The organism is Streptomyces sp. R11, assembly GCF_041051905.1.
In the GTDB taxonomy this organism is placed as follows: domain Bacteria; phylum Actinomycetota; class Actinomycetes; order Streptomycetales; family Streptomycetaceae; genus Streptomyces.
Window position 1 is genome coordinate 454,456 of record NZ_CP163432.1, and the last position, 57,671, is coordinate 512,126.

Annotated in this window: 42 protein-coding genes and 3 pseudogenes (2 of these 45 only partly in view); 22 read left to right on the forward strand and 23 right to left on the reverse strand. The window is 71.8% G+C overall.

Annotation, left to right across the window (positions count from 1 at the left end; all coding sequences use genetic code 11):
* Together AB5J55_RS02210 and AB5J55_RS02215 are read left to right on the forward strand one after the other, a co-directional pair.
* Positions 1 to 1,220, forward strand: the 3' portion of a protein-coding gene (locus AB5J55_RS02210) for a metallophosphoesterase (RefSeq protein ID WP_369268996.1). Its footprint begins 283 nt before the window's first position; the window shows 1,220 of its 1,503 coding nt (coding positions 284-1,503); its start codon lies beyond the left edge, outside the window; the stop codon is at positions 1,218 to 1,220.
* 160 nt (positions 1,221 to 1,380) lie between these two features.
* On the forward strand, positions 1,381 to 2,418 hold the full coding sequence (locus tag AB5J55_RS02215; RefSeq protein ID WP_369268997.1) for an LLM class flavin-dependent oxidoreductase: 1,038 nt from the start codon (positions 1,381 to 1,383) through the stop codon (positions 2,416 to 2,418).
* Here AB5J55_RS02215 and AB5J55_RS02220 read toward each other — a convergent pair.
* Both AB5J55_RS02220 and AB5J55_RS02225 read right to left on the reverse strand, forming a co-directional pair.
* Complete coding sequence (locus tag AB5J55_RS02220; RefSeq protein WP_369268998.1) at positions 2,363 to 14,503, reverse strand: amino acid adenylation domain-containing protein; 12,141 nt, start codon at positions 14,501 to 14,503, stop codon at positions 2,363 to 2,365. The two genes, AB5J55_RS02215 and AB5J55_RS02220, sit on opposite strands and share 56 nt — an antisense overlap.
* A 131-nt stretch (positions 14,504 to 14,634) precedes the next feature.
* Positions 14,635 to 16,617: a BTAD domain-containing putative transcriptional regulator gene (locus tag AB5J55_RS02225; protein ID WP_369276061.1), complete on the reverse strand. Its 1,983-nt coding sequence runs from the start codon at positions 16,615 to 16,617 to the stop codon at positions 14,635 to 14,637.
* A gap of 144 nt (positions 16,618 to 16,761) precedes the next feature.
* Here AB5J55_RS02225 and AB5J55_RS02230 point away from each other — a divergent pair, with 144 nt between their 5' ends.
* Positions 16,762 to 17,640: an alpha/beta fold hydrolase gene (locus tag AB5J55_RS02230; protein WP_369268999.1), complete on the forward strand. Its 879-nt coding sequence runs from the start codon at positions 16,762 to 16,764 to the stop codon at positions 17,638 to 17,640.
* Between the two features lie 38 nt (positions 17,641 to 17,678).
* Here AB5J55_RS02230 and AB5J55_RS02235 read toward each other — a convergent pair whose 3' ends face one another.
* Entirely contained in the window at positions 17,679 to 18,653 is a 975-nt protein-coding gene (locus AB5J55_RS02235) for a TauD/TfdA dioxygenase family protein (RefSeq protein WP_369269000.1), read from the reverse strand.
* Positions 18,654 to 18,756: 103 nt separating this feature from the next.
* Complete coding sequence (locus AB5J55_RS02240) at positions 18,757 to 20,307, reverse strand: glycoside hydrolase family 32 protein (protein WP_369276062.1); 1,551 nt, start codon at positions 20,305 to 20,307, stop codon at positions 18,757 to 18,759.
* Positions 20,308 to 20,475: 168 nt separating this feature from the next.
* Between AB5J55_RS02240 and AB5J55_RS02245 the strand changes: the two genes are divergently transcribed.
* The 4 genes from AB5J55_RS02245 to AB5J55_RS02260 are packed head-to-tail and all read left to right on the forward strand — an operon-like array spanning position 20,476 to position 25,103.
* Entirely contained in the window at positions 20,476 to 21,885 is a 1,410-nt protein-coding gene (locus tag AB5J55_RS02245) for an extracellular solute-binding protein (RefSeq protein WP_369269001.1), read from the forward strand.
* Positions 21,882 to 22,838: a carbohydrate ABC transporter permease gene (locus AB5J55_RS02250; protein ID WP_369269002.1), complete on the forward strand. Its 957-nt coding sequence runs from the start codon at positions 21,882 to 21,884 to the stop codon at positions 22,836 to 22,838. Before AB5J55_RS02245 ends, AB5J55_RS02250 begins: the two co-directional genes overlap by 4 nt.
* A 13-nt stretch (positions 22,839 to 22,851) precedes the next feature.
* Positions 22,852 to 23,706 carry a carbohydrate ABC transporter permease gene (locus AB5J55_RS02255; protein ID WP_369269003.1) on the forward strand — a complete coding sequence of 285 codons (855 nt, stop codon included), beginning with the start codon at positions 22,852 to 22,854 and terminating at the stop codon, positions 23,704 to 23,706.
* Complete coding sequence (locus tag AB5J55_RS02260) at positions 23,703 to 25,103, forward strand: glycoside hydrolase family 32 protein (protein WP_369269004.1); 1,401 nt, start codon at positions 23,703 to 23,705, stop codon at positions 25,101 to 25,103. The genes AB5J55_RS02255 and AB5J55_RS02260 overlap by 4 nt, the downstream gene beginning before the upstream one ends.
* Here the strand turns inward: AB5J55_RS02260 and AB5J55_RS02265 are convergent.
* Positions 25,066 to 26,130, reverse strand: coding sequence for a LacI family DNA-binding transcriptional regulator (locus AB5J55_RS02265; RefSeq protein ID WP_369269005.1), 1,065 nt, complete (start codon positions 26,128 to 26,130; stop codon positions 25,066 to 25,068). The two genes, AB5J55_RS02260 and AB5J55_RS02265, sit on opposite strands and share 38 nt — an antisense overlap.
* Before the next feature lie 96 nt (positions 26,131 to 26,226).
* Between AB5J55_RS02265 and AB5J55_RS02270 the strand changes: the two genes are divergently transcribed.
* Positions 26,227 to 27,057 carry an aldo/keto reductase gene (locus AB5J55_RS02270; RefSeq protein ID WP_369269006.1) on the forward strand — a complete coding sequence of 277 codons (831 nt, stop codon included), beginning with the start codon at positions 26,227 to 26,229 and terminating at the stop codon, positions 27,055 to 27,057.
* A gap of 82 nt (positions 27,058 to 27,139) precedes the next feature.
* Positions 27,140 to 27,751, forward strand: a complete 612-nt coding sequence (locus tag AB5J55_RS02275; protein WP_369269007.1) for a DNA polymerase ligase N-terminal domain-containing protein — start codon at positions 27,140 to 27,142, stop codon at positions 27,749 to 27,751.
* A gap of 23 nt (positions 27,752 to 27,774) precedes the next feature.
* Here the strand turns inward: AB5J55_RS02275 and AB5J55_RS02280 are convergent, their stop codons facing one another.
* From AB5J55_RS02280 to AB5J55_RS02295, 4 genes and pseudogenes are all read right to left on the reverse strand, one after another.
* Positions 27,775 to 30,111 (reverse strand): SpoIIE family protein phosphatase, encoded by a 2,337-nt coding sequence (locus AB5J55_RS02280; protein WP_369276063.1) that lies wholly within the window; start codon positions 30,109 to 30,111, stop codon positions 27,775 to 27,777.
* Positions 30,112 to 30,213: 102 nt separating this feature from the next.
* Positions 30,214 to 30,672: a peroxiredoxin gene (locus AB5J55_RS02285; RefSeq protein WP_369269008.1), complete on the reverse strand. Its 459-nt coding sequence runs from the start codon at positions 30,670 to 30,672 to the stop codon at positions 30,214 to 30,216.
* Complete coding sequence (locus AB5J55_RS02290) at positions 30,669 to 31,049, reverse strand: DoxX family protein (protein WP_369269009.1); 381 nt, start codon at positions 31,047 to 31,049, stop codon at positions 30,669 to 30,671. Before AB5J55_RS02290 ends, AB5J55_RS02285 begins: the two co-directional genes overlap by 4 nt.
* A gap of 77 nt (positions 31,050 to 31,126) precedes the next feature.
* Positions 31,127 to 31,423 (reverse strand): annotated as a pseudogene (locus AB5J55_RS02295) (helix-turn-helix transcriptional regulator); the annotation flags it as partial.
* Between AB5J55_RS02295 and AB5J55_RS02300 the strand changes: the two are divergent.
* Positions 31,419 to 32,078 (forward strand): annotated as a pseudogene (locus AB5J55_RS02300) (MFS transporter); the annotation flags it as partial. The pseudogenes AB5J55_RS02295 and AB5J55_RS02300 overlap by 5 nt on opposite strands.
* 19 nt (positions 32,079 to 32,097) lie before the next feature.
* On the opposite strand, the gene AB5J55_RS02305 reads toward AB5J55_RS02300, so the two are convergent.
* The 6 genes from AB5J55_RS02305 to AB5J55_RS02330 all read right to left on the reverse strand — a co-directional run bounded on the left by AB5J55_RS02305 (position 32,098) and on the right by AB5J55_RS02330 (position 37,472).
* Positions 32,098 to 32,619 (reverse strand): MarR family winged helix-turn-helix transcriptional regulator, encoded by a 522-nt coding sequence (locus AB5J55_RS02305; protein ID WP_369269010.1) that lies wholly within the window; start codon positions 32,617 to 32,619, stop codon positions 32,098 to 32,100.
* A gap of 33 nt (positions 32,620 to 32,652) precedes the next feature.
* Positions 32,653 to 33,831 (reverse strand): NAD(P)/FAD-dependent oxidoreductase, encoded by a 1,179-nt coding sequence (locus tag AB5J55_RS02310; RefSeq protein WP_369269011.1) that lies wholly within the window; start codon positions 33,829 to 33,831, stop codon positions 32,653 to 32,655.
* The gene (locus tag AB5J55_RS02315; RefSeq protein WP_369276064.1) at positions 33,828 to 34,022 is read right to left on the reverse strand and encodes a ferredoxin; all 195 of its coding nucleotides are present in this window, start codon (positions 34,020 to 34,022) and stop codon (positions 33,828 to 33,830) included. The genes AB5J55_RS02310 and AB5J55_RS02315 overlap by 4 nt, the downstream gene beginning before the upstream one ends.
* Before the next feature lie 74 nt (positions 34,023 to 34,096).
* Positions 34,097 to 35,269 (reverse strand): cytochrome P450, encoded by a 1,173-nt coding sequence (locus AB5J55_RS02320; RefSeq protein ID WP_369269012.1) that lies wholly within the window; start codon positions 35,267 to 35,269, stop codon positions 34,097 to 34,099.
* A gap of 212 nt (positions 35,270 to 35,481) precedes the next feature.
* Positions 35,482 to 36,573: a response regulator transcription factor gene (locus AB5J55_RS02325; RefSeq protein WP_369269013.1), complete on the reverse strand. Its 1,092-nt coding sequence runs from the start codon at positions 36,571 to 36,573 to the stop codon at positions 35,482 to 35,484.
* A gap of 248 nt (positions 36,574 to 36,821) precedes the next feature.
* Positions 36,822 to 37,472 (reverse strand): TetR/AcrR family transcriptional regulator, encoded by a 651-nt coding sequence (locus AB5J55_RS02330; RefSeq protein ID WP_369269014.1) that lies wholly within the window; start codon positions 37,470 to 37,472, stop codon positions 36,822 to 36,824.
* A 203-nt stretch (positions 37,473 to 37,675) separates the two neighbouring features.
* Here AB5J55_RS02330 and AB5J55_RS02335 point away from each other — a divergent pair.
* From AB5J55_RS02335 to AB5J55_RS02355, 5 genes and pseudogenes are all read left to right on the forward strand, one after another.
* A pseudogene (locus tag AB5J55_RS02335) lies at positions 37,676 to 38,493 on the forward strand (sensor domain-containing protein).
* 175 nt (positions 38,494 to 38,668) lie between these two features.
* Positions 38,669 to 39,355: a response regulator gene (locus tag AB5J55_RS02340; RefSeq protein WP_369269015.1), complete on the forward strand. Its 687-nt coding sequence runs from the start codon at positions 38,669 to 38,671 to the stop codon at positions 39,353 to 39,355.
* 91 nt (positions 39,356 to 39,446) lie between these two features.
* Positions 39,447 to 40,424, forward strand: a complete 978-nt coding sequence (ligD, locus tag AB5J55_RS02345) for a non-homologous end-joining DNA ligase (RefSeq protein WP_369269016.1) — start codon at positions 39,447 to 39,449, stop codon at positions 40,422 to 40,424.
* A 169-nt stretch (positions 40,425 to 40,593) separates the two neighbouring features.
* Positions 40,594 to 41,370: an NPP1 family protein gene (locus AB5J55_RS02350; RefSeq protein ID WP_369269017.1), complete on the forward strand. Its 777-nt coding sequence runs from the start codon at positions 40,594 to 40,596 to the stop codon at positions 41,368 to 41,370.
* 121 nt (positions 41,371 to 41,491) lie between these two features.
* Positions 41,492 to 42,508, forward strand: a complete 1,017-nt coding sequence (locus AB5J55_RS02355; protein WP_369269018.1) for a questin oxidase family protein — start codon at positions 41,492 to 41,494, stop codon at positions 42,506 to 42,508.
* Here AB5J55_RS02355 and AB5J55_RS02360 read toward each other — a convergent pair.
* Positions 42,489 to 43,496: a DUF5937 family protein gene (locus AB5J55_RS02360; RefSeq protein ID WP_369269019.1), complete on the reverse strand. Its 1,008-nt coding sequence runs from the start codon at positions 43,494 to 43,496 to the stop codon at positions 42,489 to 42,491. The genes AB5J55_RS02355 and AB5J55_RS02360 overlap by 20 nt on opposite strands.
* A gap of 109 nt (positions 43,497 to 43,605) precedes the next feature.
* Between AB5J55_RS02360 and AB5J55_RS02365 the strand changes: the two genes are divergently transcribed.
* Together AB5J55_RS02365 and hemC are read left to right on the forward strand one after the other, a co-directional pair.
* A complete protein-coding gene (locus AB5J55_RS02365; protein ID WP_369269020.1) occupies positions 43,606 to 44,853 on the forward strand; it encodes an MFS transporter in 1,248 nt (415 codons plus the stop codon).
* A gap of 17 nt (positions 44,854 to 44,870) precedes the next feature.
* Complete coding sequence (gene hemC, locus AB5J55_RS02370) at positions 44,871 to 45,806, forward strand: hydroxymethylbilane synthase (RefSeq protein ID WP_369269021.1); 936 nt, start codon at positions 44,871 to 44,873, stop codon at positions 45,804 to 45,806.
* A 56-nt stretch (positions 45,807 to 45,862) separates the two neighbouring features.
* Here the strand turns inward: hemC and AB5J55_RS02375 are convergent, their stop codons facing one another.
* From AB5J55_RS02375 to AB5J55_RS02390, 4 genes are all read right to left on the reverse strand, one after another.
* Positions 45,863 to 46,384: a hypothetical protein gene (locus AB5J55_RS02375; RefSeq protein ID WP_369269022.1), complete on the reverse strand. Its 522-nt coding sequence runs from the start codon at positions 46,382 to 46,384 to the stop codon at positions 45,863 to 45,865.
* Positions 46,385 to 46,572: 188 nt separating this feature from the next.
* Entirely contained in the window at positions 46,573 to 47,433 is an 861-nt protein-coding gene (locus tag AB5J55_RS02380) for an ABC transporter permease (protein WP_369269023.1), read from the reverse strand.
* Positions 47,393 to 48,244: an ABC transporter ATP-binding protein gene (locus AB5J55_RS02385; protein WP_369269024.1), complete on the reverse strand. Its 852-nt coding sequence runs from the start codon at positions 48,242 to 48,244 to the stop codon at positions 47,393 to 47,395. Before AB5J55_RS02385 ends, AB5J55_RS02380 begins: the two co-directional genes overlap by 41 nt.
* Positions 48,241 to 48,696 carry a MarR family winged helix-turn-helix transcriptional regulator gene (locus tag AB5J55_RS02390; protein WP_369276065.1) on the reverse strand — a complete coding sequence of 152 codons (456 nt, stop codon included), beginning with the start codon at positions 48,694 to 48,696 and terminating at the stop codon, positions 48,241 to 48,243. Before AB5J55_RS02390 ends, AB5J55_RS02385 begins: the two co-directional genes overlap by 4 nt.
* 297 nt (positions 48,697 to 48,993) lie before the next feature.
* On the opposite strand from AB5J55_RS02390, the gene AB5J55_RS02395 reads away from it, so the two are divergent.
* On the forward strand, positions 48,994 to 49,785 hold the full coding sequence (locus tag AB5J55_RS02395; RefSeq protein WP_369269025.1) for a SigB/SigF/SigG family RNA polymerase sigma factor: 792 nt from the start codon (positions 48,994 to 48,996) through the stop codon (positions 49,783 to 49,785).
* Between the two features lie 15 nt (positions 49,786 to 49,800).
* On the opposite strand, the gene AB5J55_RS02400 is transcribed toward AB5J55_RS02395, so the two are convergent.
* Positions 49,801 to 50,133 (reverse strand): ANTAR domain-containing protein, encoded by a 333-nt coding sequence (locus tag AB5J55_RS02400; RefSeq protein ID WP_369269026.1) that lies wholly within the window; start codon positions 50,131 to 50,133, stop codon positions 49,801 to 49,803.
* 172 nt (positions 50,134 to 50,305) lie between these two features.
* On the opposite strand from AB5J55_RS02400, the gene AB5J55_RS02405 reads away from it, so the two are divergent.
* Positions 50,306 to 51,109, forward strand: a complete 804-nt coding sequence (locus AB5J55_RS02405) for a VOC family protein (RefSeq protein WP_369269027.1) — start codon at positions 50,306 to 50,308, stop codon at positions 51,107 to 51,109.
* A gap of 93 nt (positions 51,110 to 51,202) precedes the next feature.
* On the opposite strand, the gene glgX is transcribed toward AB5J55_RS02405, so the two are convergent.
* Together glgX and AB5J55_RS02415 are read right to left on the reverse strand one after the other, a co-directional pair.
* A complete protein-coding gene (gene glgX, locus AB5J55_RS02410) occupies positions 51,203 to 53,347 on the reverse strand; it encodes a glycogen debranching protein GlgX (RefSeq protein WP_369269028.1) in 2,145 nt (714 codons plus the stop codon).
* A complete protein-coding gene (locus tag AB5J55_RS02415) occupies positions 53,344 to 53,856 on the reverse strand; it encodes a pep a2 (protein WP_369269029.1) in 513 nt (170 codons plus the stop codon). Before AB5J55_RS02415 ends, glgX begins: the two co-directional genes overlap by 4 nt.
* A gap of 297 nt (positions 53,857 to 54,153) precedes the next feature.
* Between AB5J55_RS02415 and AB5J55_RS02420 the strand changes: the two genes are divergently transcribed.
* The 3 genes from AB5J55_RS02420 to treS all read left to right on the forward strand — a co-directional run.
* Entirely contained in the window at positions 54,154 to 54,459 is a 306-nt protein-coding gene (locus AB5J55_RS02420; RefSeq protein WP_369269030.1) for a DUF5133 domain-containing protein, read from the forward strand.
* A 71-nt stretch (positions 54,460 to 54,530) separates the two neighbouring features.
* Entirely contained in the window at positions 54,531 to 56,537 is a 2,007-nt protein-coding gene (locus tag AB5J55_RS02425) for an alpha-1,4-glucan--maltose-1-phosphate maltosyltransferase (protein WP_369269031.1), read from the forward strand.
* A gap of 5 nt (positions 56,538 to 56,542) precedes the next feature.
* Positions 56,543 to 57,671 carry the 5' portion of a maltose alpha-D-glucosyltransferase gene (treS, locus tag AB5J55_RS02430; RefSeq protein ID WP_369269032.1) on the forward strand. The gene runs 590 nt beyond the window's last position, so the window shows 1,129 of its 1,719 coding nt (coding positions 1-1,129); its start codon is at positions 56,543 to 56,545; the stop codon falls past the right edge of the window.

The window sequence follows — 57,671 nt, forward strand, 5'->3', positions numbered from 1 at the left end:
CCGGCGAGGGCGACGATCCCCAGTACGCCGTCGTGCCCGGTTTCCTGAGGACGGGTCAGGACACCAGGTTCGCGGTCCTCGCCAGTGACGTGATCTATCCGGTCGGCAGCGCCGACGACTACGGCCCCAAGTTCTTCCGGCCGTACCAGGATTACCAGGCACCGATCTACGCGATACCCGGCAACCACGACTGGTACGAGGACCTCGGCGCGTTCATGCGCGTCTTCTGCGACGACGCCCCGCCCCTCGCGCCGGAGCCCGCACCGCGTCCGCTCAGCCGGGCTCGGCTGCGGTCGCTGCTGTGGCACCGCCCACGCAAGAACGACGGTCAACGACTCGCGGACGCGCGTGAGTTGAGGTCGGCTGAGGTCCAACAGGCCGTCCAGCCGGGGCCGTACTGGGCGATCGACGCCGGGCCGGTGCGGATCATAGGCATCGACACCGGACTCCTCGGGACCATCGACGCCGAACAGGGCGCGTGGCTGCGCGAGGTGTCGAAGGATCCACGCCCGAAGATCCTCATCACCGGCTCGCCGCTGTACGTGGACGGCGAACACCACCCCTGCACGATCGAGGGCGGCGGGACCGTCGACGAGATCGTCCGCGACCCGGCCCACCGCTACGTCGCGGCGATCGGTGGTGACATCCACAACTACCAGCGCTACCCGGTCCAGGTCGACGGCCGCACGATCCAGTACGTGGTCGCGGGCGGCGGCGGCGCGTTCATGCACGCCACCCACACCATCCCGCGGGTCGACGTCGCGAACGTCGCCGAGAAGGAGTTCCGCTGCTACCCGCTGCGCGGCGACTCCCTGGCCTTCTACAGCAAGCTCTACGGCCGCAGGCTGCACCTGCGTCGCTTCTTCACCGTCACCGAGGCACAGGCTGCGGCCGTCGTCGCCGAGCGCCTCGGCATCCCGCTGACCCGAGCCCAGCAGACGACGACCCGCATCACATGGCGCATCCGCCTGGTCGCCAGTCTGCTCGGCGCCGGCCGCCGTCCGGACCGCACGGCCCGGTTCCGCCTCCCCGTGCGCAAGATCTACACGCAGCTGTTCTCACCGAGCTCGGCGACCTACAGCCCGCCCTTCTTCAAGTGCTTCCTGCGTCTGGACGTCACGCCGGAGGCGGTCCGCCTGCGCTGCCACGCCGCGACCGGCAACCGCGCGCAGGAGGTCGACCCGCCGGTCGAGGACGAGGTGACGATCCCCTTGCACTGATCGGGGACCTGCACTGATCGCGGACTCGCACTGATCGCGGACTTGCACTGAGCGCGGGCTTGCCCTGATCGCGGGCGGCGGGAACACCGCGGGCGTTGATCGAGTTGGCAGTGCCATACGCCATTGAAGGTTCAATGAAGCTTCCATGATGGAGGGGCTCATGCCGTCGACCTCACGCCCGCTGCGCAAGCTGGGCTTCCTCACCATCGGGCTCTTCGACGAGGCGGATCCGCGCCGGGGCCACGAGTCCACGCTGGAGATCATCGAGCTGGGCGAACGACTCGGCTTCGACAGCGCGTGGCTCCGCCACCGTCATCTCCAGTACGGCATCTCCTCCCCCGTCGCCGTCCTGGCGGCGGCCTCGCAGCGCACCCGCCGCATCGAACTCGGCACCGCCGTCATCCCGCTCGGCTGGGAGAACCCGCTGCGGCTGGCGGAGGATCTGGCGACGGTCGACCTCCTGTCCGGCGGCCGACTCAACCCGGGCGTGAGCGTGGGCCCGCCGATGCACTACGACCGGGTCAAGGAGGCCCTCCACCCGGACACGGCCGACGCCGAGGACTTCGGGTACGAGCGGGTGCGACGGCTGCTGGACTTCGTGCGGGGGAAACCGGTCACGGACTTCAGCGGGGTCGAGGGGTTCGAGGTGTTCTCGGATCGGGTGCAGCCGCATGCCCCCGGCCTGGGCAGCCGTATGTGGTACGGCGGCGGCAGCCTGCGTTCCGCCCAGTGGGCCGGGGAGCACCGGATGAACTTCCTGACCAGCAGCGTCGTCAAGGCGGAGGGGCCCGAGGACACGACGGCGGCACCGGACTTCGCGCAGATCCAGCTCTCCCACATCCGCGCCTTCCGCTCCCGCCATCCCGACGGCGAGAACGCCCGCGTCTCCCAGGGGCTCGTCGTCATCCCCACCGACTCCGCCACGCCGAAGCAGCGTGCGAAGTACGAGGAGTACGTCGCCAAGCGCGCCCCGCGGACCACGTCACCGCAAGGCCCGGCCCGGCTGTTGTTCGCGCCGGACCTGGTCGGCAGTTCGCAGGAGATCGCCGAACGCCTCCGCGCCCACGCCGCGTTCCGCGAGGTGGACGAGGTGGCGTTCGCGCTGCCCTTCACCTTCGAGCACGAGGATTATGTGCAGATCCTCACCGACCTCGCCGGCCGGCTCGGGCCTGCGCTGGGGTGGCGCCCGGGACGATGACCCGGTCGAGCAGGTGCAGCGGGGCGGGCCGGATGCCGGCGGCCTCCGCCGCGTCCCAGTGGGCCAGTGCACGGGGCAGGTCGACAAGACCGTGGGTCAATGGCAGATCGCTCCGCGGCCGACCGGCAGCCCTGAGGTGGGAGTGGAGCAGCGACTCCAGCCGGCATGAGGCCATGGTTGCCGGAATCCCGGGCCGCAGGGCGAAGCCCGCGCTCGCCACGGCCGGCAGGTCCTGGCTCAGCCGCGTCTTCGTGGAGTCGAGGGCCAGCAGGCCGCCGCCAATGACCAGCACGTCCTGGTCACGGCTCATCCGGTCCAGTGCCCTCCCGGTGTCGAAGCAGTGCGGGAAGGAGTCGTCGACCACGATCGTGCCGGGGCGGAGCCGGTCGACGTCCAGCAGGGTCGACGCGCCGCTGACGGCGGTGACGATCACGTCGGCCTCGTAGACCTCCGCGGGCAGCGTCGACCCGGACTCCACAACCTGGACCGGCATCGCCGGAGGCGGATACTCGGACGCCAGGTCCGCTGCCAGCCGTTCGAGTCGCGGGGTGCTGCCGGGCAGGTCGCACAGCAGCAGTCGGGCCGGTGGCCCGGATGCCGTCGCGAGCAGCAGTCGTAGGGACGAGGTGCCGATCGAGCCGCATCCGACGACGGCGAGGGAGAGATCGTCGAGGTGACGGTCGGTCGACGCGAGCGCGGAGTGGACGGTCTTGACCACGGCGACGGTCGTCGACGCGTGGCCGGTGGTGATCTCCGCGCCGGTCGTGGTCTCCCGCAGGACGTCGTAGCCGTAGCCGGTGAGCGACGGGATCATGCCCGCCAGCGAGACGCAGCGGGCGCCGAGTGAGGCGGCGTGCTCGACGGCGCGGGCGGTGCGGGCCGCCAGGTCACCGGCCGGGGCCAGTTCGTCGGCGAAGAGCGGGAGGGCGACGAAGCCGGAGTTCCCCAGCGGGGTACCGGTCTCCTCCAGCAGGCGGGCACGGCCGTCCGGGAACAGGAGCGCCCGGATCTCCTCGCGCCCGAGGCCGGGGCTGTCGTGCGGCAGTCCGGCGAGGGCGGCGAGGTGGTGGGGCGCGGGCAGGTAACCGACGAGCGCGGCGTCGAGATGGGGGCGCCGGCGGCGGCCCTCGCGGGCGGGGGCGGGATCGCCCAGCGCCTCCCGCATCTGCTTCCGCATCTCCTCTGCGAGCCCGGTGACTTCGCCCGGTGTGAGCGCCGCCGCCGCGGCCCGCACAGTGATGCGCAGGCCTTCACCGTCCGCCAACGGCCGCACGGCGAGGAACACATCGGTGCCCACCGGCGGCGGTGCGAGGGAGGTGTCGGACTCGTCGGCGTGCAGGGTCAGGCCGGCGCCGCCCTCCTCGGTGCCAAGAGAAGTGAAGTCGAGGAAGGTGAAGAAGAACTGGGCGTGGCACGGCAGTCCGGTCGCCGTGCGCACGTCGCTGGGTCCTTCGGCCCTGGCCAGGTCCGTCTCCGCGGCAAGGCGCCGCAAGTCGTCGGCGAAGGCCGGTTGATCGACTCCAGTGCCTCCGGTGAGGCCCGGGCGCAGCGCCACCGCTTCCGCGAACGGGCCGAACAGCCGGTGTGCGTCCGGCGTGGACTCCTCGCGTCCGGTGACGGCGAGGCCGAGCGTCAGGTCGCGCTGTCCGGTGAGTTCGGCGAGGGCGCGGTAGTACGCGGTGAGCAGCGGTGCGTACAGGGTGCGGTGTGCTGCTCGGGCGAGTCGGCGCAGCCCCCCGGTCGTGGCGGCGTCCAGGGTGAAACCCGTGGTGTGGAAAGCCGGTTGGGTATCGGGGGCCTGCTGGGCAGCCGGTCGGCGCAGCGCGGGCGGTGTGTAGGGCGCGCGGAGGCGGGTGCGGTACTCCTCGGCCTCGGGTCCGTCCGGTCGTGGGCGCGCGGCGGACCGGGCCACGTGGTCGCGGAAGGTGCTGTCGAGCGGTGGCAGGCCGTGCGGGAGCCCGCGGTCGAGGCGGTCGTAGACGGTGAGCAGTTCACCGGCGAGGAGCGCGGCGCTGAAGCCGTCGCCGATGAGGTGGTGTGCGTGGACGACGAGCACGTGCTCACCGGGTGCCACTGTGAACAGCCGCAGCCGCAGCAACGGCCAGGCCCAGGGCTCCAGTCGGCGCCCGGCCTCCTCGTCGATCCGCTGCTCCAGCAGGTCGGGGTGCGCGAGGGTCTCCGTCTCCACGGGCAGGCGCAACGAGTCCGGCAGCTCCTGCTGAACCGGCGGACGGGCGCCCGCGGGGAAGACGGTCCGCAGCATCGGATGCCGGGCGACCAGAACGTCGACCGCGCGCTGGAAGACGTCGTGGCGCAGCGGTCCGCGCACCCGGAACCGGGCGAGCCAGCCGGAGCCCGCCCCCGGGTCGATGGTCTCGGCGAGCAGGAATCCACGCTGGGACGGCGTGAGGGGATAGGGGCCGGCGAGCTGCGGGGGCGCGGAGGCCGGAGTCGCATCGGGCGACGGATCGGGGACGGGAGTGTTGGCCGAGGCATCCAGAGCCGCCGCAAGGGCGCTCAGCGTGCGGTGGGTGTAGACCGTCGTCGGCCGCGGAACCGCGGGGAGTTGCTCGCGCAGGCGGGCGAAGAGTTCCAGCACCATGATGGAGTCACCGCCGAGTTCGAAGAAGTCGTCCTCGCGGGTCACCTCCGGTACGTCCAGCAGGGCCGACCAGATGCTCGCAACGGTGTGCTCGGTCGGGGTGGCGGGCGGGGTTGCGGGCTCGGCACCGTGATCGTCGACCGCGCCGGCGACATCCGTGCTCGTCGTCCCCTCGTTCTCGCGCGCCAGCCGGTTGCGGTCGACCTTGCCGGTGCCGGTCAGGGGCATCACGGGGAGCGTGCGGATGCGTCCGGGCAGCATGTACGGCGGCAGGACACGGGACAGGAACGAGCGCACCGCGCGTGCGTCCGGCTCGGCGGTACCGGACCGGGGTTCGAGGTACGCCACCAGGCGTCCGTCGCGCAGCAGCACGGCCGCGCGGGCGACGTCCGGGTGGGCGAGCAGCGCGGCCTCGACCTCGCCGAGCTCCACACGGTGGCCGCGGACCTTGACCTGGTCGTCGAGGCGGCCGAGGAACTCCAGCACCCCGTCAGCGGTCCGGCGGACCCGGTCGCCGCTGCGGTACCAGCGGCGCCCCTCGCGCTCGACGAAGGCCCGCGCGGTGAGCTGCGGCTCGCCGAGGTATCCGGCTGTCAGACCTGTTCCGGCGATGAGCAGTTCACCGGCCTCGCCGGGGGCGCAGGGACGGCCGTCCTCGGTGACGACGGCCAGCTCCGCCCCCGCGACAGGCCGACCGATGGGCAACTGCCGTACGTCGTCGGCCGGGCGGGCGTCGATGACGTGGCAGGTGGCGTTGATGGTGGACTCGGTGGGCCCGTACAGGTTGGAGATCCTGTGCTCCGGGCCCCCGCAGCCGTCGAGCAGGTCGAACCAGCGGCGTACGTGGGCCGCGGGCAGCGCCTCGCCGCCGACGTGGACCCAGCGCAGTGCCGACAGGTCCGGGGGCGTCCCGTCCTGCCTCGCGCGGGTCTCGGCGGCGGTCAGCAGTCGCTCCCACAGCGTCGGCACCGAACTCCACACCGTGATCCGGTCGTTGACGATCCGGTCCAGCAGTGCGTCGGGGTCGCGGAGGAGGTCGCGGGTCAGGGTGTGGACGGTGGCGCCGACGAGCAGCGGTGCCAGCAACTGGCGTACGGAGGCGTCGAAGCAGACGGACGCCGTCTGCACGAGGCGATCTCCGGGTCGGTAACCGAACGTGGCCAGTGACCAGTCCAGGTAGTTGAGCATGGACCGGTGGGTGATCGGGACGGCCTTGGGGCGGCCCGTGGAACCCGATGTGAAGATGACGTAGGCGGTGGCGTCCGGGTCGGCGGGTGGCGGCGCGTCCGGAGTCGGCGCGGCCGGGGGCGGTGCGTCTGCGGCCACGGGTGTGATGCCGTCCAGCGCGGCGACGGCTTCCCGCGTCGCGCTGTGGCAGACCACTGCGCCGATCCCGGTGCGCTTCACCTGGTCCCGCAGTCGGGCCACGGGGTGGGTCGCGTCCATGGGCACCCAACCGGCGCCTGCCCGCAGGATGCCCACGACGCCGACGACCGTGTCCGGGCCCGGCTCGGTGAGCAGGCCGACCAGGTCGCCGGGGCACACGCCACTGGCGCGCAGCCGGTCCGCGAGGGCGACGGTGGCGGCGTCGAGTTCGGCGTAGGTGAGCGTGGTACGGCCGGTGTCCACCGCGATGGCTCGGGGTGTCGCCCGGAACTGAGCGCACAGTCGGCCGACGATCCCGGCGTCGCTGTCGTGCCGCTGGGCAGGGATCAACTGGCCCGCCGCGGCCCGCAGTTCCTCCAGGTACTCCCCCGCGAGGCGCTCGACGGTCTCACGCCTGAAGAGCTGGGCCGGGTGGTTCCAGGAGAGGCGCAGGGTCGCGTCCGATTCCCAGCACAGCAGGCCGAGCCTGGTCGCGGCGGAAGCGGTGGCCGCCGCGGTCGGGGTCACGGTGACCGGCCAGTCCTGGCCGTGGCTCACCGGGAAGCGGGCGAAGCTGAACCCGGCCGGGGCGACCGTGCGCGGGGCGGGGCCGGTGGTGGGCAGCAGCGCGGCGATGTCGGGGCTGGCTAGCGTCGCGTGGGACTCCGCGTCGCGCCAGATCCGCTGCAACCGCCGGGCCAGTACGGTCACGGGTTCGGCGGGGTCGATTGCGGCGAACACCGGCAGGGTGTCGGCGAGCGGGCCCACGAGACGGTCGATCCCGGGCAGGGCCGCCTCGCGGCGGGCACGCGCCACGTTCACGGCGACGGCCGCCTGTCCGCTCCAGCGGGCGAGGCAGCGGCCGTACACCGCGAGGAGCAGATGGAAGAGGGAGACTTCGTGGCGGGCGGCCACCTCCCGCAGCGCCGCCGTGAGTGAGGCGCCGACGGTCGTCTGGTGGTGGGTGAGCGGCGGCGCCGGGAGGGCTTCCGGGTCACCGTCGTAGGGCAGCGTCATCGGCTCGACTGCCGCTGTGTGCTCGGCGATGCGGTCGGTCCAGTACCGCTGGTCCCGGGCGAAGGCAGGTGACCGGCGGTCGGCGGTGACCAGGGCGGCGTAGTCCGCGAACTCGGCGCGCGGGGCGGGGAGTTCGAGAGGGTGACCGTGCGCGAGCGCGGTGTAGAGCGACCACAGCTCCTCGCACAGGACCTTGAGGCTGAAGCCGTCGGCGGCGCTGTGGTGCACGACCAGCAGAAGGTGGGCGAGGTGCTCGTCCCGGCGGTCGCGGACGAGGACGGCACGCGCCGGATCCTCGGCGGTCAGGTCGAATGGACGGTTGTACAGCCGCTGTTCGAGGTCGGGCAGGGACGGCGCGGAGTCGTCCGGCTCGTGCACCTCGTACCAGCGGGGTGCGCGGTCGGTGGGCTCGACGGGCGCGGTGTACTGGCGCGGCGGTGTGCCGTCTCCCGTGATCCGCAGACGCAACATGGGCTGGCGGGCGGCGAGTTGGGCGAGGGCTCGGCCGAGGAGGGCGGGGTCGAGAGGGCCGCGGACGGTCTGGCGTATGTAGCCGTAGGAGGTGATGCCTTCGTACAGCTCCTCGGTGGTGAGGAAGGCGCGCTGAAGCTGCGTGAGGGGTTGCGGGGTGTCGTCGTGGCCGCGGTTCACGGTGACGGGCGCGTGGGAGGCTTGCGGGCTCTGCACGCCGAGGTGGGCGGTGAGTTCGCCGACCGTGCGGTACTCGAAGAGCAGGGTCGCGGGCAGGGGGAGTCCGAGTTCCCTCTCCAGGCGGCGGGCGAGGTCGACAGCGGTGAGCGAGTCCAGGCCGAGGCTGAGGAACTGCTCGTCGTCGCCGATGTCCTCCGGGGCGCGGTGCAAGGCCTCGGCCAGCAGGCTGCGTATCAGGTCGGTGGTGCGGGCCGGGTCGGATACGGCGGGGGCGCCGGCCGACGACGAAGGGGCGGCGGCAGGCGAGCTGTCGGCCTGGGACGGACGGGTCGCGGCCGGCGGCCGGCCCGGAGCGGCGGCCGCTGGGGGCTGCGTCGGGCTCACCAGCAGGTGCGCGGCACCGGTGGCGACGGCCGTCCGCAGTCCGGTGATCGCGGCCCGCGTGGTCATGGAACTCAGTCCGCGGGCGCGCAGCCGCGCCTCGGCCGGTGACCCGGCGGCCAGTCCCGCGTCCGCCACCGGCCCGAACCCGACCGCCAGCCAGGGCCGGCCCGCCGCGCGCTCGGCGGCGGCGAAGGCGTCGAGGAAGGCATTGGCGGCCGCGTAGTCGCCGAGCGCGCCTGCCAGGCCGGGCAGTACCGAGGAGACGGAGGAGAAGGCGACGCTCACGGCCGGTTCCCGGCCGTGGCGGCGCAGGGCCTCGGCGAGCAGCAGCGTGCCGCGCACCTTCGCGGCGAGCGTCTGCTCGATCTCCGCGTCGGTCTTGGAGCGGAGGGTGCCGGGCCGGACCGTACCGGCGGCGTGGAACACCCCGTCCAACGGGGGCAGCGAGGCGAACAGCGCGTCGATGTCGGCCGCGTGGGAGACATCCGCCGCGTGGTACCGGGCCCGGGCGCCCTGGGCACGGAGATCGGCGAGCAGGTCGACGGGGACGGTCCGGGAGCGTCCGGTCAGGATCAGTTCGCCTGCGCCGCGGGCGGCGAGGTCGCGTGCGAGGGCGGAACCGAGCCCTCCGGCTCCCCCGGTGATCAGGTACGTACCGTCCGGTGGCAGGTCCTCGCGCGCCGTGGATACGTCCGTCGCGTGGGCCGGTGCACGGCTGACCCTGCGCCCGGAGCGCCAGGCGACCGCGCCCTCGGCGCCGGGCTCGTGGGCGGAGTACAGCTCACGTTCCAGGGCGTCGACCCGGGCGTGGAGGGGGTCGCGGGAGGACAGGTCGACGCTGCGGGCGGCGAGCCCGGGGTGTTCCTCCGGGAGTGCGAGGGCGAAGCCGTGCAGGAGTGCCTGCGTCGGGCGCGCCGACTCCTGCGACATGCCGGTGACGTACGCGTCCTCGGTGGCGATCAGGAGGCGGGTGCAGTCGGTGGAGAGCAGGTCCAGTACGTGGCGCAATGAGGAAATGGCCGTACCCGGGGCTTGCGAGCCTGCGTCGCCGGTGCCGGCCTCTTCTCCCAGCAACACCAGGGTGTCCGCCGTCGCTTCGGTCGGCCCGTGCGCCCTCAGCACCGTCACTCCACGGTCGGTGAGCCGCTCGGCGAGGGCCCGGCCGAGCGCCTGGTCGCTGCCGATCAGCCGCACGACGCGTGGGCCGGCCGCAGGCGTGAGCGGTGCGTCCCTCCAGTCGAGGCGCTGCACCGCGGGCGCCGCGTCGGGCGTGCGCGGCCAGTAACGGGTGCGCTGGAACGGGTACGTCGGCACCGGCACCGCAGAACGGTTGCCGGCCCGGGTCGTCCGGCCCGGAGCAGTGCGGTTCAGGGCAGCGCCGCGCGACCACAGTCGGCCCGCCGTCTCCAGCAGCGTCCGCGCAGCGGAGGAGTCCGCGTCGCGGCCGGGGGCTGACGGGAGCCCTGTCGTCGACGCCGAGACGTCCGCGGCATGCTGCGCCCTCGCGACGGCGCGGACGGCCCCGACCAGGGTGTTCCCTGGGCCGAGCTCCAAGAAGGTGTCGTACCCCTCCTCCAGCAGCCGCCCCACCGCCGCACCGAACCGCACCGACTGGACGGCATGCGCCTGCCAGTAGGCGGGCGTGAGGTCGGGTCGCCAGTCGCCGGTGACCGTGCTCAGCATCGGTACGGTCGCCGGCTTGACCGTCAGTGCCTTCGCGGCGTCCTTCAGCGGATCGAGGACAGGCTCCAGCAGCGGTGAGTGGAAGGCGTGGGAGACACGGAGCCGGCGTGCGGCCACGCCTCGGCTCCTCAGTTCCGCGAGGGCATGGTCGACGGCGTCCTCGGCGCCCGAAATCACCACCTGATCGGGCCCGTTGACGGCGGCGACGCTCAGCGAGCCGCCGGATGCGGCGACGAGCTCGGCGACGGTGTCCTCGTCGCCCCTGACCGCGGCCATGGCTCCGGGGAGGGTCCGTTCACCCACCAGCCGCCCGCGCTCCGCGGCGAACCCCACGGCCTCGTCCAGGGTCAGCGAACCCGCGACACACGCCGCCGCGATCTCACCCACGCTGTGCCCTGCCACCGCGTCGGCCGACAGTCCCCATTCCGCCAACTGCCGGGCCAGGCCGACCCCGAACGCGACGAGCAGCGGCTGGGCCACCTCCGTCCTGGCCAACTCCTCGGGATCCGTACGGGGATCGAGGCACCACTCGGCGAGCGAGCGCCCTTGTACGGGGCCCGTCAGCGAGGAGGCCTCGTCCAGGACGTCCCGGAACGCCGGAGACGATCGGTACAGTGCACGTCCTTGGCCGGGCCGCTGTGCACCCTGGCCCGGTAGGAGGAACACCGTCCGAGGGCGGGACCGGGCGACGGTGAAGTCCGCTGCGCGGGCCGAGTCGAGGCGTTCCGCGAGGTCGCCGTCCGCGACCACGGCGAGCCGGTGGGGACCGTCGTCGCGCGCGGTGTTCACGGCGGCGCAGATGTCCGCCTCGTGCCGGTCCGGATTCGCGCGCACATAGGCGGCCAGATCGGTGGCCGCAGCGTGCAGTGCGTCGACGCTGCGGGCCGACAGCGTGAGCAGGTTCGGACCGTCGGCGGCGGGGCTCGCGGAGGAGGTCCGCCTGGGCGCCTCCTGCAGGACGGCGTGCGCGTTGGTGCCGCCGAAGCCGAAGGCGTTGACGCCCGCGATCAGGGGCCCTGGGGCGCGCAATTCCCGCTGCTCGGTGACGAGTTCGAAGCCGGGTGCGACGCGTTGCAGGTACGGCGCGGGCGCAGTGGTGTTCGGGGAGGGCGGGATCTGGCGGTGCTGGAGCGCCAGAACCGTCTTGACCAGGCCCGGCATGCCGGCGGCGTTCAGCAGGTGACCGATGTTCGCCTTGACCGAGCCGAGCAGGCGGGGCAGCCCGTCCGCGCGGGGCGGAAACGCGTGCCCGAGCGACTGCGCCTCGACGGGATCGCCGACCGGAGTGCCGGTTCCGTGCGCCTCGACGTACGACACCGCTGCGGGGTCGATGCCGCACTCGTCGTACGCCTGCGTGATGACCTCGCGCTGGGTGCGCGGGTTCGGAGCGAGCAGGCTCAGCGACCTGCCGTCGTTGTTGACCGCCGTGCCACGCACCAGGGCGAGGACGGGATCCCCCGCCCGCTGCGCGTCGTCCAGGCGGGCGAGGACGAGGGCCGCTCCGCCTTCTCCGGGCACGATTCCGTCCGCGGTGGCGCCGAAGGGGCGGCTACCGCCGGTCGGGGAGAGCGCACCAGCGCGTTCGAGCAGTCGATGACCGGTCGAGGTGAGGGCGAGTTGGACACCCCCGACGACGGCGATGTCGCACTCGCCGCTCTGGAGACTGCGCCGGGCCAGGTGGAGTGCCACGAGGGCCGAGGAGCATGCGGTGTCCACCGCCAGGGCGGGGCCGTCGAGGTCGAGTGCCTGGGAGAGGCGGGCGGCGATCAGGTTGGGCAGGTTGCCGGTGAGCGCGCCGGCATGGGCGGCCAGGTCGCCGCGCGTGGCGGCGGCCAGGATCTCGCGGTAGCCGCTGTCGCCGGTGGCGGCGAACACGCCGACCTTGCGGCCGGTCCGCCGCGGCCCCGCGTAGCCGGCGCGTTCCAGGGCCTCGTGGGCCAGTTCCAGGAAGACCCGGGCCTGTGGGTCGGTGGCACGGGCCTCCTCGTCGTCCATGCCGAAGCAGACGGCGTCGAAGGCGGCGGGGTCGGAGAGGAAGGAGCCGGAGAAGCGGGGAGCGCCGGGGGCCTTCTCGGTCCCCTCGCCGTGCCCTGCGCCCTCGCCGTCCCCGCCGCTCCCTCCGCCCTCGCCCTCCCAACGGTCCCCGGGCACGGCTGTGACCGTGTCGCGACCGGAAGCGAGCAGTTCCCAGAAGGCCTCCGGCGTGTCCGCTCCGGGGAACCGGCAGGCCATGCCGAGCACCGCCACCGGGCGGTTACGCGCACGATCTCCGTCCGGCTGGTCCCCCGCGCCCTCGGTGGCCGGCTCCCACGCCCGCCTGTCGTCCGTGACCACCCCCGTGCCGGTACCCGACGCTCCGTCACCCTCCGACAGCAGGGCCAGCACATGCCCGGCCAGTGCGGCCACGGTGTCGTGGTCGCGCAGCACGCGAGGCTCCACCGTGACGGAGAACGTGTCCTCGATCCCCGCGAGCACGGCCATCGCCTTGAGGGAGGAGCCTCCGAGGGCGAAGAAGCGGTCGTCCCGGTCGATCGCCGCCGGCGAGAGGTCCAGTGTCCGAGCCCAGACCCCCCGGATCGCTTCCTCGACGTCGCGTTGCGAGCGCGGCACAGGACCACCCTGCGGACCGCGCTCCTGGTCCCGCGCCTCATCCACCGGGGCCCGCCGGGCGTCGCACACCGAGGCCCTGCCGGCCTGACCGGCGGCGCCACCCCGCGCTGCGGACAACCGCCCCTCGACCTCCGCATAGGCACCCGCCTCGAACCGCTCGCGCATCACCGCGCGCCGCAGCTTGCCGCTCGTGGTGCGGGGAAACGCCCCTGGCGGCAGCGGCAACACCTGTACGTCGTCGTGGCCCAGCGCCTCCCGGACCCGGGCCGCCGCCGCGTCGAGCACGGGAAGGGCCGTGGCCAAGGCGGGCCGTGCCCACTGCACGAACACCACGACCCGATCGGCTCCGGTGTCCGGATCGCTGGACCCGATCGCCGCCACCGTCCCTCCAGGCAGTCCCGGGGTGGCGGCGGCGGTCTCCTCCAGGTCGGGGGCGTGGAAGGTTCGGCCGCCGACGAAGACGACGTCCTTGTGCCGACCGGTGACACACAGCCGGCCCTCGTTCAGGAAGCCGAGGTCGCCCGTCCGCAGCCAGCCGCCGTCGAACGCGGCCGCGCTCGCCTCGGGCGCCCGGTGATAACCGCGAGCCAGCTGAGGCCCGCGTACCTCGATGTGACCGACCCGCCGATCGCCGAGCGGCTCGCCGGAATCACCGGTGACACGGACCTCGCAGTCCGGGACGGGACGGCCCACGTCCATCAGTTCGACGGCGTCCGTGGCGGGTTCCGCGGGAACGGCCCGGCCACGGCTGAGCGCCGCCCGGTCCAGGCGCAGGGGCACGGCGGCCTCGCCGAGCGGGGGCACGGTCACCGCGAGCGTGGCCTCGGCCAGCCCGTACACCGGGAGCATTGCCTTGGCGTCCAGTCCTGCCGTCCCCGCCTTCGCGGTGAACTCCCGCCACACGCGCGGCGCGATCGGCTCCGCGCCCACGAGCAGCAGGCGTACGGAGCTCAGGTCCAGTCCGGCCCAGGTGCTGACCGGCACCCGCCGTGCCGCCAGCGCCAGCGCGAAGTTCGCCGCCGACAGCAGGGTCGCCCCGTGCCTGGCCGCCGCCTCCAGCCAGCGGGCCGGGCGCTTGGCGAAGGTCAGCGGTTCCAGTCGTACCTGCTTCAGGCGCGCCGCCATGGGGACGAGGTGGGTGCCGATCAGGCCCATGTCATGGAAGTACGGCATCCAGCCCGCCACCACGTCGTCAGGCGTGATCGCCATGGCGGTACGGATCTGCCGGAGGTTGGCGAGAACGACCTCGTGGGTGAGTTCCACGCCTTTCGGGGCGCCGGTGCTGCCGGAGGAGAACTGGAGGAACGCGAGGTCCTGGGGGCCGCGCCGGGGCAGTGAGCGCAACGGGCCGGCCTCACGCAGCTCGCCCAGTCGCAGCGCGCGCACCGGTCCCGGGATCTCGGCGAGCAGCGCTTCCGTGGTCGCGTCCACGACGACGGCAGGCCTGCCGAGGAACTCCCACACGGGCCCCACCCGACGCGCCTCCGGAGCGAGCGGCACCGGCACGAGGCCCGCCGCCAACGCTCCCCAGAACATCGGCTGGAAGTCCTCGCCGAGACCCGCGAGGAGAGGCACGGCAGTACCGGGCTCCAGTCCCGCCGCGCGCAGACCACCTGCCACGCGCAGGGCGTCGTCGCGGAGCTCGGCGAACGTGACCGTGCGTTCGCTGCCGTCTCCGCGGACGTGGACGACGACCTGCCCGGGGGCCTCGGCGGCGGCGTGCAGCAAGACGTCAAGGAGCGTGTCGGCGGTACGACGCCCGGGAGTCGGCATGCGCTTCCTTCCTCATCGCACGGGACAGGCCCGCGGACGTGCCCGCCCGGGTCCGGTACCCGCGCAGAGCGTTGTCGATCATTCACCTGTACGACGACGAGTCTCGCCGAGCGGTTCACCGGAAAGAATGATCAATTGATGACGCCTGTCCAGCCGAGGACAGCCGTGATGTCCTGCAGGAACGTCGAGACGGGGCCCAGGGTGAGCAACCCGCTGCCCGCTCCGGCCAGTTCGTCCGCCGCCGGCGTGAGGGCGGAGTGGGCGCGTGCCAGGGTCGGCCGGTCGCCGAGGGCCAGGGCCGCTCGGGCCGTGAGACACCACAGGGCCTCCTGGAGGAGGTCGCGGGGTGGTTCGGGGGTGGCGTGGAGGGCCTCGGCGGCCTCGGGGCGGTGGCCTCGGTCGATGAGGAGGAGGGGGCGCGCCCAGGGGGCGTAGGGGCCCCAGTCCGTGTGGTCGTCGAAGCCGAGGGGCTGGGCGTGCCGCACGCGCAGGCACAGCAGCGCGAGCGGCAGCAGGCCTTGGGCGAGGCCCGGCATGCCCGCGCCGTGCAGCAGGGTGGCCGCCTCCTGGTAGGCCACCTCCACCTCCGTCACCGGGGCCCGGCCGGAGGCATCCAGCCGCAGTGCGGCGTACCAGCCGGTGAACACACCCACCAGCGGTGCCTCGTGGCGTACGGCCAGTGCGTCGGCGGCGGCCGCGTGGCGGTCGGCCGTGGTGAAGTCGCCGAGGGCGCTGCGGGCCTGGAGCCGGATCAGGTGGCCGAGGATCTCGAACGTGGCCAGGCCGTGGCGGGTGGCGAGCGCGACCAGTTCCGCACCGATCTCGTCGCGGCGCGGCGCCAGCCCGGTGCTGTCGAAGCACTGCATGAACGCCGCGTTGAGGGCGAACGCCAGCAGCGCCGGATCGTCCAGCCGGCGGGCCATCTCCTCGGCCTGGCGGGCGGCCTGCGGGCCACGGGCACGCGGGGTGCCTCGCGACTCCAGGGCGACCGTGGCCAGCAACCGGGCCTTGGCCGCCTCGTGGCCTTCGGCGGGCAGGACGACAAGGGTGCGTTCGGCGGCGGCGACCACGTGTTCCGCCTGTTCCGGGTCGTCGAGGCGGGTCCAGATCGCCGGGACGTCGTAGGCACCGATGACCCGGGCGGTCAGCTCGGCGTCGCCCAGTTCCTCGGCCGCCGCGATGGCCGCGACCCGATGCTCCCGGGCAGCCAGCAGCCCGTCGCCTCCGGTCACGGCGAGGTTCCGCAGCAGGCCGGTCGTGGATTCCAGTCGGGCGCGGGCGTCGGGGGCGACGGCACGGTCGTAGGCGGCGGCCGCCTGCTCCCAGACCCGGCCGGCGGGGTTGTCGCGCGCCTCGCCGAGGTGGTCGGCCTGGTGGAGGATGTCCGCCTCCAGGGAACGCAGACCGGGCCCCGGGTCGATGCCGAGTTCCTCGGCCAACAGGGCACGCGCCCGACGCAGCACGTCCAGCGCGTCGGCCTGCCGGCCCGTGCGGTACAGCGCCAGGGCCAGCAGGCGCCAGGCGTTCTCCCTCCAAGGGTGCTCGGCCGCGTGCGCCCGAAGGTCCGCGGCGGCGCGGTCGGCCAGGCCGAGGGCCAGCAGCGCCTCGGCACGCAGCTCCACGGCGTGCAGGCGCAGCTCGGTCAGGCGACGGCTCTCGGTCCGGGCCCACTCCTGCTCCGCGAACTCCGCGTAGGCGGGACCACGCCAACAGCCGAGCGCTTCGTCCAGCCGTACGGCCGCCTCCTTGGCCGGCAGCGCACCAGCAGCGGTGACGGAGTCCTCGAACCGCCAGGCGTCCACCGCGTTTTTCGAGGCGCGCAGGGCGTAGCCCGGGCCGTCGGTGACCAGCAGCCGAGCCGGAGTGCGGGGCGGTCGGTCGGGTTCGAGGGCGCGGCGGAGTGCCGCGACGAAGGTGCGTACGGCGCCCACGGCTTCGGCAGGAGGGTCGTCCCTCCAGAGGTCGTCGACCAGGCGGGAGACAGGCACCACATGGCCCTTGGCGACGAGCAGCCGGGCGAGGACCGAGCGGTGTCTCGGGCCCTTCAGGTCGATCGCGTTCCCGTGTGCGTCCCAGGCCGTCACCGGTCCGAGCACACCGAAGGCAGGCCCCACGTCTTCCACCGCCGTCCTCCTCCCCGGGCGCCGCCGCCACGCGTCCGCTCTGCTCATCACCCGCTCATCGGCCGCCGCGAGGATCGAGGAACCCGAATGTTCCCGAAGGGAATCCTCCCCCATCGCATCGAAAGGAGCGGAGCCATGCCACCCGTCATCGCCGGCTTCGATCACCACCGCGTCCCCGTCGCCGACGGCGTGTCCCTGCACACGGCCGTCGGCGGCTCCGGCCCGCCCGTCGTCCTGCTGCACGGCTTCCCGCAGACGCACCTGATGTGGCGCCACGTGGCCGACGACCTCGCCGCCGACCACACGGTGATCTGCCCGGACCTGCGCGGTTACGGCGCCAGCGACAAGCCGGCCGAGACCGACGGCACCGTCTACTCCAAGCGGACCATGGCCGCGGACATCGTTGCTTTGGCCCATGAACTCGGGCACGAGCGTTTCGCGTTGGCCGGGCACGACCGCGGCGCCCTGGTGGCCTTCCGTACCGCGCTCGACCACCCCGACACCGTGACCCGCCTGGCCTGCCTCGACGTCCTGCCGACCCTCGACATGTGGGAGGTCATGCACGGCGTCACCGCCGCCGTCGGCTTCCACCTCTATCTGATGGCCCAGCCGCCCGGCCTGCCCGAGCGCATGATCAGTGCCGCGCCGGACGACTTCTTCGGCCACTTCCTCGACATCTGGACGTCCGACCGGCGGGCCGTGCCGGACGAGGTCCGCACCGCGTACCTGGCGGCCTGCCGCGAGGCCGTGCCCTCGATCGTCGCGGACTACCGGGCCTCGGCCGGCGCCGACATCGAGCACGACCGGGCCGACCGGGCGGCCGGAACCACGCTCCGGATGCCGGTCGATGTGCTCCAGCAGGACTGGGGCGCCGCCCTGGGCTTCGACGCCGCCGCGCTGTGGCGTGCCTGGGCGCCCGATCTGCGGCACACCACGGTCACGTGCGGTCACTTCATGGCCGAGGAGGCGCCCGACGAGATCGTGAAGGCACTGCGCGACCTGGTCGCCCGCTGAGGGCGGTGAGCACGGTGAGCTCACCGGGGGGGCGGTGGCTACCAGCGCCCCCGCTCGGTCCCGGTGATCGGCTCCGACGGTTTGCCGTCCACCCCCACCGGCACGTCACCGGCGAGCATCACCCGGTGCATGGTCCGGGGAGGGTCGAGGTGGGCGTTGTCGCTGGGGGCGAGGTGGATGGTGGCCCGGTTGTCCCAGAAGGCCACGCTGCCGGGCTCCCAGCGGAAGCGGACCGTGTACTCGGGGCGGGTCGCCTGGTCCAGCAGCATCTCCAGGACGGCGGCGCTCTCCGCCCGGGAGAGGTCGGCGATCTGCTCGACGTAGTAGCCGTTGACGTACAGGATCCGCTCCCCCGTCTCGGGGTGGACCCTGACCAGCGGATGCAGGGTGGCCACCTGGTGGTCCAGGAGATGCCGGACGTACGCGTCGTCGCCGGGCCGGGCCTGGTAGCCGACGCCGAGACGATGCTCGGCCCGCAGGCCGTCCACGAACTCCCGCACCGGACCGGACAGACCGGCGTAGGCGGCGGCGAGGTTCGCCCAGGTGGTGTCGCCGCCGTACGGGGGGACGGTCTCGGCGCGCAGGATCGTGGCGGCGGGCGGGTCGACGCGGGCGCCGTGGTCGCAGTGCCAGCCGCGCAGCAGGGTGTGGCGGCGGCGCCGCAGCCACTCGTCGTGCTCCATGCCGAACTTCCCGCCCAGCTCCAGCCGGTCCGCGGTCGTCTCGATCTCAGGGAAGTCCGGCGGTGAGGCGCTCCCCCGCTTGCGCAGCGCGACCGGTTCGCCGAACCGGCGCGCGAACGCCACATGTCCGGCGTGGTCCAGCCGCTGCCCGCGGAAGAACACCACCTTCCAGCGCAGTACGGCCGCCCGGATCGCGGCGACCGCGGCGTGGGTCGGCTCTGCGACCAGGTCGACGCCCGTGATCTCCGCCCCGATGTGCCCGGCGACCGGTTTCACCTCGATCCCCGCGAGCTGCTGCGTCCCGTCCGCTGTGGCCCTGTCCGTCGTCATGCCTGCTCCGTCGGTCGTCCGTCCGCACCGGCCCGGTCCGAGCCGGCCCCAGGAAGATCGTGACAGTGTTCGGCGGGCCTGGCGACAGGGCCACGACAGAGCCTCAGACCGCGAACTCCCGTATCACCGTGTTCCGGAAGACCGCAGTGCCGTCGATCGTGAAGAGCGCGAGCCCGGTGTCGATCAGATACGGGAAGACCTCCGACGAGTGCACATACCGTCCGTCGTCGATGAACATCTCGACGGACGTACGGTCGACCAGGATCCGCAGCCGCACGGTGCGGGCGGACGGGTCGAAGGGGCTGTGGCTCTCCTGCCATCTGCCGGAGGCGTCGGGGTTCACGGTGGAGCGGCGGTTGAGGAAGGCGTAGTCGCCGTAGATCCCGGCGTCGACATGGCGGGCACCGTCGGGTGAACGGCGCAACTGGAGTCCGGCGCCCGTGAGTTGGTCCCAGGTGATCTCGCAGGTCACCTCGTAGGCCGTGCCCCGGTAGTCGAGCACCCGGGTGCCGGTGACCTCCAGGTCGCCCAGGTTCACCGTGCGGGAGACGTGGTCGTGCAGGGCGGCAACCGGTTGTGAGGCGAGGTGGTATGTCCCGTCGGATCCCCGCTTCAGGGTGGTCTCGCGGACGATCGAGTCGGTGCCGTTGAAGCCGTCGCAGTCGATGGTGGGCGTGATGTTGGCGTAGTCCCAGTTGTTGAGCCAGCCGATCGCGTAGCGCACGGACGGGTCCACCGAGCCGTCGCTCCGGTGCTTCTCGAAGGTGACGGCCCCGTACCAGTCCCAGCCGTGGTCGAGCCACTGCGGGTCGGCGGCATCGGCGGTGAAGGCGGTGCCGTCGAAGGAGCCCGTCCAGTAGGCGTACGTGTTCGGCAGCCCCGAGCCCTTGCCGTTCGCGCTGACGCCGAGCACCCACTTCGCGGTGCCGTCGTCGGCGGTGACGCGAAACAGGTCCGGGCACTCCAGGACGCCGATCCCGCCTCTGACGAAGCCGCTGACGTACGTCCACGACTTCAGGTCGGTGGAGTGGTAGAAGCCCACCTTGTCGTTCTCGGCGAGGGTCATCACCCAGCGCCCGCGTTCCTCGTCGCGGATCACCTTGGGGTCACGGAAGTCCCGGACGCCGGGGTTGGGCAGGACCGGGGCGGTGCCGTGGGGCGTGAACGTGCGGCCGCCGTCGGTCGAGTAGTACAGGTACTGCGCCTGCGTGATCTCGTCCGGCGCCATCGTGGCGAGGACGATCACCGCGCCCGCGCCGAAGCCCGCGGTGTTGTCGCTGTCGATCACCGCCGAGCCGGACCAGACGTCGCCGTTGGGGGTGGTGTCCTTCGGTACGGCGATCCCGCGGTCGGTGAAGGAGACCAGGTCGGTGCTGGTGGCCAGGCGCCAGGCGGTGCCGGTGGCGGTTCCCCCGGCGAGATAGTCCGGGTTGTACAGGTAGTAGTAGTGATACTCGCCGTCGACCCAGATCGGGCGCTGGGGGTCGTTCTTCCACTGGTCGGGGACCGTGAAGTGGTACTGGGCGCGGTAACTGGCGCAGGCGGCTGCCGCCTTCCTGGGCTTCGCGGCGGCCGTCGGTGCGGTCGCCAGCAGGGCGGCCGAGGCCCCCGCCGCCGAACCGGCGAGCAGCGCTCTCCTGGACATCCCTCGCATCACGCATCGTTCCTCTCGTCAGAGGTGTCAGAACGGTGGCTCGTGGGATCAGGACTTTGGGACCTAACTCGTTAAAGGTCAAGGGGTTCACGCCTATTGACAGGGCCGTGGCCCGCTTCCCATCATCTGGGGCATCACTACTCGACTAACACGAGTTAGGCCCGTTAGATGACCGACTCGCACCTCACCCGCCGCACCCTGCTGCGGTACGGCGCCTACGGCGCGGGAGCCGCCGCGCTGGCGGGCACCGCCGCGAGCTGGGAGCGGCTCACCGGAGCCGACATCCCCGGCCGGAACGACGGCTCCCTCGTCGTCGCCACGCTAGGCCCCGCCTACGGACCGGAGGCCGTCCGCACGCTCACCGAGGGCTTCAGCAAGGTCCACCCCGACATCAAGCTGCGGATCAACGCCGTACAGGCCGTCGACTGGTCGGACTTCTTCGCGAAGATCCTCACCCAGATCGCGGCGGGCACCGCGCCCGATCTCGTCTACGTCGCCACCGAGGGCGTCCAGCTGTTCGCGCAGCGTCTCGGGGTCCCGCTCGACGACTGGGTGCGGCGGGACGCCGAGGAACTGCGCGAGTACTTCGCCGACGTCCATCCCTCGCTGGTGGAGTCGATGATGTACGAGGGCAGCCTCTACCAGCTGCCGGTCGAGTTCAACGCCGCCGACATGTACCTCAACAACCAGGTGCTGGAGCGGGCGGGGGCCGCCTTCCCTGCGGCCGACTGGACCCGCGACGACTTCACCGCGCTGCTGCGGGACATGAAGCGGTCCAGTGGTTCCCAGTTCACGCCGTACTTCTGGACCAATCGGCTGTGGGGCGGCGTGGTGCCCTGGCTGTTCGCCAACGACACCAACCTGCTCGCCGAGTCCAAGGCACCCGGCGGTGCCTGGCTGTGGGACTCCTTCTACCCGGCCGCCCAGCGGCAGGGACGCGGGGGCGGCTTCCGGTGGACGACGCCGCAGGCCACCGACGCGCGCGTGGAGGAGGCGTACGACTATCTCGCCTCCCTCATCCAGGAAGGGCTGTGCACCCGCCCCGAGGGCGGCAACGGCCAGAACCTGATCGGTGTGTTCTCCACCGGCCGGGTCGGGGTCACGCCCGCGGGCGGCTTCTGGGCGGGCGGCCTGCATCTGGCGGGCATGTCGGCCGACGGCTTCGACGTGCAGTACTTCCCGCGCTGGCGCACCCAGCGCATGCAGTACGGCGCCGCCGGCTACGCGCTGCTGCGCACGTCGAAGCGGCAGGAGGAGGCCTGGGAGTTCATCAAGTACGCCGCCCGCCACGACACTCTGACGCGGCTGTTCACGACCAACCAGACCACCCCGGCGCGCCGCTCGATGCTGACCGCCGACCGCTATCGCGAGACCGGCCCGAACCGCTGGCAGGTCTTCTACGACACTCTCGACAAGTTCCCGGACACCGGGCCGATCCCGGCGCCGCCGCAGGTCGCCGAGGTCGAGCAGGTGCTGCTCAAGCACACCGGAACGGCGCTGTCCTCCCGGCGTGCGGTGGCCCCCGCGCTGCGCCGGATGCAGGGCGATCTGGAGAAGGCCATGGAGCGTGACGTATGACGAACACTCGGATACCGGACGCCGTACGGCCGAAGCCGCCGGCCGCCGCACCGGCCCCGCCGGCCCGGCCCTCCGCCCGTGACCGCGGCGGGCGGCTGCTGGCCACGCTGTTCCTGGCGCCCACGATCGTCGGCATCGTCGTCTTCACGGTCGTGCCGATCGTCGGATCGGTGGTGCTGAGCCTCTTCCACTGGAACGTCATCGACTCCCCGAGCTTCGCCGGGGCCGCCAACTACCGTGAGGTCTTCACCGACTCGACCGTGCTGGTCTCCTTCCGCAACACGCTCGTCTTCATGGTGTTCGCGGTCGCGCTGCAACTGCTGATCGCGCTGGTGCTGGCCCTGGCGGTGAACGGGCGGATGCCGGTGTGGCTGCGCTCGGTGTTCCGGTCGGCGTTCTTCTTCCCGCTGGTGCTGTCCGCCGCGTCGATCTCGGTGGTGATGAAGTACCTGTTCAACCAGGACTTCGGCGTCGTGAACTGGCTGCTCGGGCTCGTCGGGGTGGCTCCGGTGCCCTGGCTGACGTCCGAGAACGCGGCGATGACCACGGTGATCCTGGTCTACGTCTGGCAGCAGTTCGGCTTCTCGTTCCTGCTGTTCGTCGGAGGCATGAACAACATCCCCAAGGAGATCCACGAGGCCGCCTCACTCGACGGCGCGACCGGTCTGCGCAAGCACCTCGGCATCACGCTCCCCCTGCTCTCGCCCACGCTGCTCGTCGCGTCGGTGGTCGGCATCATCAACGCGCTCCAGGTCTTCGAGCAGCCGTACGTCCTCACCAACGGCGGGCCCGGTGACGCCACCCGCACCGCGGTGATGGTGATCTACGAGAGCGCCTTCGAGCAGCTGCGGTTCGGCGAGGCCTCGGCGGTGGGCGTGCTGCTGTTCGTGCTGATCATGGCGGTCACCGCCCTCCAGTTCCGGCTCAGCCGGCGTTTCGTCCACTACCAGTGAGCCGGTGAGTGCCATGAGCCAAGCAACCCTGTCCCTGAGCCGAACCCGGCGCTCGCTCGCTCCCTGGGCCCGGATCGTCGCGCTGGCGGTGTGCGCGCTGCTGACCCTGGGCCCGGTCCTGTGGACCGTCTCCACCTCATTGCGCACCCCGGCCGAGGCCTTCGACCTGCCGCCGAGGATCATTCCGACGGACCCGTCCGTCGAGGCGTACCGCGGAGTGTTCGACCAGATCGACGTATGGCTGCTCGCCCTGAACTCGACGCTGGTGACCGCGCTGATCGCGGTCGGCCAGATGATCACGGCGGGACTGGCCGGATACGCCTTCGCGCGCCTCGAGTTCCGGTTCAAGAAGCCGCTGTTCGGGCTGGTCCTCGCGACCATGATGGTGCCGTTGCAGGTCACGATCGTGCCGGTGTTCCTGGTGCTGAAGTCGATGGGGCTGACCGACACCCTGCTCGGTCTGATCATCCCGGCCTTCCCGACCGCGTTCGGCACCTTCCTGATGCGCCAGTACTTCCTGGGCATGCCCAAGGACCTGGGCGAGGCGGCGATGCTGGACGGCTGCGGACCGTGGCGGATCTTCCGGTCCGTGTACGCCCCGCTGGCCGCGCCCGGTCTCGCCATCGTCGGTGTGCTGGCCTTCAACTACCACTGGAACGAGTTCTTCCGCCCGCTGATCCTGGAGACCTCCGGCCAGAACTACACGCTGCCGCTGGGCCTCGTCTCCCTCCAGGGCAACCTCGGCACCGGCTCCATCTCCGTGGTGCTCGCCGGTGTCGTCCTCTCCATGATCCCCGCCGTCGCCGTGTTCGTCGTCGGTCAGCGCCCTCTGCGTGAGGGCATCACGTCCGCAGGAGTCAACCGTTGAGCCTCACCGCTCAGTCCCCGGATCCCAGCGCCCCGCGTTTCCGGGTGCGTCCCCCCGCCAACTGGATCAACGACCCCAACGGACCGTTCCGTTGGCGGGGCCGCCATCACCTCTTCTACCAGCACAATCCCGCCGCTCCCGTGCACTCGAACGTCCACTGGGGGCATGTCTCCAGCGCCGATCTCGTCCGGTGGGAGCACCATCCGATCGCGCTCACCCCGACGCCCGGAGGCCCGGACGAGGCGGGCTGCTGGTCCGGGTGCGTGGTCGACGACGACGGCACACCGACCGCGGTGTACACCGGTGTCGACCGCCACCACACCGGCCTGGGCACGATTTGCCTGGCGCGGGCGGTGGTCCCGGAGGACGAGACGCTCACCGACTGGAAGCCGCTGCCGACACCGGTCGTGACCGGCCCGCCGGCAGACCTGGACGTGGTGATGTTCCGCGACCCGTTCGTGTTCAGCAACGCCGGACGCCGCTGGGCACTGGTCGGGGCCGGGCACGCCGACGGGACGCCTTCGGTGCTGCTGTACGACTGTGACGACCTGGCCGACTGGCGGTTCGCGGGGGTGTTCCTGGACGGCAACGACCCGGTCGCGGCGGATGCCTTCGGGGACGGGGCGGTGGGCTGGGAGTGCCCGCAGCTGTATTCGACGGCGGGCGGCGACTGGGTGATCGTGCTGTCGCTGTGGGACGGAATCCCCTGCACCACCGGCTATCTGACCGGCCGTCTCCGGCCGTACGGCGAGGGCGAGTTGCGCTTCGAAACCCGCACAGGCGGGCGCCTCGACCACGGGCGGGACTTCTACGCCCCCGCAGTGCTCCAGGAGCCGGACCGGGCCCTGATGTGGGGCTGGTCGTGGGAGGCCCGTGAGCAGGGCGAGGTCGATCGGGCGGGCTGGGCCGGGGTCCTGACCGCGCCGAGGGTCGTGGACGTGCATCCGGACGGGGCCCTGCGGGTCGTACCGGCGCCGGAGCTCGAACTGCTGCGTGCGGCCGAGCCGTTCGTCACGTCGGCGGGCAGTCCTACCGCGCTGCCGGAGGCGTACGACCTGACTGTCACCGCGTCCGCCCGCACCACTGTCAGTTTGCTCCGATCCGCCTCGGACGCCGAGCTGACGGTGCTTCTGGACCCGGACGCCGGCACTGTGACGCTCGACCGCGGTGACTGGCCCCGGACAGGACGCGAGGGATCGGGGCCGATCGTGGTGGGGGCCCCGGCCGGCGAGGTGCGGGTCCTCGTCGACGGCTCGCTGTTGGAACTGTTCGTCGGCGATCGGGCGGTGGTCACCGAGCGGGTCTACCGGCGGACGGGCGACATCCCCGAGCTCGTCGTCACGGGATCGGGGGCCGCGGTCACCGGCTGGGAGCTGGTCCCACCGACGCGCGGCTGATCACCGGGCAGGCCAGGCGCCGCACCGTCGCGGGCGGCGTCCTGCCGGTGTCGATGGCGTCGAGAACCAGCCGTGCCGCCGCGTCGCCCATCGCCCGATGGGGCAGCGCGACCGTGGTCAGGGGCGGGGTGAGGAACTCGGCCATGTGTTCCTGGTCGTCGTAGCCGACCACCGACAACTCGCCGGGGACGGAGATGCCGAGCCGCGTCGCGGCGTGCAGGGCGCCCGCCGCGACCCGGTCGTTGTAGCAGAAGATCCCGGTGGGACGCAGGTCGGCGGGGACGCCGTCGAGGACGCGCAGCGCGCCCTCGAACCCGCCGGCGATCTCGCCGCCGGTGCGCACGACCCACTCCTTGGGGACGGTGATCCCCTCGGCGCGCAGCGCGTCCCGGAAGCCGCGCAGCCGGTCGACGGAGGCGATGTCGTCCTGGCCGCCCACCATGGCGACCCTGCGGTGCCCCTCGTCCAGCAGCAGCCGCGCCGCCGTACGGCCGCCCGCGCGCTCGGCGGGGATGACGGCGGGCAGGGAGTCGTCCTCGGGCAGGCAGTTGGCCAGGACGGAGTGAGTGCGGTGCAGGCCCTCGGGGACGCGGACGCGCCGCAGCGACATGGCCGCGTAGATGATGCCGTCCACGCGTCGGTCGAGGAGCTCGGCGACGGCGGCGTCCTCCTTGGCGGGGTCGCCGCCGGAGTCGATGGTCAGCACGAGGTGCTCGCTGTCCCAGGCGGTCTCCATGGCGCCGCGCAGCAGCCGGCCGGCGAAGGGCGAGGAGGCGATCTCGTCGGTGACCAGGCCGATCACGGCCGTACGGCGGCGGCGCAGGCCACGGGCGACGGGGTCGGGGCGGTAGCCGAGCTCGGTGGCGGCGCGGCGGATGCGTTCCTGTGTGGCGGGCGAGAGGTTGCCCTCGGCGCGGCCGTTGAACACGAAGGAGACCGCCGTGTGCGACACCCCGGCCAGCCGGGCGACGTCCCGTGACGTCGGACGCGCCGATCCCGTCGGCTGCTTCTCCTCGGTGCCGCCCATGCCGTCCGCTGCCCTCGTCCCCCGCCGTTCCGGTTGATCACCGCTCACCCTATCCGTGACGCTGGATGCACGACACAGTCAAGGGAAGGTCCGGCAGTGATCAGCATCCCGACCCACACGCTCAACGACGGTACGGCTCTCCCCGCCCTCGGCCTCGGCACCTGGCCGATGGACGACGCGCAGGCCGAGGAAGCGGTCCGCGGCGCCCTGGAAGTGGGGTACCGCCTGGTGGACACGGCGACGAACTACCGCAACGAGACCGGCGTCGGCCGTGGCGTCGCGGGCAGCGACGTACCCCGCGAGGAGATCGTCGTGACGACCAAGCTCCCCGGCCGGCACCACGGCTACGAGGAGACCCTCGCCTCTTTCGAGGAGTCCCGCGCCCGCCTCGGCCTGGACTACGTGGACCTCTACCTCATTCACTGGCCGCTCCCCCGCGTCGACAAGTACGTCGACTCCTGGAAGGCCATGATCAAGCTGCGTGAGGACGGTCTCGTCCGGTCGATCGGGGTCTCCAACTTCACGCCCGCGCACATCGACCGGCTGGAGAAGGAGACCGGGGTGCTGCCCTCCGTCAACCAGATCGAGCTGCACCCGATGTTCCCGCAGGACGAGCTGCGCGCCTTCCACGCCGGCAAGGGCATCGTCACCGAGAGCTGGAGTCCCCTTGGCCGCGGCACCAGCCTCCTGGAGGACCCGGTCGTCAAGGACATCGCCGACGGCCTCGGGGTGACTCCCGGCCAGGTCGTCCTGCGCTGGCACACCCAGCTCGGCGCCCTGCCCATCCCGAAGTCCGCGAGCCCGGAGCGGCAGCGCGAGAACCTCGACATCTTCGGCTTCACCCTGGACGACACCCGGATGGCCGCCATCACCGACCGCGCCCAGCGGCGCCTCGGCGGCGACCCCGAGGTGCACGAGGAGTTCTGAGCGGGCGCGATGCCGGCCGAGTGCCCAGCGGGCGTCGGAGACACGGCGCGGGGTACTCGGGGCGCTCGGGAAGGAGGCGGCCGTGGGTGAGAAGGACCGGCTGCGGGACGATCGCGGCAAGCGTGACTTCGGGCGGACCCGTGAACCCGAGGGCCGCTCGACGGCCTCCGGTGCTCAGCCGCGTTTCGTGGTGCAGATCCATGACGCGAGCACCCTGCACTTCGACTTCCGGCTGCAGGTGGACGACGTGTTGAAGTCCTGGTCGGTGCCCAAGGGGCCCTCCGACGATCCGCACGACAAGCGGCTCGCCATGCCCACCGAGGATCATCCGCTGGAGTACGAGGACTTCGAGGGCGTGATCGCGAAGGGCGAGTACGGCGGCGGCACGGTGATCGTCTGGGACAACGGGACCTATGAGCCCCTCAGCCATGACCGCAAGGGGCAGCCGGTCGACTTCGGCGAGTCGCTCGAGCGCGGCCATGCCACCTTCCGGCTGAGCGGCTCGAAGCTGCACGGCGAGTACGCCCTCACCCGGTTCCGCAGCGGGGAGGACGGTGACCGCGAGGCCTGGCTGCTGGTGAAGGCCGGCAAGGGACAAACGCGCGGGCACGGCACGCCCGACCCGTACCGGGCCCGTTCCGTACGCACCGGCCGCACGCTCGGCCAGGTCGCCGCCGAGAGCGACGAGAAGTGAACCCTGGCCGCCCCTTCGAGTGATCACACCGGCGGCAGCTGCTGTTCCGCCCAGATCGTCTTGCCGCTGCCGGTCTGCCGGCTGCCCCAGCGCTGGGTGAGCTGGGCGACGAGGAGCAGTCCACGGCCGCCCTCGTCGTAGGCATGGGCCCGGCGCAGGTGAGGTGACGTGGAACTGCCGTCGGAGACCTCGCAGATGAGGGTGCGGTCGCGGATCAGGCGCAGCTGGATCGGCGGTGCGCCGTAGCGGATGGCGTTGGTGACCAGTTCGCTGACGACGAGTTCGGTGACGAAGGCAGCCTCGTCGAGGCCCCACGCGGTCAGCTGGTCGGTGGCCGCCTGCCGGGTTCTCGCGACGTGCTCGGGGTCCGGCAGGACGTCCCAGGTGGCGATGCGGTCCGCGCCCAGGGCCCGGGTACGGGCCAGGAGCAGGGCCACGTCGTCGCTGGGGTCCTCCGGGAGGACGGCCTTGAGGACCGTGTCGCACAGGGCGTCCAGGGTTTCGGCGGGCGCGGTCAGCGCGCGGCACAGCTCGGCGGTGGCGTGGTCGATGTCGCGGTCGCGGTCCTCGATGAGACCGTCCGTGTACAGGGCGACCAGGCACCCCTCGGGCAGTTCCACCTCCGCGGCCTCGAAGGGCAGCCCGCCGACCCCGAGCGGGGGTCCCGCGCTCATCTCGACGATCTGCGTGGTGCCGTCGGGCAGCACGAGGGCCGGTGGCGGATGGCCCGCGGCGGCGAGGCTGAGGCGGCGGGTCACGGGGTCGTAGACGGAGTACAGGCAGGTGGCGCCCAGTTCGGCGACCTCGTCGGTGTCGTCGCCTGCGAGGTGGGTGACCAGGTCGTCGAGGTGGGTGAGGAGTTCGTCGGGCGGCAGGTCCACGTCGGCGAGGGTGCGTACGGCCGTGCACAGGCGGCCCATGGTGGCCGACGAGGGAATGCCGTGTCCGACGACGTCGCCGACGACGAGGGCGACACGGCCGCCGGACAGCGGGATCACGTCGAACCAGTCGCCGCCGATGCCGGCCTGCGATCCGGACGGCCGATAGCGGTGCGCCACCTCGACGGCGGCCTGTCCGGCCAGTCCCCGTGGCAGCAGGTTGTGCTGCAGGGCGAGCGCCGTGGTGCGCTCCCGGGCGAAGCGGCGGGCGTTGTCGACGCAGACGGCGGCGCGGCTGGCGAGTTCCTCGGCGAACACGGCGTCGTCCGACCCGTAGTCGTCCGACTGCCGGATGCGCACCGCGACCGCGACGCCGAGCGTGGTGCCGCGGGCCCGCAGCGGCACGGCCATCATCGAGTGGGCGCCGACGCGGTGGCGCCGGCCGGACGGAGCGCGGGCGTTGCGTTCCGCGATCCACCGCATGAACGCCGGCTCTCCCGCCTGACTCTGGATCACGTTGCCGTCGAGGATGGCCCGCGCCGGTGGCGAGAAGGGCGGGTAGCGGTCCACCTCGCCCAGGTGCACGGCCGCTTCCGGGGTGCCCTCGGTTCCGGAGCCGTGGGCGACGCGGCGGAGGGCGATGTCGGTGCCGGTCAGGGCCGGGGGCTCCTCCGATCCCAGGACCCAGTCGAACAGGTCGACGCTGGCGAAGTCGGCGAACCGGGGCACCATGATCCCGATCAGTTCCTCGGCGGTGCGCACCACGTCCAGGGTCGTGCCGATGGCGGCCGCCGCCTCGTTCAGCAGGGCAAGCCGCTCCCGCGCCCAGTACTGGTCGGAGCTGTCGAACGCCGCCAGGGCCGTGCCCACGACATCGCCGGAGGTGTCCCGTACCGGCCACATCTGGATGCTCCAGGCGTGCTCCCGGTTCAGGGCCGGGGCTCCCGTGAAGCTCTCGTAGCGGACGGGCCTGCCCGTCTCGGCGACCTGCCGCAGATGCCAGTGAAAGCCGCGGCTGTACTCGGCGTCCTCCACGGTCTCCGGGAAGGGCCGGCCGATCAGGACCTCTTCGGGCACGCCCATCACCTGGCAGGCGACATCGTTGAGCCGCAGGTAGCGCTGCCGGGTGTCGAAGACCGACATCGACATCGAGGCCTGCTGGAAGGCCCGCTCGGCGAGGGTCGGCTCCGGCCCCGCGGAGGGTTCGCCGACGACCATGTAGCCGTCGGGTGCGCCGTCCTCGCCCAGCAGGCTGTGCGCCCGCAGCGCCAGAAGTACGTGCGAGCCGTCCCGGTGGCGCAGCACGACGGTGCCGGCCAGCGCCGCCACGGCCGTGGGCGGCGGTGCCTCGGCGAGCAGTTCCCGGGCGGGCCGTCCGACGACCTCCTCGGCCGTGCGGCCGGTCAGCCGCAGGGCACCTTCGCTCCACCCCTTGACCACACCGTGGGCATCGAGGATCACCGCAGCGGAGACGCGCTCCATGTCGTCAAGCATGAGTCCTCGGCGGCACCGCATCAACCGCGACGCCCAGCCGTTACCGCCCGTCACACCATGGCGTCCGCTGCGCCCCGGACGGCCGTCCGGTCACTTGCGCAGCGCGGCGAGGGCCCGGTCGGCGTGGGTGTTCATCCGCAGTTCGCTGCGGACGACCTCCAGGACGCTGCGGTCCTGGGCGATGACGAAGGTGACCCGTTTGGTGGGGGCCAGTGAGAAGCCGCGCGTCACGCCGAACCGGTCCCGGATCTTCCCGTCGGCGTCGGACAGCAGGGTCATGCCGAGCGTGTGCCGGTCGGCGAACTCCTGCTGGCGTTCGACCGCGTCGCCGCTGATGCCCACGGGACGTGCGCCGGCGGCGGCGAACTCGGCGGCGAGATCACGGAAGTGGCAGGCCTCGGCGGTGCAGCCGGGGGTGAGGGCCGCAGGGTAGAAGAAGAGCACCACCGGTCCCTCGGTGAGCAGTTCGGTGAGGCTGCGGGTGGTGCCGGTCTCGTCCGGCAGCGTGAAGTCCTCGACCTTGTCGCCGACCTTCAGCTGTGCGCTCATGCCCGTCCCTCCGTGTTCTTCGCGACGCCTCGGGCCCACAGCACGAGGGGGATCTGCAACGGCAACCGGCCGATTGCCACGGCCTTCTGCGGGGTGGGGCGGTGCCGCCAGTCGACGGCCATCTTCACGTTCGCGGGAAACACGCCGACGAAGAAGCCGGCCGCTGCCAGCGCGGCGACCTTGCGGGTGCGCGGCAGCGCCACCCCGGCCGCGAGCGCGAGCTCGGCGACGCCACTGGCGTACGTCCAGGTCCGGGGCTTTCCCGGCAGGGCGCGCGGCACGACCGCGTCGAACTGGCGTGGGACGGCGAAGTGGGCGACCCCCGCGGTGGCCAGCAGGCCGGCGAGCAGCAGGGGCGAGCGTTCGGACCGGGGCACGGATCCTCCTTGGATGGCCTGCCGCCGGATGCTACCGGAGGGTAGGTAAAGGCCCCCCACCCGCCCCTGCCCGGTCATCAGCCCTGTGCCGTGCGGCGGTTGTGCGCTCCCGGCGTGTGTCCGAAGGAGCGGCGGAAGACATCGATGAAGGCGCTGGCGGAGGACCAGCCGCAGCGGTGGGCGACGGCGGTGACGGGGACGTCCTCGGCGAGCAGCCGCAGCGCGTGGTAGAGGGGCGACTGGGTGCGCCACTGGGGGAAGGTCATGCCGAACTCGGCCCTGAAGAGCCGACTCAGGGTGCGTTCGCCGGCTCCGGTCGCGGCGCCGAGCGCGGCGAGGGTGCGCGAGTCGGCCGGGTCGGCGTGGACCAGGGCGCGGGCCGAAGGGGCCGGCACCGACGACTGGCCGTCGTTCCTGCGGCTGTCCGGCGCCATCGTGTGCCGGTCGATCGTGTTCGTCGGCCTGAGCGCGTTCGTCTCGCTGCACGTCCGTCAGCGCACCGACGGCGGGGACGTGGCCGGCACGGCGGCACTGTGCGTGCTCTACGCGGGCGGCGCGGTGGGCACGGTGGCCGGGGGCCGGCTGGCCGGGCGGTACGGGCGGCTCGCGGTCGTACGGCACGCGTATGCGCTGTCCGCGCTCGCGGTGGCCGGGGTGGTCCTTGTTCCCGGACCGCCGGTGTATCTGTTCGTCGCCCTGACGTCGGCCGGCCTGTACGTCCCGTTCTCGCTGCACGTCACGCTCGGCCAGGACTACCTGCCCCGCCGGGTGGGCACCGCGAGCGGTGTCACGCTGGGGCTGGCCGTGAGCGTGGGCGGTCTCGCCGCCCCGGTGATCGGCGCGCTGGCCGATGCCACCTCGCTGCGGACGGCGCTCGCCCCGCTGATCGTCCTGCCTGTGCTGGGAGGGCTGCTGCTGGGCGGGCTGCGGGAGCCCACCTCGCCCGGACAGTCACGGCCAGACGCCGGCCCTGCGTTGGATGCTCCTGGTGATGCCGCCGACCACCGCCCTCGCACGGCGTCGGCGTGAGAGGGCGGTGACGGGCCGGTCAGACGGTTCCGGCCGGCTGCTGTTCGGTGTCCTCGTCGACGGCGTGGGCGAGGAAGTCGTCGACCATGCGGTGGAAGAGGGTGGCCAGCTGGCGCAGCTCCTCGGGGCTCCAGTCGGACAGGGCGAGCTGCATACCGCGGGCGCCGGCCTCGCGGACCCGGGCGATGGCCTGCCGGCCGGGCTCGGTGAGCTCGATGCGCTGGGCGCGGCGGTCCTGCGGGTCCGGAACTCTGGTGACGTAGCCGCTCCTCTCCAGCTGCTGCACCGTGCGCGTCACGTGCGAGGCCTCCACACCGAGCCGGTTGGCCAGCTCCCCGGGACGCAGCGACTCCGAGTCGGCGACCTGGCGCAGAAGCGCCACGGCGGCCCGGTCCAGCGGCACGTCGGCCAGGGCCATGAGCCGGTCGTGCTGCCGTGCCCGCGTGCTCAGGTAGGTGATGCGGGTGAGCGCGCGCTCGATCTCGATCACTTCCGGGGACGCGGGCGTGTCGGGGAGTTCGGGGAGCGGTGGTGTGGGCATGCAGCCACTTTACCATCTCATTGCGTAACTCAATTAATTTACGGCTTCCCTGGCACCCACCGCCTCCAGCCAGTTCATGCCGGACGCGATCGCCTGCCGCCACTTGCTGATCACACGGGGCGGCATGCCCACCGCGAGCGCGCCGGTGACGCGGTCTCCGGTGCGGTAGGCGGCCACGAACCGGCGTTCCGTCAGGTCGCCGTCGAGGATCGCGACTTCGTCGTGGCCGCGCAGCCAGCCGTACGCCTGGATCTTCATGTCGTACTGGTCGGACCAGAAGTACGGCACCGGCGCGAACGGCTTGCGTCCGTCCGGGTTGAGCAGGTTGCGGGCGGCCGCCATCCCCTGCTCGGCCGCGTTGGTGCGGTGTTCGATCCGCATCGACTGCCCGAACAGCGGGTTGTGCCAGCGGCCGACGTCGCCGGCGGCGTACACGTTGTGCGCGGCCTCGCAGTACTCGTCGCACACCACGCCGTCGCCGACGGTGAGCCCGCTGCCGTCCAGCCACTCGGTGTTGGGCAGCGAGCCGACCGCGATCAACACCTCGTCGGCCTCGACCGGTTCACCGTCGGCGAGCCGTACGCCGTCCTCGGTGACCTCGGTCACGGTGACGCCGCAGCGCAGGTCCACGCCCCGTTCCAGATGGGCCTGCGTCAGCAGCTCGCCGACCTCCGTGCCGACGGCGTGCGCCAGCGGGACCGGGGCGGGTTCGAGGAGCGTCACCTCGCAGCCCAGCCGCCAGGCGACGGCGGCGGCCTCGGCCCCGAGAAATCCGGCTCCGACCACGGCCAGTCGCCTGCCCGGCGTAAGCCGGTCCCGCAGCCGCACGGCGTCGTCCAAGGTGCGCAGCACATGTCCGCCCTGCCCCGGCAACCGACGCGGGCGCACTCCGGTGGCCACGATCAGACCGTCGTACGGCACCGTCGTGTCGTCGGCCAACTCCACTGTGCCGTCGGCGAGTCGGAGGCCCGTGGCGGCCACGCCGAGGCGCAGGTCGAGGTCGAGAGCGGCCAGGTCGCCACGGGTGCGCAGCGCCAGCCGCTCGGGCTCCCACTCGCCGGCCAGCAGGTGCTTGGACAGCGGGGGGCGGTCGTACGGGGCGAGCGGTTCGTCGCCCACGAGGGTGAGCGTGCCGTCGTAGCCTCCGCGGCGGAGCGTCTCGGCCGCCGCGAGTCCGGCGGCCGAGGCACCCACGACGACGATGCGCCTCACTGGTCCACCAGCCGGATCGCGGCGGCCGGGCAGACCGCGACGGCCTCACGAACGCCGTCGAGGTGCTCTGTTGCGGGCTGCTCGTCGATCAGGATCGCGATGCCGTCGTCGTCCTGGTCGAACACGTCCATCGCGGCGAGCACGCACTGTCCGGACGCGACGCACTTGTCTGCTTCCAGCTCCACCTTCATGACCGGATTCCCTTCTTCGTACGGGGTGTTGTTCGTGTGCGGGGTGTTGTTCGTGTTCGGGTGAGGAGGAGCCGTCACCAGGAGACGGGCAGTGCGTGGACGCCGTAGATGAAGGCGTCGCTCTTGAAGCGGACGGCCTCCAACGGGACGGCCAACTTCAGGGTCGGGATGCGCTTGTAGAGGGTGCCGTAGACGACCTGGAGTTCCATCCGGGCCAGCGGCTGGCCCAGGCACTGGTGGACGCCGAAGCCGAAGGCGACGTGGCGGCGGGCGTCGCGGGTGAGGTCGAGGCGGTCGGGGTCGGCGAAGACCTCGGGGTCGCGGTTGCCGATCTCGTTGACCATGATGACGCCCTCGCCGGCCTTGATCACCCGGCCGCCGATCTCGATGTCCTCGGTCACGGCACGACGCCGGCCCAGGTGGGTGATGTGCAGGTAGCGCAGGAGTTCCTCGACGGCCCCGGCGACGAACCTGGGGTCGTCGGTCTCGCGCAGCAGGGCCAGCTGGTCGGGGTTCCGGAGCAGCGCCAGGGTGCCGAGCGCGATCATGTTCGCGGTGGTCTCGTGGCCCGCGATCAGCAGGAGCAGGGCCATCTCGGTCGCCTGCTGGTGGGTGAGTTCACCGGCGGTGATGCGGCCGGCGACGCTCGACAGCAGGTCGTCCTTCGGTTCGGCGAGCCGCTTGCCCAGGAGTCCGGCGAGATAGCCCGCGACTTCACGGCTCGCCATGCCGCGTTCCTCGGGCGTGGCGGTCGTACGGACCATGGTCTTGGTGTGCTCCTGGAAGAAGTCGTGCTCCTCGTAGGGCACGCCCAGCAGCTCGCAGATGACCAGCGACGGGATCGGCAGCGCGAACACGTCCACCAGGTCCACCGGGGACGGGCCGGCCAGCATGTCGTCGATCAGGCCGTCCACGATGCGCTGCACGGCGGGCCGCAGCGCCTCGACCTTCTTGACCGCGAACGGCGCCGTCACCATCCGGCGCAGCCGGGCGTGTTCGGGGTCGTCCATCATGATGAAGCTGAGCTTGCCCTCGCCGGCGTCGGGGCTGGCCTTGGTGGGATAGCCGGGGCTGTCGGTGTCGGCGCTGACACGCGCGTCGCCCAGCAGGGCCCGCTGCTCGGCGTACCGGGTCACGAGCCAGGGCTCACTGCCGTCCCACAGCCGCACCTTGGTCAGCGGGCCCTGCGCCTGCAGGTCCTTGAGCGCGGGCGGCGGGTCGAAGGGGCAGCGGGACTCCCTGGGCATCGGGAACTCGGGAACGCCGTCCGGCGCTTCGGGCGCGGGGTCGGTCAGGAGGTCGCCATGGTTCTCCTCGGATGGGGGGGCTCCGGGTGGGGTGGAGCGCCGGGCGAAGGGGTCGAGGCCTCGATGAGCACATGCAAACAGAGGGGTCTGACGCGACCCGGTCAGTTTCCTGACAGGAGGCTGACGTGGCCCGGATCACAGGAACGCCGGGCTCAGGGACGGTCCTCGGCCCGGCCGAGCCAGTAGCCGAAGCCCCGGCGTGTGTGGATCAGCGGCGGGGCATCCCGGTCCACCTTGCGGCGCAGGCGGGACACGAGCTGCTCGATCGCGTTGTCGCCGCCGTGGTCTCCCCAGACATAGCGGCCGATCTGTTTCTTGGACAGCACCCGGTGCGCGTTGACCAGGAGATGACGCAGCAACCGGTACTCCGCGGGCGTGAGTTCGAGCGTCCGCGTCCCGCGTCGCGCCCTGCACACCGAGTCGTCCATCACGAGGTCCCCGTACTGCAGCGGGTGCCCCCTTGACGGGCCGGGCCGGGCGCCCCGCAGCAACACCTCGATCCTGGCGAGGACTTCGGCCACCCGGAAGGGCTTGGTGACGTAGTCCCGCTCCCCCGGCCCGAGTTCGGGCACGAGCCGGTGCAGGCAGTCGGTCCCGCTGAGCAGCAGGACAGGCGGGCGATACGGAAGCCGGGGCCGGCGGTCCCGACTGAATCGCCCCATGTCCGGCACATCGGTGTCGAAGACGACCAGATCGAACCGTCGCTGCGCAATCCACGCCAGCGCGTCGACGCCGGTGCCGGTGAGGCTGATCCGGTACCCGGCCAACTCGAGAGTGGTCGCGAGCAGTTCGGCGAGGTCGGCTTCGCCGGCCACGACCAGGATGCGCTGCCCGGCGCCGCGGGCCAGGGCGAGTCGGCTGTCGGGGGGTGCGGGGGTGAGGGGGGCGGGGGGTGGCAGCTCCGGGGTGAGGCTGCGCGGTGGGGGTGCGGGTTCATCGGGGGCTGCGGGGGTGAGAGGTGGCACCTCCGGGGCGAGCGTGGGCGGTAGGGCTGGGGGCTCATCGGGGGCTGCGCGGCCATGGGCGGGTGGCTGCGGGGTGGGCTCGCCCGCGAGGACGGACGCCTCCCGGACTGCGTCGGCTGCGAGGCCGGGCCACTCATCCGGGGCGCACTCAAAGGCGGTTGCCGGGGCAGCGTCGCGCACGAGGACGAGTGGCTCATCGCCGACGCCGGGTGCCAGGACAGGTGCCTCCGAGGCGGCGTCGGGCGCGAGCGCGAGTGCCTTTTGAATGGCGTTGCGCATGAGGCCCGGTGCCGCATCGCCGGCACCCCGCGCAGCGGCGGCCCCCTCCAAGCCCGCGCCGCACGCCGAGGCGGGCGGCTCATCCCCCGCGCCCCGTGCGAAGGCCGGCGACTCCTGAGGAGGGCCGTCCTCGGGCGGGGTCGTCTGCCTCGGGTTCATAAGCCGCCTTGCCCGGTGTCGCGGTGGCGGCGTTGGGCGAGAGTCGGTTTCACCGTGGTGCTCCCTGTCGTGGTTCGTGCGTGGTGGCGTCAGCGGATCGGTGTGACGGGGGCCAGCCACATGCCGACGACCGCGTCGGCGAGGCCCGTCGCGGCGTCGTCCCAGCTGGAGCGTGGGGTGGGGGTGTGCGCGGCGAGGGCGCGTTCGCGGTCGGCGGCCACGTGGACGATCAGGTGGCGGACCATCTCACCCCGTTCGGCGCCCACCTCGGCCGGGAGGTCGGGCAGGCACCGCTTGAGGCCCTCGATGATCGTCTGCAGGGAGGGGGAGGTGAGGGCTTCCTCGACCATGATCTGGTGCAGCGCCGGATCGGAGACGACCTGGGCGCAGAACCGCGCGTACCACGTGGGGCTGCCGAGTGCGGCGAGGTGTTCGAGCACCGGGCGGACCAGGCAGTCCACCCAGCCGCGCAGGTCGTCGGGGTCCGCGAGGTCGGCGAGCAGCCGGGCGCGGATCTCCTCGATGCGTGCGGCGTGCTTGCGGACGATGGCGCGGACCAGGTCGGCCTTGGTCCCGAAGTGGTAGCCGACCGCGGTGTTGTTGCCCTGCCCCGCGGCCTCGCTGACCTGACGGTTGGACACCGCGTACACCCCGTGTTCGGCGAAGAGCCGCTCGGCCGCGGTCAGGAGCAGCCCCCGGGTCGCGCTGACCTGTTCCTCCCGCAGCGTCCTGCCTGCCATGTTCACCACCGCACCGGGACTTCACGGAGCACCGCGACGGCCAGTCCCTCGAGCCGCCCGCAGTTTCACAGACCTACAATCTAAGTCACGTGATTGAAAGAGGACGGCGAGCCTGGGCGGTGGGCATGGTGGAGCGGGTTACACCTGCACCTCGGATGCCCGCACCCCGGCGCCCACGGAGCCAGTCACCTGGCGTCAGAGGCATGCGGGCGACGCTGCGGCAGGCCTGGCGCGCGACGGTCCATCTGACGCTGGCCGCCGCGATGGCGTTCGGGATGTACCTCTTCATCACCGTGCTGCTGATCACCGCCATCGGGACGGTCACGGTGATCGGCGTCTGGCTGCTGCCCGAGACGGTGCTGCTCGTGCGGCGGATCGCCGGGGCGAAGCGGCGCCTGACGACCGCCTGGACGGGGCAGGAGATCCCCGAGGCGTACCAGGTCATCGACGGCCCGCTGACCGAACGGCTGCGGACGGCTGTACGCGATCCCGGCACGCTCACCGACCTGCGCTGGATGGCCGCCTACTACGTCTACGGTGCCATGCTCCTCCTCGCCCTGCCGCTGTGGCCCGTCGGGCTGGTCGTGGACGGCGTGGGCTGCGGCACGTGGTCCGCGGCATCCATCCGCCGATCCTGACCGACCGCGGCCTGGCAGGTGCGGTGCGCGCGCTGGCCGCCGGCGCCGGGCTGCGGGTGACCGTGGACGTGGCGGGGCTGGAGGACGACGGCCCGAGGGCCCCGGCGGCGGTGGAGGCGGCCGCCTACTTCGTGGTGGCCGAGGCCCTCACCAACGCCGCCAAGCACAGCGGCTCGCCCACGGCCTCGGTCCGGATCGCCCGCCTCCGGCGTGGGCTCCGGGTCGAGGTGGCCGACCAGGGGCACGGCGGGGCCGCCGAGTCGAGCGGTTCGGGACTGCTCGGGATGCGGCGCCGGGTGGCGGCGCTCGACGGGACGGTGCTGATGTCGAGCCCCGCCGGTGGGCCGACGGTGATCGAGGTGGAGCTGCCGTGCGCGTGGTGAGCCCGCGACAGGACGGCGGCACGGCCCGGGCTGTCCTGCTCGGGGATGACCTGACCCACGGCACGTACTGCGTTCCGAGTAGGCGCGAATGTCGGCAGCCGGACGACGACATGGCGGGCCGATCCGGGCAGGCTGAGCCCTGTCCAACGATCCGGAACCGGAAGACTCCCCGCCCATGACCATCCGCGTCCTGCTCGCCGACGACCAGGCCCTGCTGCGGGCCACGTTCCGGATCCTGATCGACTCCTGCGCGGACATGGAGGTGGTCGGGGAGGCCACAGACGGCGCAGAGGCCGTCGACCTCACACGGACCCACCGGCCCGACCTGGTTGTGATGGACATCCGCATGCCGGGCACCGACGGACTGACCGCGACGTCCGCGATCTGCGCCGACCCCGACCTGGCGGCAGTGCGGGTGCTGATCCTCACGACGTTCGAGATCGACGAGTACGTCGCGCAGGCGCTGCGCGCCGGGGCGAGCGGCTTCCTCGGCAAGGACGTCACCGCCGACGTGCTGCTCGACGGCATCCGGACGGTGGCCGCCGGCGAGTCCCTGCTCTCCCCCACCGCGACCCGCACGCTGATCACGCGGTTCCTGGCCTCCCCCGCCGAGAGCTCGCAGTCGGCCGCGCCCGAGCACCTCGCCGCTCTTACCGCCCGCGAGCGGGAGGTCATGGCGTGGGCGGCCGAGGGCCATTCGAACGAGGAGATCGCCGAGAAGCTCTTCGTCAGCCCCCTGACCGTGCGCACCCACGTCCACCGCGCCATGACGAAGCTGGGCGCCCGCGACCGTGCCCAACTCGTCGTGATGGCCTATCAGTCGGGCCTGGTACGGGCCGTACCGCCGGGCGGCGACCACTGAGGTCCCGGCGGTGGTTCAGGTAAAGCCGCCGTTCAGGCGAAAACGGCCGCCAGGGTGCGTGGCGGCGGGCCGGGCCGTCGACAACTGACCCGTGAGCCTGCCGCTGATCCCTCCCATGCTCGCCACGCCCGGCACCCTGCCGCCCACGGCGCAGGACGCGCGCTGGGCGTACGAGACCAAGCAGGACGGCCAGCGGGCGGTGATCTATCTGGAAGGGGACGGCAGCCTGCTGGTGCGCGCCCGTTCCGGCGAGGACATCACGGCCGCCTATCCCGAACTTCGGCCGCTGGGCGGCGCGCTCGGCACCACACCCGCCGTGCTCGACGGGGAGATCCTGGCGCTCGACGAAGAGGGCCGCGCCGACTTCCAGTTGCTGCAGTCCCGCATGGGCCTCGCGCACGCCCCCGCGCGGGCCGCCCGCATGGCCGCGCAGACCCCGGTCCACCTGGTGCTCTTCGACGTACTGCACCTGGCGGGCAGCTCCCTGCTCAAGGTCCCCTATTCCCGGCGGCGCGGGCAGCTGGAGGGGCTCGGCCTGCGCGGGCCGTTCTGGTCGACACCGAGCGCGCTGGTGGGACACGGCGCCCAGGCGCTGGCGGCCACCCGTGAGCACGGGCTGGAAGGGCTGGTGTGCAAGCGGCTGGACTCGGTGTACGAGCCCGGGGTGCGCTCCCGCGCCTGGATCAAGATCCGCAACATGCGCAGCGAGGACGTGATCGTCGGCGGTTGGCTGCCCGGCAAGGGACGGCTCACCGGTCTGCCGGGCGCGGTGCTGGTCGGCCAGTACGCGGCCCGGCGGCTGCGCTACGTGGGCGGGGTGGGCACCGGCTGGAGCGAGGCCGAACGGGCGCACCTGGCCGAACTGTTGAGGGCGTCCGAGACGGACACCTGCCCCTTCGACCCCGCCCCGCGCGTGCCGGGCGCGCACTGGGTGCTCCCCCGACTGGTCGGCGAGGTCCGCTACAGCGTCCGCACCCGGTCCGGGATGCTGCGCCAGCCGTCCTGGCTGCGACTGCGACCGGACCTCACGCCGCAGGACGCGTCGGCCGACCTCCCCGAAGACATCTGACACGCACGTCCGACACCGACGTCCGGCCCACAGGTCGGGCGGCAACTATTGCGCTCCCCTTCACCCACCGGTACGCCCGTGGCTCTTGGCGCGTAAGTGAAAACCGGGGATCCTGAACTGCCTTTCCCCCCACAGCCGTTGGGCTGCGCCCGGACCCCGAGGAGACGCAGTGTCGTCACAGACGTTCCGCACACAGGGCAAGAGATGGCTCACCGGTCTGGCCGGTGCCGCCGCGCTGGTCGTCGCCTTCCCCAGCGTCGCCTTCGCCGCCCCGCCGGCGGCACTGCCCGCCAACGCCGAGTCGGCCGAGAAGACGTACCAGCCGGCCTTCGACTACGACACCGACGGCTGCTACTCCACCCCTGCCATCGGCCCCGACGGAACCGTCAACGGCGGCCTCAACCCCACCGGTGCGCTCAACGGCAACTGCCGGGACGCCTCGGACCTGGACAACACCAACGGCTACTCCCGCTACAAGTGCAACAACGGCTGGTGTGCCTACATGTACGGCCTGTACTTCGAGAAGGACCAGGCGGTGGCGGGCAGCAGCATCGGCGGGCACCGGCACGACTGGGAGCACGTGGTGGTGTGGGTGCAGAACAACGCCGTGCAGTACGTCTCGACGTCCAACCACGGCTCGTTCACGATCAGCCCCGCGTCGTCGGTGCGTTTCGACGGCACGCACGCGAAGATCGTCTACCACAAGGACGGCATCAGCACGCACTGCTTCCGTCTCGCCAACTCGGGCGACGAGCCGCCGGAGAACCACAAGGGCACCTGGCAGTACCCGCCGCTGGTCGGCTGGAACGGCTACCCGGCGGGCGTGCGCGACAAGTTGGTGGCGTACAACTTCGGCAGCGCCAACTTCGGCCTGAAGGACGGAAGCTTCGCCAGTCACCTGGCCTCGGCGAAGCCGTCCGGGATCGCGTTCGACCCCAACGCCTGATCGTTGCGACCGAACACCTGAGCCCGAGTCACATCGGGCGCGGGACCTAGGCCGTCGGCACGCCCGGCTTCCGTCCCGCGCCCGATCCCCGCGCACCCGTGTGCGACATAGCGTCCCGTTCATGGACACGATCGCCACGAGCGGACACTTCGAAGAAGCCCTTGAACGCCTCCACGCATCCGGCCCGGAACGGGAGGGCTGGCTGTCCAACCACGCCCCCATGGTCGTCGAGGCGCTCGCCGCCCACGGACACGCCGGCGCCGTCCACCGCTGGGTGGACCTCTACCGGGAGAAGCTGGAGGACTTCCCCGACCGCGTCGCCCCCGTCACGGACGACAACTGGCGTGCGGCGCTGGGGGATCCACGGCGCATCACGGACTGGACCGATCACTACTCCCGCGTGCTCGCCGAACGTCCGTGGCGCGGTGTCCTCGCCGAGTGGTGGCCGCGCCTGCTGCCCGGCATGTACGGCGGCGCCACTCATACGGTCATCCGCGTCGGCCATGCCGTGCGCGCTCTCGAAGCGGAGGAGAACGCACCCCGGCTCACCGAACTCGCGCACGCGCTGGGCTACTGGGCGGCACGGCATCAGCCCGTGACCGGTGTCGTCCCGCTGCCGGGCGCGCCGACGGCCACGGCCGCCCTGGACGCCGTACCCGCGATCGAGGCGGGGCACATGGGATTCCGGAACCGGCTGTCCGCCGTACGCCGACTGCCCGCCTGGGCCGACGACGTGACCGACGCGGACACGGCCCGCGAGCGGCTCACCGAACTCGTGCGCGCCGCGACCCACCGCTACGCCACCCACGGCCACGGCGAGCCGACCATGCTCGTGCACGCGGCCACGGCGCCCAACGCCGTGCTGCGCACACTGGATTCGCTGCCCCGCGACCAGTGGGCGCCGAGCCTGCGGGCGGCCTGGACGGCGTCCGCGGCGGTCACCGCGATGTACGCCCCCGTCGAGCCGGTCGCCCACGACCCGGCTGCCCGGCTGACGCCCGAGGAGGTCATGGAGCGGGCCCTCGCCCACGGCGACGAGCACGTCATCAAGCTGACCGACACCGCCCTGGACGTCGGCGACGAAGTCGCCCTCGCGGCGGCGCGGCGCGCTGTCGAGATCAGCCCGCCCCTGGCGTGAACCGCCCGTCCGCCAGGGCGTCCCCCAAGGCCGTTCGCCCGTACAGCACGTAATAGCCCTGACGCCGCGACTCCAGCAGTCCCGCCTCCCGCAGGACCGACAGATGGGCCGACACGGTCGACGGCGCGAGCCCGTGGCGGCGCGCGAGGTCCGTCGTCGAGGAAGGCACAGTGAGGCCCGTGAGGACGGCCGCGCGCTGGTGGCCGAAGAGGCGGGCGAGTGCCTCCGGCGGGCGTGGTGCCGGGGTGGTGTGCAGGCGGCCCATGCCTCGGGCGGGGTAGATGACCGTCGGCTGCCAGGGCCGCGCGAAGCCGCTCACCACGTCCGGCCACACGAACACGCTCGGCATGAGCAACACGCCTCTGCCGTCGGGCCGTTGGGCATCCGCGACGTCGGCGTACCTGCGCAGGGTGAGCGTCTGGCCGGCCCAGTCCACGGCCGGGTGCAGGCCGGTGAGCAGCGCGTCGAGACCGCCGTCCGCGGCCCGGCGCGAGCGGTGCGCGATGTCCGCCTCCAGAACGGCACGGTGCCGCGGCCACTCCGGGGCGAGCAGGGCGTGCCAGGCCTGCTCGGTGAGGTCGGCCAGGCGCCGGACGGTGGCGGCGGGGTCGTCGAGCGCGGCGCGTGCTCGGGGTGACTGGGCGAGTCCGGGAGTGCAGGCCAGCGAGCGGGTCATCTCCGCGTGGGCCAGGACGGGATCGGTGTCGCGCATCCTCGCCAGTTCGTCCTCGATGGCGGGGTACGGCTCCTGCGGCGGCGGGCCGAGGAAGTCCGGGGTGTAGCCGCCGGCGGGCGGGATGAACAGCCACAGATCTGCCAGGTCCAGGCCGGCGACCGAACGGCGCATGCGGCGCAGCCAGCCTCGGTGGTAGCCGTGCCGGGCGGGCCGGCGGAGCATGCGCAGCGCCTCGTGGGTCTGGCACAGCGGCGAGATCGCGAACCGGCAGCGGGTGAGGTCGGCGGTGCCGAGGTGCAGGGCGAGCGGCATGGCGGCGACCCCCGTCGTGAGCAGCGATTCGTCCTGGACCGAAAGAGTAGAGGCGCCCGCCGCGGCCCCGCACGCTTGCCCCGACTCCCCCTGTCGGAAAGGCGGATGGATGGGCTGCGTACGTCCGGCACCCTGGCGGCGTGCCGCCGTCGTCGCGGCGCTGATGCTGGCGGCGTTCACCTTCAACACCACCGAGAACCTCCCGGTCGGCCTGCTCGCGCTCATGGCGGACGACCTGCGGGTCTCGCTCACGGCCGTGGGCGCGCTGGTCACCGGCTACGGACTGACCGTGGCCGTCGTGTCCCTGCCCCTCGCCCATGTCACCCGGTCCGTGCCGCGCCGGTATCTGCTCGCCGGGCTGCTCGGGCTGCTCGCCGTGGGCAGTTGGGTGTCGGCACTGGGAGGGGTGTCGTACGGGGTGCTGCTGGCGGCGCGGGTGGCGACGGCGTTGGCGCAGGCGGTGTTCTGGTCGGTCATGGGGCCGGTCGCGGTCGGTCTCTTCCCGCCCGAGCGCCGGGGGCGGATCATCGGGCTGCTGTCCGTCGGCGGTTCCCTCGCCACGGTGGCCGGGGTGCCGGCCGGGACCTGGCTCGGTGGGCACACCGGCTGGCGAACGCCCTTCGCTCTGCTCGGCGTGCTCGCGCTCGTCTCGCTCGTGGCCATCGGCGCCCTGCTGCCGTCGTCCCGACCGCAGGACGGCCACTCCGCGTACGGCGCCGCCCCCGACCGGCGCAGGTTCCTCGTCGTGCTGACCGTCACCGTCCTGTCGGTGACCGGTGCCTTCGCCGGGTTCACCTACGTCGTCGCCTTCCTCGACGAGGTCAGCGGGTTCCGCGAGGACGCGGTGGGTGCCGTGCTGCTGGCGTTCGGCGGGGCGGCGCTGGCCGGGGTCACGATCGCCGGGCCGCTCCTCGACCGCTTCCCGCGCGCCACGCTGACCGTGCCGGTGGCCGCCCAGGCGGCGGCCCTGCTCGGCCTCCACGCGACGGGCCATGTCCGGGCGGCGGCTGTCGTACTGGTCATGCTGCTGGGCGCCTCGGTCGCGCCCGCCTTCATGGCGACCCAGAGCCAGGTGCTCCAGGTGGCACCCGGCCGCACCGAGACCGCCCTCGCGGCCAACTCGGCCGCCTACAACCTGGGCATCGCCGCCGGCGCGCTGATCGGAGGTGTGCTGCTGCCCGCGGTCGGGGTGCGCGGGACGTTCCTGGTCGGCGGGCTGCTCACGGTGGGGGCATTGGTGGTGCTGACGTGGCCGGTGCGCCGGGACGCGCAGGACCGGGCACACGACGAGGGCCGGGCGGGAGCGGGCAAGGACCGGGCGGGAATGGGGCGGTACGGTGCGGACGCGGGGTCGTGACGGTCTATCGTGTCCGCATGTCCGTGCCTGAACTGATCCGTATCGTCTCCCGCGACTCGCCGATGGCCCTCGCCCAAGTGGAGCGTGTCCGCGCCGAGTTGGCGGCCCTGCACCCCGGTGTTCGCACCGAGGTCGTGCCGGTGAAGACGACCGGTGACAAGTGGATGGGGGACCTGTCCCAGGTCGAGGGCAAGGGGGCGTTCACCAAGGAGGTGGACGCGGCTCTGCTGGCGGGTGAAGCCGATCTCGCCGTGCACTGCGTCAAGGACATCCCCGCCGACCGGCCGCTGCCCGCGGGGACGACGTTCGCGGCGTTCCTCAAGCGGGACGACATCCGGGACGCCCTCATCCACCCCGGCGGGCTCACCCTGGACGAGCTCCCGCCCGGAACCCGGATCGGCACCTCCTCGGTGCGCCGGGTCGCCCAGCTGGCCGCCACTCACCAGCATCTCGAGTGCCTGCCGTTCCGCGGCAACGCCAACCGGCGACTGGAGAAGCTGGCGGCCGGCGAGGCGGACGCACTGCTCCTCGCGGTGGCCGGCCTGGAGCGCATCGGCCGCACCGACGTGATCAGCGAGACCCTCCCCCCCGAGGTGATGATGCCGCCGATCGGCGCGGGCATCCTCGCGCTGCAGTGCCGGGAGGGCGACAGCGACCTCATCGACGCGGTCAGCGGCCTCGGCGACCCGGACACGTACCGGGAGGCCACGGCCGAGCGGATGTTCCTGCACGTCCTGCAGGGGCACTGCAACAGCCCGATCGCCGGGTACGCGCGCGTCGACCGGGGCGGCGAACTGTCCCTGCGGGCCTGCGTGTTCACTCCGGACGGCAAGACGCGACTGAACGCCCACGAATGGGCCGGCCGACTGGACCCCGCCACCCTCGGCACGTCGGTCGCGGTCGCGCTGCTGCGTCAGGGTGCCCGCGAGATCATCGACGGCATCCCGCACTAGAGCCCGTCGTCAGGGCTCGAGCCCCCACCGGGCGGCGCCCCTCACCGGGGCGCCCGTCAGGCGGTGCCCTCTTCGGCCTGCTCCCGAAGGAAGTTGCTCACCTGGAGCGCGAGGCCGTCCCGCAGCGTGGCGGCGTGGGCGCCGGCGGAACCCTCCTGGAGGCCGAGTCCGCCGCTCCACAGCCGGCGGTCGGCCCACTCCTCCTCGACGCGCAGCTGGATCTGGACGTCGACCTGGCTCAGGCTCGCCTCCGGGCCGGCGGCATACAGCACGGCGGTGGCGCGGCGCAGGGGGTAGACGTCGAAGCCCTCGATGAACTGCGAGTTGCGCCAGTCGATGAAGGCCGCCTCACCGTCGCGGCCGATCCGCACGTCGATCTGGCCGTCCTCGAGGTGAATGCCGAGGTGCCGCTCTCCGCGGTTCTCGATGGTGACGCGGACCCTGAAGTACGCCAGCCCCTCCGCGGCCTCGTCGCGTCCGCGCGGCGGCTCGGCGGCTTCCAGTTGGTGGACGCGGACACGCAGACCGGCATGCTCGTCGTACTCGTGCCAGTCCCCGACCACGTTCGGCTCGTACACAATCCACCTCTCGACCCAGAGAGCTGCTTCCTATCTTTGCGCTCAGTGCACTGTCAAATGAGCAGAATGCGCGGTGGCCAGCCCATTCGCCCCCTTGATCACCGATCAAGCCGTGGGCAGGAGGAATCCGCTTTCCGGCCCGGCGGGCCTGTTCACCCACGTGCCGCACATCACGTTCCGCACCAAGATCAGCGGGCCAGCCGGCCCAGCAGTGAGGAGGCGGCGGCGATGCCGAGCGCGGCGGCCACGAGCAGGACGGCGAAGTCGAGCGCGAGGTGGGAGGGGGTGCCGAGGAGAAGGCCGCGCAGGGCGTCCACCTGGTAGCTGAGCGGGTTGGCCTTACTGATCGCCTGGAGCCAGCCCGGCATCACGGACAGCGGATAGAGGGCGTTGGAGCCGAAGAACAGCGGCATGGTGATGGCCTGGCCGAAGCCCATCAGCCGGTCGCGGCTGAGGACGATGCCGGCGATGGTCATCGACAGACAGGAGAAGAAAGCCGAGCCTAGGACGACGACCGCGGCGACGCCGAGCAGCTTCAGCGGATTCCAGGTCAGCGCCACACCGAGCACCGCCGCGATGACGATCACGACGACCGCCTGCACCAGGGACTTCACCCCGGCCGCGAACGCCTTGCCGGTGATCAGGGCCGAGCGCGGGGTCGGGGTGACGAGCAGCTTGTTGAGGATGCCGGCGTCGCGCTCCCAGATGATCTGGATGCCGTAGAAGATGGCGATGAACATCGCTGACTGGGCGATGATGCCGGGGGCCAGATAGTCGATGTAGGGGATGCCGTCGGTCGGAATCGCCTTGATCCGGGTGAAGGTCTGGCCGAAGATCAGCAGCCAGAGGGCGGGCTGGACCGCGCGGGTGTAGAGCTCGGTGCGGTCGTGGCGCAGTTTCTGCAGCTCGACGGCGCACATGGCCAGGACGCGGGCGGGCAGCACCCGCCAGCCGGCGCGGGGCTCGGGCGGCCGTAGCAGCAGGTCGATACCGTCGGCGCGGGCCACGTCAGCCGACACGGCGTGCGGTGCGGCGGGTGCTTCGGACATCGCGGAAGTCTCCTGAACTCTCGTCGAGCCCGCTGCCGGCGATGTCCCGGAAGACGTCCTCCAGCGTGGGCAGCGGGTCGGTGCCGGCGGCTCCCTCCGTACGCCGGCGGGCGCCGAGCCCCTGCCTGAGCTCGTCCGGTGTGCCGAGGGCCCGGATGCGGCCGTGGTGCATCAGGCCGACCCGGTCGCAGTACTGGTCGGCCTCGTCCATGTAGTGGGTGGTGACGAGGACCGTCATGCCGGTGGCGGCGCGGACGGCGTTGATGTGCTCCCACACTCCGGTGCGGGCGATCGGGTCGAGGCCGATGGTGGGTTCGTCGAGGATCAGCAGCCGGGGTGCGCTGACCAGGGCCTGGGCGAGTTCGAGGCGGCGGACCATGCCGCCCGAGTAGGTGCCGGCGAGCCGGTCGGCGGCGTCGGTGAGACCGACCGCGGCCAGGGCCTGACCGACCCGTGCGGCACGTTCCCGACGGGGCACGTCGAAGACGCGGGCGAACAGGACGACGTTCTCGCGGCCGGTCAGGCTCGAGTCGGCGGACAGCTGCTGCGGGACATAGCCGAGCAGGCGCCGGACAGCCATCCGGTCGCCTGCCGCGTCGTGTCCGAAGACGCTGACCATCCCTGTGGGCACCGGCAGGAGCGTGGTGATGCAGCGGATCGCCGTCGTCTTGCCGGCGCCGTTGGGACCGAGCAGGCCGAAGACCTCGCCCTGCGCCACCGTCAGGTCGAGTCCGTCCACCGCGTTGGTCTCACCGAAGGCGTAGGCGAGCCCGGTACAGGCCACGGCCTCGGTGGCAGCGTCTCGTGTCATGGTCGCTCCGTCTCCTCGCGCAGTGAGTCCGCCAGTCTGCGCAGCGCCGGGATCGCCGCGAGCAGCGTCTCCCGGTCCGGCTCGTTGAGGCGGGACACCTGACGGCGTACGAGATCGGCGCGCCGGCGGCGCCATTCGCTCAGCCGGGTCTCGGCCGCGGGGGTGGGCAGCAGCCGGGCGGCGCGCCGGTCGGAGGGGTCGGTCTCGCGGAGCAGACAGCCCTGCCGGGCCAGCTGGTTGACCAGCGTGGACACCGAATTGCCCGCAAGGTACAGCTCCTTGGCGGCGTCCGAGATCCCGATACCGGGCCGCTCCACGATCAGCCGCAACAGCTCCACCTCGGCACCGCGCAGCTGCGGGGCGGGCATGTCGCGCCGCAGCCGGCGTCGGATCAGTCGCTGGACCCCGACGAGCGCGTCGGCGAGTTCCTCGGGGAGGGCCGCCTGGTCCACGACCGCTTCCACGTCGTCAGCCGCGCAGTCGTCTACGTCGTCGTCCACGTCATCGAGGTTACCTCTGTAAGAGAGGTAATGACTTCAAGGGAGAGTCAAGGACGCAAAGCGGTAGTCGCATTCATGAATTTTGTTTCGGATGCCCTATCATGGGGAAAAGTGACATATGTGCTTCGGACAGGAGGCACGTCCGTGGGAGCCTGCTCGCCGGGACCCTGGGTTACCTCCTGAGGTCCGAGTGCGTGCCTCCCACGGTGTCTCTCCCAGTCAGCACCGCCTGAGGGAGGTGCGCACCTGATGAGTGCCACCACCAGAACGAAGCAGCACCCCCACGATGACGCCCCCGACACTGCGGCGGCCTTCGATCACCTTCTCGGTCTGCCCGAGGGGCCCGAGCGCAAGGTGCTCAGGGATGAACTGGTCCAGGCCTGGCTGCCCATGGCCGAGCGGATCGCCGTCCGCTTCAAGGGCCGCGGCGAGTCTCTCGAGGACCTGTACCAGGTGGCGGCCCTGGGTTTGGTGAAGGCCGTCGAGCACTACGACCCGGCACGCGGCCACGCCTTCGAGGCGTACGCCGTTCCCACCATCACCGGCGAGATCAAGCGGCACTTCCGCGACCACATGTGGACGCTGCACGTGCCGCGCCGGGTCCAGGACCTGCGCAACCGGGTGCGGAACTCCATGAAGGAGCTGTCGCAGGGCACCTCGGGGCGCGCGCCCACCGTCGCCGAGATCGCCGAGCACGCGCAGCTGAGCGAGAGCGAGGTGCGCACCGGGATGGAAGCCCTGGAGTGCTTCTCCGCGCTGTCGCTGGAGGCGGAGATGCCCGGCACGGACGGCTACGCGCTGGGGGATGCCATCGGCGGCCCCGATCCGGCGTACGACGTGGTCGTCGACCGTGTGACCGTCACGCCGTGTCTGGAGCGGCTTCCGGAGCGAGAGCGGACCATCCTCTACCTCCGCTTCTTCGGCGGGATGACCCAGAGCCGCATCGCACAGCAGCTCGGCATCTCGCAGATGCACGTCTCCCGGCTGCTGAGCGGCTGCTTCGCCCAACTGCGCGAGGAAATACTCGCCGAAGCCCACTGACGCCGGAAGGGTGACTCAGTCCTGGGCCGATCCCGGAATCTGCGTCGGACCGTAGCGCTCGAGGGCCTCTTCGAGTTCGACGCGGATCTCCGGGGGCATCCTTCCGTCCCGGCCCCAGATGAGAATCAGCTCCGCGACGTGGCGGAGCTTGATGTTCGTGTGCTGGGAGACGTCCTTCAGCACCGCCCACCCCTCGTCCGGCGCCACGCGGCCGAGGGCGACGATCATCCCGATCGCCTGGTCCACGACGGCGTGCGAGACCATCGCCTCCTTGAGCTGTTCGACTTCCTCTTCCAGCTCGATGATCCTGTCGGTCCCGTCGGCGGGCTCGTGCGGTGTCGCTGCCACGCCACCATGGTCGCCGCTTTGCCCGCCTCGTGCCAGCGAAGCGGAGGGTCGCTCTCCCGGGCCGTTTCGGCGCCACGCCGGGGGTACTCGGCAGGCCCCGGAGCGGATCCGGCTGGACACTGAGACAAGACCGGTGGCCGCCGGTTCGGGCGAGAACCAGGACGCGACTGCCATGAATCACGATGCGAAATGCTCCAACAGCACGGCCGAGGTCGTGTCCACACACTCCGTGTTCGGCGCACCCTGCTGGGTGAGTCTGACCAGCCGTGATCTCGAAGTCACCCACGGGTTCTACAGCGCCGTGCTGGGGTGGCGCTGGCGGCCCGCCAAGCTGGGCGACCACTTCTGGGTCGCGCTGGCGGACAGCGTGCCGGTGGCCGGGGTGGCCGCGGTCGCCACGATGTGGCAGATGGCCGTGGCCTGGACCCCCTACTTCGCCGTCCCCAGCGCCGACGAGGCCGTGGCGCGGGTGCAGGAGCGCGGCGGCACATCGGCCGTTGGCCCGCTCTCCCTGCCACCGGGGCGCGCGGCGCTGCTGGCCGACCGGGACGGTGCGACCTTCGGGGTCTGGGAGGGGGAGCTCCCCTCGAACTGGGAGACCTGGCGACGCGCCGCGCCCACCTTCATCCGGCTCCACACCCGCGACGCGTTCGACGCCGCCATGTTCTACGGCGAGGTCCTCGAATGGGCGTCCGAGCGGGCCGGCTGCTGCGAGGTCCGCTACGAGGGCGGCGAGGTCGTGCTGCGCAGCCGGGGCGACGTCGTGGCGCGGATCGAGTCGGGCGCGTTGGAGGCTGCGCCCGATCCGACGATCCGGCCGCACTGGCAGGTGCACTTCGCTGTCGCGGACGTGGGGGCGTGCGCGCGGGCTGCTGAGCGGCACGGGGGGAGCGTCTTGTCCAAGGGGAGTGACGAGGCTGTGCTGCGGGATCCTGACGGGGCGCAGTTCACGGTGACTTCGCGGCGCTCTCGCTAGCGCTCGCTTGGAGTGCGACTACTGGGGTGCCGTGGTGAGGCTCATGGTCGCCTGCGGGCTCGTCGTGGTTGGTCGCGCTGTTCCGCGCGCCCCTTAAGGGCGTTGCCGTGATGGTGTGGAGAGGAGCAGTAGGCTGCGGCGCTCCACCAGGACGGCCGTGCCGGCCTTGTACTCCGACTCGTCCGGAGGGCCCTGCGGTTCGGCGGTGTCGATCAGTGGGGTCCAGCGGGCGCCGAACGTCGCGTCCGGCAGCTGGAACTCCACCGGCTCCCAGTAGCTGTTGAGCAGGAGCAGGAAGGAGTCGTCGACCACCGGGCGCCCGCACCAGTCGGGTTCGGCGATGGCGTCGCCGTTGAGGAAGACGGCGACCGAGTGGGCGTCGGGGTCCTGCCAGTCCTCGTCCGTCATCTCGCGGCCGTCCGGGAGCAGCCACACCAGGTCGGGCAGCGGCTGGTCGGGGTGGGTGGCCGTCTCGCCCTTGAAGAAGCGGCGGCGGCGCAGGACGGGGTGAGCAGCGCGCAACCCGATGACGTAACGGGTGAAGTCGGCGAGTGCGCGCTGCTCGTCGGTGAGTCCCCAGTCGATCCAGGAGACGTCGTTGTCCTGGCAGTAGGCGTTGTTGTTGCCGCGCTGGGTGCGGCCGAGTTCGTCGCCGTGGCCGAGCATGGGGATGCCCTGCGACAGCATCAGGGTGGCGATGAAGTTGCGCTGTTGGCGGGCGCGCAGCCGGCGCACGGCCGGGTCGTCGGTGTCGCCTTCCGCGCCGCAGTTCCAGGACCGGTTGTGGCTCTCGCCGTCCCGGTTGCCCTCGCCGTTGGCCTCGTTGTGCTTGTCGTTGTACGAGACGAGGTCGCGCAGGGTGAACCCGTCGTGCGCGGTGACGAAGTTGACGCTGGCGCGCGGGCGGCGTCTGCTGTGTGCGTACAGGTCGGAGGAGCCGGTCAGCCGGGAGGCGAACTCGCCGAGCGAGTCGGGCTCGCCGCGCCAGAAGTCCCGTACGGCGTCCCGGTACTTGCCGTTCCACTCCGACCACAGCGGCGGGAAGTTGCCCACCTGGTAGCCGCCCTCGCCGACGTCCCACGGCTCGGCGATCAGCTTGACCCTGCTGATCACCGGATCCTGCTGGATCAGGTCGAAGAACGCCGAGAGCCGGTCCACCTCGTGGAACTGCCGGGCCAGCGTGGCCGCGAGGTCGAAGCGGAAGCCGTCGACGTGCATCTCGGTGACCCAGTAGCGCAGCGAGTCCATGATCAGCTGGAGCACGTAAGGGTGTCGCATCAGCAGGCTGTTGCCGGTGCCGGTGGTGTCGTAGTAGTGCGCCCAGTCGCCGTCCACGAGGCGGTAGTAGGAGGCGTTGTCGATGCCTCGGAAGGAGAGGGTGGGGCCCCGCTCGTTGCCCTCGGCGGTGTGGTTGTAGACGACGTCGAGGATCACTTCGAGGCCCGCTTCGTGCAGGGCCTTCACCATCGACTTGAACTCGTTGACCTGCTCGCCGCGGGTGCCGTGGGCGGCGTAGGCGTTGTGCGGCGCGAAGAAACCGATCGTGTTGTAGCCCCAGTAGTTGGACAGCCCCCGGTCGAGCAGCACGCCGTCCTGGACGAACTGGTGCACCGGCATCAGTTCGACGGCGGTCACCCCGAGGGACGTCAGATGCTCGACGGCCGCGGGGTGCGCGAGCCCGGCGTAGGTGCCGCGCAGTTCCGGCGGGACGTCGGGGTGGGTGGCGGTCAGGCCCCGCACGTGAGTCTCGTAGATGACGGTGTCGGCGTACGGCCGTCTGGGCGGGCGGTCGTCGCCCCAGTCGAAGGACGGGTCGGTCACGACGCCGAGCATGGTGTGCCCGGCGCTGTCGCCCGGGGACGGGGCGCCGGGGGTGCGCTCGAACAGCGAGGCGTGGTTGTCCACCTGGCCGTCGACGGCCCGGCTGTACGGATCGAGCAGCAGCTTCGCCGGATTGCACCGGTGGCCGAGGCCCGGGTCCCAGGGGCCGTGCACCCGGTAGCCGTAGCGCTGTCCCGGGCCGACGCCGGGCAGATAGCCGTGCCAGACGAAGCCGTCGACCTCGGTGAGCGGAATCGGGGTGTGCCGGTCCTTGTCGTCGACGAGTACCAGCTCGACGCGGTCGGCGACCTCGCTGAACAGGGCGAAGTTGGTGCCCTGTCCGTCGAAGGCGGCTCCCAGGGGATAGGGGTGCCCGCTCCAGGCGGGCACCCCTTTGCTGCGCTTTCGCGCGGTCACCGAGCCTCCTCCAGGACGCCGTCCCGGATGCCCGCCGCATCGGCGATGGCCGTGACCGGCACCTCGCGAGGCACCTCGAGCGCCTCGAGCAGGTTGGGCGCCGGCGCGGCCGGCACGAGCGGGGCACGTTCGCCGGCGCGGGCACGCTGCGAGAACCAGATGACCTTGGCTCCGGTCTCGGTGGCGCAGCACCCCCAGCCGTCGCTCGTCGCGGCGAGGTGCTGCAGGCAGGCGCGCAGCTCGTGGTCCGGGCGCAGGGCGCGGTTGTTGTCGCCGATGGCGGTGATGAGGTGCTGGCCGTTCCACCACATCTCGATCGAGGTGTTCTTGTCCCTCGCGTGCTCGTCGATGGCCCGCAGCAGCATCTCCGTGCCGTGGCGGACGGGCTCGACAAGCGTCTCCAGGTCCCAGTACCGGAGGTGAGCGGCCAGAATTCGGCTGACCTGACCCACCCGCTCGGGGCTGACTTCCACGTCGAGGTGGTAGTAGCAGGGCACTGCGGTCTTCACCGTCGTTACCTCCTCACCGCGAAAGCTCCCGCTCTCCTCGCCCCTGCGGGACGGGCCCCGAGTACGGAGCGTGAGCGCTGATCGCTTCTGAGTGACTCCAGGGTGGGGGCGGTAGGCCATTCGTGCAACAGGAGCACACCTATGAGGTAGTTGAAGATCCAACAGGACGCTGAGTCGTCGACCGTGCACCATGTGTGAAGACCTCGATACCCGTAACGGAACCCGTGCGTGTGCGCGCACGGGTTTCGGCCCGACGGTCGGGAGACGCGTCATCGAGTCCGGAAGGTGAACGGCGCCATGCTGCTACCGGCCAAAGCCGAAGTCGCCCGGCAACTGCGGCGATATCGGGCCTGGGAACGCGCCATGCTCGCGGCCCCGGCCGACCTCACGGTCCGTGCCACCTTCGAGGACACCGGCTACACCCTCTGCGTGCTGATGGGAAAGCGCTGCGCACGCGAGGCCGCCGACGCGGCCGAACGCTATCTGCGCATCACGCCGGCCGCCTATCTCAGCGAGCTGGACGAACGGCCGCGTACGGCGAGGGTCTCGGCACGACGCGGCCCGCCGGGAACACGGCGGCGGAGTTTCCACGCGGGGAGGTAGACCCCTTCCGGCGCAGCCTGAATCCCCCGGCCGGGCCTGGTGCCCGGCCTCGAGCACGGTGGAGGTGAACCATGGGCAGGACCAAGAGCAGGACCGGTGCCGGTACCGGGACCATCGGCCGCATCCCGGTACGGGACGTGCGGCCGGCCGTGGAGTGCGGCAGGCACCCGGCCAAGGCCGTCGTGGGAGAGACCTTCGAGGTCACCGCCACCGTGTTCCGTGAGGGCCATGACGCCGTCGCCGCCAACGTCGTACTGACCGACCCGGACGGCCGGCCCGGCCCCTGGACGCCCATGCACGAACTGGCCCCGGGCAGCGACCGCTGGGGCGCCAAGGTGACCCCGTCGACCATGGGCCACTGGACGTTTCACGTGGAGGCGTGGAGCGATCCGGTGGCCACCTGGCGCCACCTCGCGCAGATCAAGATCCCCGCCGGGATCGACGTCGGACTGGTCCTGGAGACGGGCGGCGAGCTGTACGAACGAGCGGCGGCCGGAGTGCCCGACAAGACGGAGCAGGCGACGGTGCAGGCCGCCGCGGACGCGCTGCGGGACGACTCATTGCCGCCCGAGTCACGGCTGGCGGCGGCGTTCGCGGCGAACGTCGACGCGGTGTTGGGTCGGTATCCGCTGCGGGACCTGGTCACCGCGTCGGACCCGCTGCCCCTGCTGGTGGAACGGGAGCGGGCCCTGTTCGGCTCCTGGTACGAGTTCTTCCCCCGCTCCGAGGGCACCCCCGAGCAGCCCCACGGCACCTTCCGCACCGCCGCGCGCCGGCTGCCCGCGATCGCCGCGATGGGCTTCGACGTGGTCTACCTCCCGCCGATCCACCCGATCGGCACCACCTTCCGCAAGGGCCCCAACAACACCCTGTCCGCGGGCACCGACGACGTCGGCGTGCCCTGGGCCATCGGCTCCCCCGAGGGCGGCCACGACGCCGTCCACCCCGACCTGGGCACCCTGGAGGACTTCGACTGGTTCGTCGCCCGGGCCGGCGAACTCGGCCTGGAAGTCGCCCTCGACTTCGCCCTGCAGTGCTCCCCCGACCACCCCTGGGTCGACAAGCACCCCGAGTGGTTCCACCACCGCCCCGACGGCACCATCGCCCACGCCGAGAACCCGCCGAAGAAGTACCAGGACATCTACCCCATCGCCTTCGACGCCGACATGGACGGACTGGTCGAGGAAACCCTGCGCATCCTGCGCCACTGGATGGCCCACGGCGTGCGCATCTTCCGCGTCGACAACCCGCACACCAAACCGGTCGTCTTCTGGCAGAAGGTCATCGCCGACATCGGCCGCACCGACCCGGACGTCATCTTCCTCGCCGAGGCCTTCACCCGCCCCGCGATGATGCACACCCTCGCCCAGATCGGCTTCCAGCAGTCCTACACGTACTTCACCTGGCGCAACGGCAAACAGGAACTCACCGACTACCTCACCGAACTGTCCGGCGAGGCAGCCGCCTACATGCGGCCCAACTTCTTCGCCAACACCCCCGACATCCTCCACGAGTTCCTCCAGCACGGCGGACGTCCGGCCTTCGAGGTGCGCGCCGTCCTGGCCGCCACCCTCTCCCCCACCTGGGGCATCTACAGCGGCTACGAACTGTGCGAGAACACCCACCTGCGCGAAGGCAGCGAGGAGTACCTCGACTCGGAGAAGTACCAGCTCCGCCCCCGCGACTGGGAAGCGGCCGAGCACGAGGGCCGCACCATCACCCCCCTGATCACCAAGCTCAACACCATCCGGAGGGGCCACCCCGCCCTCCACCGGCTCAGGAACCTCCGCTTCCACCGGACAGACAACGACGCGGTCATCGCCTACAGCAAACGCACAGGCCCGGACACGGTTCTGGTGGTCGCCAACCTTGATCCTCACCACACCCAGGAGGCCACGGTCTCGTTGGACATGCCGCACCTCGGCCTGGACTGGGATGCCTCCCTGTCCGTGCACGACGAACTGACGGGTGGGACCTTCCGCTGGGGCAGGAACAACTACGTACGTCTGGAGCCCGGCAGGGCCCCCGCGCACGTGCTCCATGTCCAGGCTTCGCCACCGCAGATCGGAGGGTCCTGAGCGTCATGACCGTCAACGAGCCCGTGCTGGACACCTTCGAGGACACTCCTGCCAAGGATCGTGACCCGGACTGGTTCAAGCGCGCCGTCTTCTACGAGGTACTGGTCCGCTCCTTCCAGGACAGCAACGGCGACGGCGTCGGCGACCTCAAAGGCCTCACCGCCAAACTCGACTACCTGCAATGGCTCGGCGTCGACTGCCTGTGGCTGCCGCCCTTCTTCAAATCACCCCTGCGGGACGGCGGATACGACGTATCCGACTACACCTCCGTCCTGCCCGAATTCGGAGACCTCGCCGACTTCGTCGAATTCGTCGACTCCGCCCACCAGCGCGGCATGCGGGTCATCATCGACTTCGTCATGAACCACACCAGCGACCAGCACCCGTGGTTCCAGGAATCGAGAAAAGACCCCGACGGGCCCTACGGCGACTACTACATGTGGGCCGACGACGACAAGCAGTACGCCGACGCCCGCATCATCTTCGTCGACACCGAGGCCTCCAACTGGACCTTCGACCCGGTCCGCAAGCAGTACTTCTTCCACCGCTTCTTCTCCCACCAGCCGGACCTGAACTACGAGAACCCGGCCGTCCAGGAGGAAATCCTGGCCGCCCTCCGCTTCTGGCTGGACCTGGGAATCGACGGATTCCGGCTGGACGCGGTGCCGTACCTCTACGCGGAGGAGGACACGAACTGCGAGAACCTTCCCGCCACTCATGAATTCCTGAGGCGTGTCCGCCGCGACATCGACGCGATGTATCCGGACACCGTGCTGCTGGCCGAAGCGAACCAGTGGCCCGAAGACGTGGTCGACTACTTCGGCGATTATCAAAACGGTGGCGACGAGTGCCACATGGCCTTCCACTTCCCCGTCATGCCGCGCATTTTCATGGCCGTGCGAAGGGAGTCGAGGTACCCGGTCTCGGAAATCCTCGCCAAGACCCCGGCCATCCCGTCCGGCTGCCAGTGGGGCATCTTCCTGCGCAACCACGACGAGCTGACCCTGGAAATGGTCACCGACGAGGAACGCGACTACATGTGGGCGGAATACGCCAAGGACCCCCGCATGCGCGCCAACATCGGCATCCGCAGGCGGCTCGCCCCGCTCCTCGACAACGACCGGCACTCGATCG

Bases quoted from the DNA above. Each gene is read 5' to 3' on its own strand.
- AB5J55_RS02250 (WP_369269002.1), top strand. From the start codon at position 21,882: ATGACGAACACTCGGATACCGGACGCCGTACGGCCGAAGCCGCCGGCC.
- AB5J55_RS02280 (WP_369276063.1), bottom strand. From the start codon at position 30,111: ATGGAGCGCGTCTCCGCTGCGGTGATCCTCGATGCCCACGGTGTGGTC.
- AB5J55_RS02285 (WP_369269008.1), bottom strand. From the start codon at position 30,672: ATGAGCGCACAGCTGAAGGTCGGCGACAAGGTCGAGGACTTCACGCTG.
- AB5J55_RS02320 (WP_369269012.1), bottom strand. From the start codon at position 35,269: ATGCCCAGGGAGTCCCGCTGCCCCTTCGACCCGCCGCCCGCGCTCAAG.
- AB5J55_RS02240 (WP_369276062.1), bottom strand. From the start codon at position 20,307: ATGCGAGGGATGTCCAGGAGAGCGCTGCTCGCCGGTTCGGCGGCGGGG.
- AB5J55_RS02325 (WP_369269013.1), bottom strand. From the start codon at position 36,573: ATGCGCAACGCCATTCAAAAGGCACTCGCGCTCGCGCCCGACGCCGCC.
- AB5J55_RS02380 (WP_369269023.1), bottom strand. From the start codon at position 47,433: ATGTCCGAAGCACCCGCCGCACCGCACGCCGTGTCGGCTGACGTGGCC.
- AB5J55_RS02265 (WP_369269005.1), bottom strand. From the start codon at position 26,130: ATGGGCGGCACCGAGGAGAAGCAGCCGACGGGATCGGCGCGTCCGACG.
- hemC (WP_369269021.1), top strand. From the start codon at position 44,871: ATGTCCGTGCCTGAACTGATCCGTATCGTCTCCCGCGACTCGCCGATG.
- AB5J55_RS02420 (WP_369269030.1), top strand. From the start codon at position 54,154: ATGCTGCTACCGGCCAAAGCCGAAGTCGCCCGGCAACTGCGGCGATAT.
- AB5J55_RS02235 (WP_369269000.1), bottom strand. From the start codon at position 18,653: ATGACGACGGACAGGGCCACAGCGGACGGGACGCAGCAGCTCGCGGGG.
- AB5J55_RS02365 (WP_369269020.1), top strand. From the start codon at position 43,606: ATGGGCTGCGTACGTCCGGCACCCTGGCGGCGTGCCGCCGTCGTCGCG.
- AB5J55_RS02255 (WP_369269003.1), top strand. From the start codon at position 22,852: ATGAGCCAAGCAACCCTGTCCCTGAGCCGAACCCGGCGCTCGCTCGCT.
- AB5J55_RS02305 (WP_369269010.1), bottom strand. From the start codon at position 32,619: ATGCCCACACCACCGCTCCCCGAACTCCCCGACACGCCCGCGTCCCCG.
- AB5J55_RS02355 (WP_369269018.1), top strand. From the start codon at position 41,492: ATGGACACGATCGCCACGAGCGGACACTTCGAAGAAGCCCTTGAACGC.
- AB5J55_RS02340 (WP_369269015.1), top strand. From the start codon at position 38,669: ATGACCATCCGCGTCCTGCTCGCCGACGACCAGGCCCTGCTGCGGGCC.
- AB5J55_RS02330 (WP_369269014.1), bottom strand. From the start codon at position 37,472: ATGGCAGGCAGGACGCTGCGGGAGGAACAGGTCAGCGCGACCCGGGGG.
- AB5J55_RS02360 (WP_369269019.1), bottom strand. From the start codon at position 43,496: ATGCCGCTCGCCCTGCACCTCGGCACCGCCGACCTCACCCGCTGCCGG.
- AB5J55_RS02395 (WP_369269025.1), top strand. From the start codon at position 48,994: ATGAGTGCCACCACCAGAACGAAGCAGCACCCCCACGATGACGCCCCC.
- AB5J55_RS02425 (WP_369269031.1), top strand. From the start codon at position 54,531: ATGGGCAGGACCAAGAGCAGGACCGGTGCCGGTACCGGGACCATCGGC.
- AB5J55_RS02385 (WP_369269024.1), bottom strand. From the start codon at position 48,244: ATGACACGAGACGCTGCCACCGAGGCCGTGGCCTGTACCGGGCTCGCC.
- AB5J55_RS02230 (WP_369268999.1), top strand. From the start codon at position 16,762: ATGCCACCCGTCATCGCCGGCTTCGATCACCACCGCGTCCCCGTCGCC.
- AB5J55_RS02315 (WP_369276064.1), bottom strand. From the start codon at position 34,022: ATGAAGGTGGAGCTGGAAGCAGACAAGTGCGTCGCGTCCGGACAGTGC.
- AB5J55_RS02215 (WP_369268997.1), top strand. From the start codon at position 1,381: ATGCCGTCGACCTCACGCCCGCTGCGCAAGCTGGGCTTCCTCACCATC.
- AB5J55_RS02405 (WP_369269027.1), top strand. From the start codon at position 50,306: ATGAATCACGATGCGAAATGCTCCAACAGCACGGCCGAGGTCGTGTCC.
- AB5J55_RS02245 (WP_369269001.1), top strand. From the start codon at position 20,476: ATGACCGACTCGCACCTCACCCGCCGCACCCTGCTGCGGTACGGCGCC.
- AB5J55_RS02220 (WP_369268998.1), bottom strand. From the start codon at position 14,503: ATGCCGACTCCCGGGCGTCGTACCGCCGACACGCTCCTTGACGTCTTG.